This window comes from Pseudoalteromonas sp. T1lg23B, assembly GCF_002964665.1.
GTDB lineage: Bacteria > Pseudomonadota > Gammaproteobacteria > Enterobacterales > Alteromonadaceae > Pseudoalteromonas.
Genome location: NZ_PQBZ01000042.1, coordinates 115,344 through 173,014 on the forward strand (window position 1 = coordinate 115,344; position 57,671 = coordinate 173,014).

Sequence of the window (57,671 nt, forward strand, 5' to 3'; positions counted from 1 at the left end):
CTTATTAAACAGCTTAACCATTTTTTCTAATGTTCTAGTGACTTCTTTTGGTTTATTAAGTGAGTAATATAATGCCCTTTGCAATACCAACCAATTTTCTTTTGGCTCTTTACCTTCGGACTCAGATAAATTAACAGCAGTATTTATATATTTTAACGCCTCTTTATAATCTTTTAACTGATAATTCGCTTGAGCTCTTAGCACATAATAACTATCCGATATGGTTTTGGTGTTTATCGAATCCCATTGCTCTAAATATTTAATAACTTTTTCATATTCAGAGTTAGCCATTGCTAGTTGTGCCAAACTAAAGGTTGTTGATAATCTTAATGACTCAGGAATTTCTTCCTCAGCTACAACCTTTTCAAATGCAGCGATCGCTTTATCAAGCTGATTTTCGTTGTAATATATAAAGCCATAGAAATTATACATCATCGCAATTTCATAAGAGTTCATGCTTGATGAGCGGTCTTTAATGCTATCCAACGCCTCTAGACCCGCTTTAACATCTCCGTCATCAGCCAACTTTTGCGCTCTTGCTAACTGGCTATAAACCTTCTCTCTAAGCGCTGGTACACGTTTTGTTTTAGTTTCAGCGTATGCTGTACTCACATTGATATACGGCGTGAGTGAGGCTATAGGTGGCGCTACCATCGCAGCAACGAACAGCGCACTGTGTATCGTAATTTGTTTAATATTATTCATAATCGCACCTCTTTGATTCCATCAACCATTTATTTGGAAGGAGATCTTGTTCTGAACGCCAGCGACTTCAACCGCTTCGCCGTTCACTACTCGTGGTTTGTATTTGAACTTAAGCGCGGCGTCGAGTGCAGCTCGGTCGAAAATAGCTTCAGGTTCAGCGGTCACGACTTTAGGGTCCCTCACTGTGCCTTGTTTAGTCACTATAAACTCGACGATGACATACCCTTCAATTCCACGCGATAACGCGCGGCGCGGATATACAGGCGCAACCTTAACGATCGGTAAGTATTCGCCATCACTGGACTCAAGTGCCAAACCACCTGCAAGGTCCACGTCCGCCTCAACATTTGCACTAAAGTCAAAGTCCCCACCCGCTGCATCTAAGTCATTACTTTGCATTTGTGGTGAGTCCATCGGTGGCGGTGGCTCTTTCGGAGTCGGTGGTTTTTGTGGTTTACGCTCTTTCTTTTGTACCGCTTCTTCTTTTTTCAAACGGACAAAATCCAGCACGTTACCTTTAACAGGCTCAGTCATCGCTCCTTCTCCGCCTTGAATAAGCGCCTGCATACCCAAGAACAGAAAGAATGTAACAACACCTGCAATTATCAGTGCTATCAAATAACGCATATTGCTACCTATGATTCCTGTGCGGCGATTGAAACGTCAAACGCCCCTGCTGCTCTTGACGCATCCATCACTTTGATAAGCATTTCCGTGGTTGCTTTCTTGTCAGCTTGAATAACCACGCTTCCTTGAGGGTTTTCAGCTTTTAATCGCTCGATGTTTGCTTGTACCGCGCGTACATCAACTTGACGCTTGTTAATCCAAATTTCACCTTTGTCTGAAATTGCTACCAAGATATTTGCGCGCTGTTTTTTTACAGCGGTCGCCGCTTCTGGGCGGTTTACATCAATTCCAGCTTCTTTTACGAAAGATGCGGTAACAATAAAGAAAATAAGCATGATAAATACCACGTCCAGCATGGGAGTCATGTTGATCTCTTCTGCTTCTTCTTCTTGAAATACTTTAGCTAATGGAGCTCTCATAATTCTTTCCTCTGCACATTCGACTTAATGGTCGAGTAACATTTTGTCTTCTAACAATTCAACTTCACGCTTGGCTTTACGCTGCAAGTATGTCGATGCGAATACACCAGATAGTGCGCCAACCATGCCCGCCATCGTTGGGATGGTTGCCTTCGACACCCCAGAGGCCATCGAACGAGCGCTACCAGTTCCTGTAATAGCCATAACATCAAACACTTCAATCATGCCTGTCACGGTTCCAAGCAGGCCCAGTAAAGGACACAGCGCAACCATCACGTTTATGTATGGCAAATTCGCATTTAAGCGGATCCCTGCTCTGGAGATCTGTGCTTGACGAATTTGCTCAGCATGCCAACTATTTCTCTCAGCTCTCGCTTTCCAGTCCGACAACAATTCCTTTTTGTAGGTTTTGTAGCGTCCAAAAAAGAACATAAATCTTTCTAGAATAAGCAACCACATCGCAAAGATGATTAGGCCGATGACCAGTAAAACCTGGCCACCCGTATCTAAAAATTCTCGTAGCGCATTGATTGCTTCAATCAATAGAACCACGATTACGCTCCTTTTTCGCTTCGCTCAGCGATAATGCCAGCACTTTGCTCTTGTAGAATTAACAGTAAATTACGAGAGCGTGTGTTTAGAATTGTGTATAAGAAAACTGTTGGGATTGCGACAACGAGACCCAACACGGTGGTTACCAGCGCTTGAGATATGCCACCAGCCATCAACTTCGGATCACCCGTTCCAAATAACGTGATTGCTTGGAAGGTATTGATCATCCCTGTTACCGTACCGAGTAGACCAAGCAGTGGCGCCACTACCGAAATGATTTTTATCAAAGTCAGGTTGCGAGTGATTTTTGGCATCTCACGCAAAATTGCTTCGCTTAGTTTTAACTCTAACGTGTCATACGCTACGTCTGGGTATTGATCTTTGACCTTCATAACACGGCCCAAAGGGTTATCGTCACGAGCTGTTGTGTCTTTGAGCTGGCGGTTGATTTTAGCACCCATAATGAACAACGAAATAAAGCGCTCTAGTGCAATTAGTAGCGCTAATACACCGACACCCAAAATCACATAACCAACAGCACCACCTTGGTGAACTTGCTCTTCCGTATTCGGCGCTTGAACAAGCAGACCTAAGATTGAACCGCCCGTTGGGTCAAGTGCAAAGTCAACCACACCATTGTTGGCACTTTGTAGCTTTGCTGCTGTTTCTGTGAACCGAGACACAGGCTGACGAGTCAGTTCAGACAAGGTGTTGGTCACAGGGTTATAAGATAAGTACTTACCATCAGAGATTAAGTTAAATGCACCGACCCTTACCACTTCCTTGCTCGCTTTCTCACCACCAGCAACGATGACCTCTGTAGTGAAGCGCGCAACTTTACCCTGCTCTGTCATTTCACGTTGTAGCTCGTACCACACTTTTTCGATATCTTCGATTGAAGCTAGACGAGACGTCGATCCCATCTTTTTGGCCATTTCGTCCATAAAGTCACTGCGACCTGGAATTTGAGCCGATACAACTGACGTTTGAAATTTAGTGCTTGAGTCACCTGCTACCTGCTGAAGTACGCCAAATAGTTCTTTTAACGACCCCATGCGCTTAGACAAAGTGTCGGTCAGATTTTGTAATTTGATTTCATTTTCTTCGAATTGCGTTTCTAAGCGCTCAGAGCGTGCAAGCTCACCGTTACGCTTTTGCGTCAGAGCATTCAACATAGCAATTTGCTGATCTTGTTTAGCTGTAAACTCAGCCTCTCGCGCACGATTCTGCTGGCTTTGAGCAGCTTGCCCTTGTTCCAGAGTTTTTAACAGTGAATCTAAATCCAATGCCTGTTCTGCCATGACTGATGTAGACAAGGCGAATGTTGCAGCCAAGATGGCCTTTTGACTGAATTGTTTGATAAATTTCATCTTGAACCTCTTACTCTGAAGCGTGAACTGGAAGCGTTAACATATCTGGGGCTAGCTGCTTGCGAGCGATACGCAAGCCTTTGTTGATTTGGCTGATACTGGTGTCATCTAGCGCAACAAATTGTTTGCTATCTTGGTTCCAGCTGCCGGCTAACGACCCATCTTTGGTGACGTACAGCAACTCCAGACGGCCAATGCGAAGAAAGTCTACCTCTCGTTCCTTACCGTCTACGTCTAGCAAGGCGGTGTAAGCTTCGATGGTACGACCGTAATCGACTTCAACTTGGTATGCTTCAAGTACACGACGAAACTTTTCGCTCGATGTAACGTCCGCACGTTCCATCATATCTTTGAGTGACGCGATGCGTGCTTGACGCTCTTTAGATAAAAATGGAATATCAAGTGCGACAAACTGCTCTAAACCCGTGATCATACGTAACATCAACGGCGTTATTTGACGTTCAATAACTGACACCTGATCCATAGAAGCATTAATTGCGTTCATTTCATCAAGCTGATTCTGTATTTGCTTGTCTAGTTGGGCGTTATATACCGCCAGACCATCGATCTCTTTATTGAGTGTTTTGAACTTTTGCAAACGTGACTGCATTGAGTCAGCGATTGAGTCGATCTTTGTTTGAGTTATCTGTGCAGATTCATTAATTGCACTACTTTTGTCGATGACCTTGTTTAAGTCATTGGCTTGAACGCTGGTCGCTGTTGCAAGAAAACCTGCTAGTAACAGGGGGTTAACGCACTTCATCGCATACACCTTAAGTTTTGCTAGTAATTAAATTGGGTGCAGTTTAAGGGGGTTTAATTACAAACGTGTTGCGCAAAAAATACAGAAAAATGACAACTGTAATAATTAGTACGTGTGATTTAGTGAAAAAAATTTATTATCTTACTCGCAATAATATGAAAGGTTCTAATACAAAAAAGCCAGCATCTTGTTGATACTGGCCTAATTGATAATAACGCAGTAATGTTCTTAAAAGTTACACTTTAAACTTCATTACCATCTTTTCAAGCTCATCAAATTGCGCTTGCAACTGCCTACATTCTCCAAGCGTTGCCTGAAGGTTTTGTGAACCTTGGACAGACAAATCACTGATATGGTGAATATCACTGTCTAATGATTGGATTACGGTATTTTGCTCCTGTGTGGCACTGGCAACCGCATGGTTTACACCATCTATTGAATCAATCGCATTACTTACTTCATGCATCTTCTCACCAGCTTGAGTCGCTTGCGTAGCGCTTTTTGCGGAATCTTCCAACGATGATTTCATTACCGCAACCGCAGAAGCGGAACCCTGTTGTAACTCGATAATCGTGTTTTCAATTTCTTGTGTAGACTCCTGAGTACGCTGCGCAAGCTGTCTTACTTCATCAGCAACAACGGCAAACCCTCTACCCGCTTCACCAGCACGAGCGGCCTCTATCGCAGCATTAAGTGCCAATAAGTTAGTTTGTTCACTCACCCCTTTAATCACCTCTAGCACCTGCCCGATACTCGCTGAATGCTTATCTAAGCTATCAACGGTAGATTGAGCTTGTGCCATTTTGTCACTCAACGAAGCTATCTCAGAAATATTAGCATTCAACGCTGTTTGGCTATCTACACTGAGTTTATTAGCCTCAGTCGCCAATTCGGAAGCGTGACTTGCATTGTTAGAGATCTCAACCGCACTGGAGGACAATTCATTAATGGCCGTCGCCACATTGTCAGTACGTTTGGTTTGATCGCTATACATGCTCAAGGTTGATTGGGTTTGAGCGATTAGGCTCTCGACCGAATGTTCTAGGGAGATGGTTGTGTCCTTAACCTGTGCGATAGAATCATGAATTTTCTCAATAAAGAGGTTGAAGTAGTTTGACAACTCACCAAATTCGTCATCATTTTCCACGTGCAATCTACGCGTTAGATCGCCTTCTCCCTGTGCAATATCCTTGATGGCATCGTTGAGTTGTGCAACAGGCTTCATCAAATACTTTAATAGCAGTTGTAGCATCACAACAATCACGGCAACGCCTAGCAACATGTAAATCGCAGCCATATTTCTAAACGACGACACCGAGGAATAAGCGATTTCTTTGTTGATCACCACACCTAAATACCAATCAACGTTTTTGATCCCTTTCATTTTCACAAAGGAGATCAATCGCTCTGTACCGTCTATTTCTTCTTCTACAAAATTTTCTTGTAGAGGTAGAGACTTACCAAATAAATCAGACATTGGCTTATCATTAAGCTGGGTTTTAGGGTGCGATAAAATACGCCCTTCAGAATCCAATAAGAAGCCGTAGCCAAAGCCCAAAAAGTCAATTTCGTTGATGATATCTGTGATAGTCGCCATATCGATGTCACCACCAGCAACACCGAGCAGCTCACTACCACTACTGATTGGAACAACCGCAGAGATAGTCAGTTCATTGGTGGTAACGTCGATATAAGGGTTTGTAAACGCAGTACCATTTTTCTCCTTCGCAAGCTGGTACCAAGGGCGTGTGGTTGCATCGTAATCAGGGGGCAATACGATACTTGGATCATCAAGAATAAACTCGCCTTCTCTCATACCAATGTAAACGTTTTTAAAATCACCCGCTGCATCAGCGGTGGCCAAACGTCTTAAAATCTGGTCTCTAGAATCTGACGAGCGATGACCGCTGGCCACCGACCCGACGATGTCCAACCTATCATTTAGCCAATTCGCGATATTCTGAGATACTGATTGAGAAATTTCTTGTAATACCAGTGCGAGTTGTTGCTGAGTTTGATTACGCATCACAATAAAATTGTTGACGGTAAACAGCCCTAATACCAACACCAAAACCAGCGAAGCCGCTATCGTAACTTTGGTGGTAAACTTTAACGATTTAAACATTCTGAGCCTATTATTATAAATTGTACGCCTAAACCCGTTGTTATGAATTATGAACAACGTTTGGGAATCACTTCTGATCAAATCAGCTTGTGTTCATATTTAACAAAATTAAACTGGTTTGTCTTATCGTATCGGTCAGTATCTGAGATTATTTAGTAAATTTAGCTAAACTGTGTACAACTGACGAAAAATAACACAATTTGTTCCGCGTTTTAGGATGAAACCGTAAAAGTATAGACATAAAAGAAAATGTAAGCTTTGAGGTTAGATTTTCTGAGACATAATTTTTAATTTTATATGCCACTCCACCTCTTTTGATGTTGTACACGGAACGCTTTTCTGAATATCGACAAGCACACTACTCAAGCATGTATTAACTAGGCCTATTTGTACAATTCAAACAACAGTCGCATGTCGCTCTTCTTAAATTACTTTGGACCGTTCCAAATTACATTGTCATTTCATCGTTATGAATACGTATTCAAAGTGCATCATTAGATATGTTTTTTGACATAAAAAAGGCAAGCGAATGCTTGCCTTACTTTAAGGGAGGTACTGTGTAATTAATTAACTTTACTGCGCCACTGCTGTGCCCACTTAACAACATTCATGCCGTACCAAGCAATATAGAGATAACATACTAAAGGTACGATAAAGCTCATTTGAATATTTATTGTGTCTGCAAACATGCCCTGAACAAGTGGGACAATTGCGCCACCTACAATGGCTAAACATAGCCAACCAGAACCTTTGCTGGTCAACGAACCTAAACCTTCAATTGCTACAGAGAAAATGGTAGGGAACATAATCGAGTTGAATAAGCCGATAGCAAGCACAGCCCACATAGCTAGGTGCCCTTCGGTCAACATCGTAGCGCTGAGTAACGCGACGATACATACAGCGTTGAACATTAACGCTTTCGACGGTGCTACTTTTTGTAATACTGCTGAGCCGATAAATCTACCCACCATAGCACCACCCCAGTAATAGCTGATTAGCTTGGCTGCCGCATGTTCTTCAAGCCCAGCAATATGTGGTTGTGCGAAATAGTTAACCAAAAAGCTACCAATTGCCACTTCTGCACCTACGTAACAAAAGATAGCGCCAACACCCATAACTAAGTGAGGCGCATCAAACAAACTATGTGCTTTGGCTTTACAAGTTTGCTCTTGTGTGTGCGCTTCAATCGTCGGTAGTTTTAGAAAGGCAAAGACAATTGCAATTGTTAATAAAGCACCAGCCAGCATCAAGTAAGGGACTTTCACTGACTCTGCCCCAGCTTCTGCGGCCATAGCACCAGCTGTACCAAAAAATAACAGACCACCCACATATGGACCAACTGTTGTACCTAAGGAATTCAATGCCTGTGCTAAATTTAAACGGCTTGACGCTGTTTTGACGGGTCCCAACGCAGCCACGTATGGGTTGGCTGATACTTGCAGTACGGTTATACCTGAAGCCAGTACAAATAGCGCACCTAAAAACAACCAGTATTCGTGCACGACAACCGCTGGATAGAACAACATACATCCTATTGAAGCTACAACTAAACCAGTTAAAACACCGTTTTTATAACCGAGTTTTTTAACCAAAACACCGGCAGGTAAAGACACGATAAAATAAGCGCTAAAAAAGCAGAACTGAATCATCATGGCTTCGGTGTAGTTAAGATCAAATACGCCTTTTAGTCTGGGGATCAATACGTCGTTGAGTACTGTTATAAAGCCCCATAGAAAAAACAATGTAGTCATTGCACTTAACGGTAACAAATAGTTTTTGTTTTCGTCATTACCTTGTGCAACAAAGCTTTGATTTGTGTTTATGTCACTCACAAGAAAAACTCCAATAGTAGGGATAGCTCGATTTTACACACTGTAACAACAAAATCACAAATGTTTTCATGGAACGTTCCAATTTAAAAATAGTACTCATGATAATCGCTCTTTAGAAAGTGTGATGACAAGATATTTTTGACGTTCTCAAATAACCTAATTCAGCAACGAAGATTAAAGCCTTAATTCGTCAAACGCACCAATATTGGACAAGGTATGATAAAATCAAAACAATGAATTTTGCAGCGTATGATGGGCAACGCCTACTTTAGAGCCGATAGTGCACATTAAACGCTATGTAAATGGTCATCATAGTGATAATAAACTGACTAGACACCCTAATCATCATACCTTGGTGCGCATTACTGATGTGTTACCTGCCTATCAACTATAAGAGCAATAGAATATGAGTGTTATCTGTTTTGGCGAAGCTTTAGTCGACTTTTTGTCAAATGGTAAAAACCCCGAGTCATTCACAAAATACGCTGGCGGCGCACCTGCAAATGTCGCGGTTGCTATCGCAAAGCAAGGCGTAAAGTCTAGCTTCTGTGGTATGTTTGGCATGGATATGTTTGCAGATTTCTTACTCACTGAACTTAGCGCTCACGGAGTCAACACTCAATATTGTCGCCGTACCGATAAAGCTAAAACCGCATTGGCTTTTATATCGTTAGATGACAAAGGCGAAAGAAGCTTTAGTTTTTATCGTCCACCTGCCGCTGACTTACTATTTAGAATTGACGACTTTGACCCTGAGATTTTTGTAAGCCACAAAATTATACATGTTTGCAGCAACAGCCTGGCAGAAGCAAGTATCTACAAAACTACCATTTATGCACTTAACCAAGCAAAGAAGAATGGCATTGTATGTAGTTTTGATATGAATCTTAGGCTCGACTTATGGCCATCGCAAAGACATCTGATTGAACGCGTGTGGCACGTCATTGCGTTATCAGACATTGTAAAGCTATCACAAGAAGAGTTGGACTTTTTACACCAAAGCAGGCATCTAGAACATGGGCTTGATAAAACCATTGCGGCGATACTTACAGCTAATACCCAATGTCTTATTGTTACCGATGGTGCAAAGCCGATTAGATTTTTTACCAACAAAAATCAAGGCCTAGTGACACCACCACAGGTAACCGCTATTGACACAACAGCCGCTGGTGACGCGTTTATCGGTGGTTTTTTAAGCCAGCTTGCAAACCAGTCCAATCCTTTACAAGCAATCGGTTGTGAGCAAACCTTAACCGCGGCTATCAGCTATGCAAGCAGGTGTGGCGCGTACGCCACAACAATAAAGGGAGCGTTTAGTTCATTGCCATGTGCTGGGCAAATCAACGATTGAATATGATGTTACGCTCAATCACAGTCAAATGTAGGCCAATCGGCCACATAATGTTCAAACTCACTTTCTATATCGACGGTATTATCTTTGGTAACACGCCCTTTTACACTAATGCCCAATTGATGCATTTTGTCTTTGCTGCCGTTATTGAGCAATGGATGCCAACTTGCAAGGCCTCTTCCTTCATGAAGACGACGGTAACTACAACTTTGAGGCATAAAGAATATATCTTTTAGATTCTCTTTGGTTAGTTTCACACAAGAAGGTACCAGTTGTTGGCGTTCACTATAACGCGTACAGCCACACGTGTTGTCGTCGATGTATTGGCACACAAGACTGGTATAGATTAAGCTTTCACCCTCGCGTAAAAAATCTGTACTTGCAAAGGCTTCATCATCTTCGTGATCACTATCAATGAAGGTATTTAAACAACATTTTCCGCAACCATCACAAATGGCTTCCCACTCTTGTTGGTTCATTTGCGCTAGCGATTTTGTTTGCCAAAATGGTTGGTTGTTCATATTAAGTACTTCATCATTACAAGATCAACGCAAAGTCTACTTAAATCGACGCTAATTAGCAAAGATCAAGCAAATTCATAGGCAAAAGATTTCGGTAGTTTAAACTCTATGGCCACGCCACCAAGCGAACTGTTGTAAGAACTGATCTCACCATGATGTGCGTCTATCAGTTTTTTACACACCGCCAGTCCCATCCCTTTGCCACCTAAGGTGCTGTTACGCGAAGGCTCTTGTCTAAATAAAGGCTCAAACAATAACTGATGTGCTTCATAAGTTAACGGATCGCCAGAGTTTTCAATACGCACTGTTAGACTGGACTCTGTTTCAATAAAGCTCAATTGGATCTGCACTGAACGTCCACCAAATTTCAGAGCGTTAGAGATGGCCTCATCGATCACCTGTTTAATCGCCTTAGCATCAATGCTAATCGTGCTCATGCCATTGAGTGAGCAGCGCACGCTAAAACAGTGCTGATTACTGTCAATGGATTTCTCGCAACTGTCGGTAATTTGCTTGATAAAGTGAGTCAGCTTCACAGGCTCAATATTCAAACCATAATGTAGGTCCTTCGAGTCGCTGACGAGCATGAGTGTATTGATAAACTCATTAAGCTCATCGATTTTATCATGCAGTTTTTTATAAGAATCATGCACATTATCTACAATATTATGTTGCAGTGACTCAATTTGAATTTTCATTACCGTTAAGGGCGTTCTTAATTCATGAGACAAGTCAGTAAACAGCCGTTGTTCATTTTTCTTAATTTGTTCGGTGTTCTGTAGCGACATTTGCTGTTCTTGTAACACCGTTTCATTGAGTGAATTGACTTGCTTTTGTAGATGATAAACCAACTGATATTGAACCGATTTGTGTTGTACAGCCATAGCAACGGTAAATAAACACACTTCTATCAAATAGCCCACTTTTATGTACGTAGAGATATCAAACTGCGCGAATACATTACCAAAACTAGCACCTAGAATTGCTAACACATTTACAAATAGCACATGATTAAACAAGCTAACGGCAAATATTCGTATGCCCGGTGCACTTTGTTTCACACACCAATAACAGGTATAGAGGAATACGGGAATGATCAGAGAGCTGGCAAGCAGGTTATAAAAAACAGATTGTAGCCATAACGCAACAGGGACTAAAGCGCTATACACCAGCAAAGACCCTAGATAGACTTTATCTAGCGTTGGATGATGATATTTTAGCTGCAAAAAACTCCGCACAAAAAGAATATGTAAAATTGGTACAAGCACCATCAATACGATCGAGAACATGTTAGAAAAGTGACCCACTTCGGGCCAAAAATACTGGTAAGTAAACCCTGCCATATCAACCACAATGAACAAAAACATGCTTGTCCAAAGCGCATAAAACACATTTGTTAGGTTACGATTAAAAAATAAGTTTACAACCACTATCAACAGAATTGCCAAAACAATACCCACTATGATGGCATTATTTAATACACTCATTTGCATAGTTTGAATGAAGTGATTCGGGCTGTGAAGACGAATGTTTGCCGGAGCATTCGCGAATGTTTGATACTTAATATAGAGTGTTTTGCTCTGATTAGGTGGGATTTCAATGGGAACATACATCTGTGGATGCTTAAAGGGCCTGTCAGCAAATTTGCTTGACTCATTCAGGCGAATTATCTCATCGCCTTGGGATTGCCAATACATTTCCAATACAGGTAAACGAGCAAAACCGAAAGACACATACCAAGTAGACTCTTGTGTTTGGTTTGTGATGTCTACCTTTGCCCACTTCCAGTAACCCTGTGGATTAGGTTTTTGTATTGCATAGGGTTCTAGCAAATTAGGCATGGCCTGTAACTGCGTTACAGTATTGATCTGTTTACTATAGTCATGAAAAAACAAGGCATACTTTTTTAGCTCGTATTCTTGTTGACTTGAGCTCAGCTCCAACGCTTCAGCCGTCACCAATAAACTGGTTAAGCAGTTGAGTAAAAACAAGATGATATGACGTAACTTCATACACTAGAGCAATTAAATTAGATTACGAGAAGTCTACAGAAAAAAAATGTAGTAATTATGGAGAAATGTACGTTACTTACTATATTTTTAGGGGGAAATTAATACTAAATCACTAGCTCTAATCTGTGTGTGGCGCGCTGGGATAAAAAAGGCGCGTTATTCACGCGCCTTAAAATAACCTTCAAAGTTAGTTACTGGAACGTAACGCTTGCTGAATCTGTCGGCTGAATAGCTTGAGAGCCGTCATCATCAATAACCGTAGCAGTCACATTGTTCACATGAGGTGAACTGGTCACTATCGCAGTAAACTGACAGCTATAGCTATCACCCGCTTGCGTAGCTGGTTGCATAACTTGTGGTACAGAACATGTTGTTGACTGAATGTTTCCTGCAACAACGGTAACATCACCAAACATATCATCCATCAACTGGGTGATAGTCAAGGCCTCAGAGTCAGAATCATTCGACACGCTAACCTGATAAGTTACAACCGCTTGAGTGGCTGTTTTAACTAGACTTGCTGCTGGCGGCGTATTAAGAATATTTACGGTTGCATCATCAACTGCTGACACAACTTCCCCATCATCATCTAAGCCCGACACAGATACAACGTTAGTAACGGATGTATTGCCATTTCCTGCAACATAGGTGGTCAGGTTACATGAATACGATCCGCTTGGCGCAATTACTTGAGGCAGGCTACATGTGCCTTGGCCTGCTATTGATCCCAGTTTATCGTCGTCAGCTACATCTATTGTTACTGCATCAACCGAGGATGTGTTGTTAATGGTATAAGTGTAAGTAACATTTGCACCGGGCTCATCGAAAGACGACGGTGAAGCAGTTTTGATCACTTCAATACTTGATGGTGTATTGAGAATTACCACCGTTGCCGAATCACTTGCACTTACCGCGTTTCCTTCGTCATCTGTACCAGTCGCAGTGATGGTATCAGTTTCTGAATCACCAGCGTTACCATTCACTTGAGCAGAGAATGTACAGCTATATTGAGCACCCACATTGATTACCTGTGGTACTGAACAGTCGCCTTGACCATTTAAATCACCGTGAATGTTGTCTATCAAAGAAGTGATAGTAATAGGGTCAGAACTAGCAGCACTGGTATTATCAATCACCATCGTGAAACTCACTAATCCACCTGGTTCTGGCAATTGCGTTGGTGAAGCCGTTTTAACGAGTGTGATACTTGGTGCAGAATCAGTAATAGCGACCTGTGCCGTATCGTTTCCAGTTAGCACATTGCCATTGTCGTCTACCCCTGTAGCTGTAACAACATCAACTTCAACATCGCCTGCGTTGCCAACAATGCTGGTGGTGAATTGACAGGTGTAAGTGTCTACACCGCCTGGGTTACGGTCATCAGCAGGGATCACCTGAGGTACGCTACAAGTCGTGCTGATAATACCATCATGACCTGCCGTTGTGATGTCGCCGTAAATGCTATCAGACAACGCGTTGACTGTGACATTATTTGACGGGTCAATGCCAACGTTGGTCACTGTAACCGTAAAGGTCGCATTACCGCCCGGTTCAACCAAAGTGTCTGGATTAACTGATTTAGACACTAACAGCTCAGCTGGTGGAACGGCGATTGGAATATTAAAGGTATTGTCACACTTACATTTTGAAGGTGAACCAGGATACGCATCGCTTGGATTAACACATAGTTCGTTAGCACCTGACTGACGCCAACTTGTACAATATGGTAGGTTTAGCTGGCCGTCATTATCGGGGTCAACACAGGTTGCGGTCAATGTGAAGGTCGGTGAAAGTGGGTTGAAATCAGGCTTGCTAATGTCACCACATTCATCTTGAACACCAGATGGCCCACTAGTTCCTGGGAATGGATCATTTGTACCATCTAAATCTAGCCAAGGGGGCGAAGGTGCAAATGGCAAGGTTGAAATGCTACATTGTCCACTTTGAGCACCATCGTTATTGGGATCACCATCTGTAACAAAATAAATACCGATATCGTGACGCTCTTTAGAAGTTGTCTCGATATCAAATGTCGCGGTGAATTGCACGGTATCACCTTGATACGCACACCCATCATCTAATATTTCCAGCTTAGGAGTGCCATCAGGATTTGATGATACTCCGGCAATTCTGACGTCGTTGGCCGTACATTGAACTGCAAACCCTGCCGTCTCTTCCATACACCCAGCAAACTCAGTACCTGTAGCTTGCACGGTGTTGAAGGACAAAGCACTCATTAATGCGAACGTACCTAACGCAATACGCTTTAGACCTAAGCCTAAAGTAAAGCCTTTAGGTTTGCTCTGAAAAGAACTTGAACCTTGAAACATTTTACATACTCCTTCATTTAACCATTTGTATACCAGACACATATCTGGTAGCCAGCACTAATAGCAATCAAGCTGAATCGCCCGACCCTATTAAAATAATCAGCTCGCCTCTATTGAATGACAGACGCGACTACCGAACACAAAAACAATACTTTTGTACTAACAAACATGGCCACAGCGCCTTTCCCTTTCTGTATTACCAAAGCCATTAGATAACTTTACTTACAAAATTGGAGAAGCCCACAACATTCAGTTAGCGTTCATCTTTATAGAGCATAGATTAATACATTCCAAATACATTTTCTTTACATTTTGAACACAAGAATGAACAGTGACGCTGATAAACATACAAAAAAATAAGATTAAAATGATGTAAACTGAATAAAGTTGCCTTTTATGCAACTTTGAGGGTTTTGCTTAATACGCTGTTTTATAACAATAATGATCTTCGTATTTACATAATTTTTATTTCGATAAACGATACGTTTAAACAACTCATTGGATGAAAGCCCCCGTTTTAGGGACAATGAAAATATTTATATTTTTGTTGATCTAAAACATAAATTAGCACTAAAGTATTACCGCTAAAATTATAATAAGAAAATTCTTTGCAGCTTTGAGCAGGCTTTATTTCACTACAATTAACAAAAAACAACATAACCTCATGATTTTAAATGGTTATATGTAAATTAGTCCCGAGTTTAGTGATAAAATCGGATCGGTGAAATATTTCTGTAACAATCGCGTGTTTAAATCCGCGTCCTTGAAATAAAAACATCATCAAATTGTCATATTTGATGCAGGACAACGAGAAAATTTATGCGAAACACCGCACACTCTGGCTTATATAAATTCTTAAACTGGGCTGCAATTGTTCTATTGGTTTACGCCGTTTTGGTTGCAGTTGGTACAGTCAGTGGTGGCTTTAAGCTTGCCTCTGGTGGCAGCGAAGGCGCCAAAGAAATATTCGCTTTTGCAACAAACCCATTTGTCGCGCTACTGTTAGGTGCACTGGCTACCGCTTTGGTGCAATCATCATCAACGGTGACCTCTGTCATTGTTGGTTTAGTTGCAGGTGGTCTGCCATTTCAATTGCAATTCCCATGGTCATGGGTGCCAATATTGGTACGACCATTACTAACACACTCGTTTCCATTGGCCACATCAGATCTAAAGAAGAGTTTCAACGTGCTTTCGCAGCATCTACAGTACACGACTTCTTCAACTTGATTGCTGTCGCTATCTTTTTACCTTTGGAAATTATGTTTGGGATACTACAGAAGCTCGCCGCAAGTTTGTCGCACATGTTTGTTGGAGACGCCGACCTGTCACTGAAAAGCTATAACTTTATTAAACCACTGGTTAAACCGACAGTTGGTTTGATCAAAGATGCGTTGAGCTTTTTAGATGGCAAGCTACTGGGTATTGCGATGGTAGTAGCTGGTATTGGCCTCATATTATTCTCTGTGACAGTGCTTGGTAAATTGCTTAAAAAAGCATTGGTTGGTCGAGCTAAAGACATACTTCATAGTGCTATCGGACGTGGCCCTCTAGTTGGCATCGGCTCTGGTGCAGCAGTTACGATTATGGTGCAATCGTCTTCAACAACAACAAGTTTAATGATCCCGCTAGCAGGGAGCGGTGTGTTTACTACCCGCCAAATCTATCCATTCACCTTGGGCGCGAACATTGGTACAACGATAACAGCACTACTTGCAGCCACCTCTATCACAGGCCCTGCTGCTGAGGTTGCTTTAACCATCGCTTTGGTCCACGTTATGTTTAATGTATTAGCTGTTGCGTTGATATATGGTATTCCAGTGTTGCGCGAGCTACCTTTGAAATGTGCTGAAAAGCTAGCACAGGTTGGCGCAAATAATAAACCTGTTGCACTGGGCTATGTTCTGGGGTCCTTCTTCATTTTACCGGGCATCATCATGCTGGCCGTAAGATAAGACAACTTATGTTTAGTCTATTAACGCCGCTTCATTAGCGGCGTTTTTGTATTTAATTACCTAAATTACGGCCGTTAATAATTCGTTCAATTATAAAATCATGATACTTTGTCCAACCCAAATAACGGGACAATCGACTCATCGAAAAGGAAAAAAGAATGAACAAACATAAGGCCTTTGGATTTGGGCTAGTAGCCGCCTGCACATCACTATGTAGCGCAAGCTTTGCGGCAAGCCTAACTGAACAGTACCCTGTACGCGATCACGTTCAGCTTAGCGATGGCACGCTTGTGTCAATGCCTTTCCATGTTTCAGGCAATCTTACTACTGCATTTCTATCAATTATCAATTCTAAGCAATCCGCTAAATTTGTTGCTAATAGTGATTTTGAACCAATTGAAATAGAGTGTGATGGCAAAGGTACCAACCAAAGCATCGGAGTCTTGTATTTTCAAGATATTACCAGCAGTCCAGTCGGGCCATATGCTGAAACCGTCAACACGATTGCCGTTAAGCGTAAATCCGCGCCAGCGCTAGAGTTACCCTGTTTACCTGTTCATGCGAGTAATCAGGAAAAAATGACCTATTTATTGTCAGCGCAACAGCTTATGGCACAAGCAAATGCCACTAACATGCAACAGGGCTTGCCATCTGACTACGCCATGTACAATCAGGATCTTGAGCTTAACAGCCGATTAGCGATCCGCGCTGGCATCGAAATTTGGGGCTACCCAAAGTCACTCGCTGATTTGAACTATCGAGTGAGCGAACATTATGTCGATCTACAAGTAAGTAATATTCCCGGTTATACACCCATTATCGAGTTAAGCTACTTAAGAAAAGTTGGCATGCAAACGCCTCTATATAGTGTTGGCGACAATGTTTTACCGCAGCGTTTGCAACCAAGTAGTGACAAGCATCCACAATTATCAGGTGTTTTGAGCTCTGAATCAGGCTGGGTGCAACCTTTCATAGGATACTTCTGGGCAGGCCCATCAAATAGTAAAACAGCCAAAGCGCTTCGTAAGACAGAGTTCTATCCCGTAGCGGTTGTTGAATATACCAATGTAACAGGTACTGCTTTACCTCTGTACACTAAATAGTTGCAACCAGGGGCTTAAGACCTAAGCCCCACACCTCAGCTATATCGCTGTGGTCTAATAATTTTCAACACTTTCCTTTCATTCAAGAATACGCTTAACCACAGAAAAAATACTGCTTGATCTAAATCAAAGCTCTCTATATATTAAAGTTTCAATAATTACTGAAACTTTAGAACAATGATTTTATCTCCAAAAATTGAAAACTTCGTACTTCATTGCGGTGAAATGGGAAGCCGCTGGGGCTTTAACCGAACTATTGGACAAATGGTCGGCCTTCTGGTCATTCACGAACAACCTTTAACTGCCAACGAAATTGCTGAGTCGTTAAAGATCAGCCGTGGCAACGTCAGTATGGGTATCAAAGAACTCCAGTCTTGGCAATTGGTCAAAGTCACTCATATTCCTGGCGATAGAAAAGAATATTACGCTCCCAGCGGCAGTATCTGGGACTTAGCAAATCGAGTTTTTGAGGAACGCAGAAAACGCGAGATCGATCCAACACTTTCTCTACTGCGCGATCAGATCCTTGATGGTCCAAACTCTCCAGAGGAGGAATACGCTCAAAAACAAATCCAAGCAATCCATGACCTATTAGAGACCGTTACAAAGTGGTCAGCAGAATTACAACGTCTATCCCCTGAACAATTGCAGACTCTCATGAAGCTAGGTTCTTCTGTTGGAAAAGTGATTGATTTAAAGGATAAATTACTTAAGAAGTCTTAATCGCCGAGGTGCGTCATGCTTGATACCTTGCTGTTGTCGCGAATACAGTTTGCTGCCAACATTAGTTTCCATATTTTATTTCCTACTATTACCATCGCTTTAGCGTGGTTTTTAGTCTTTTTCAAAGTTAGATACGATCAAACCCAACACCCTGTCTGGCTAAGAGCCTATCGCTTTTGGGTTAAGATTTTCGCCCTGACTTTCGCGCTTGGCGTGGTCAGTGGTATCACTATGTCATTCCAATTTGGTACGAACTGGCCCGGTTTTATGGAAAAAGTTGGCAACATTGCCGGTCCCCTACTTGGCTATGAAGTACTCACCGCATTCTTTATGGAAGCCACTTTTCTGGGGGTCATGCTATTTGGCATGAAACGTGTTTCGCCAAGAATTCACACCCTATCAACTGTCATTGTAGCAATTGGTACCAGCCTTTCTGCATTCTGGATCCTATCTCTCAACTCTTGGATGCAAACCCCTACAGGGTTTGAGATCCGCGATGGGGTTGTGTTTCCAACTGACTGGTTTTTGGTTATTTTCAACCCTTCATTTCCTTATCGACTAGCACATATGCTGTTGGCAAGTGGACTGACAGCATCTTTCTTAATTGCTGGTGTAAGCAGTTATCGGCTACTTAGGGGGGATGACAAAAAGGCACCACACCTAACGTTGAAAGTTTCACTAACGGTTGCGATGTTGCTTGCTCCGCTGCAAATGTTTGTTGGCGACTTACACGGCTTGAACACCTTCGAGCATCAACCACAAAAAGTCGCTGCTATGGAAGGAATATGGGAAACAGAACAAGGTGCAGACATGCTGTTGTTTGCAATTCCCAATGAGAAAACCCGCTCTAACGAATACGAAGTCGCTATTCCTAATTTAGCGAGCTGGATTTTAACCCACGAAAAAAACGGCACGATTCGCGGACTTAACGAGTTCAAAGACGCGACGCCCCCCGTTAAACCCGTTTTCTTTGGCTTTCGAATCATGGTTGGGATGGGAATGTTAATGATTGCCATCGCAGTGTACTTTCGAATCTCTCTTTGGCGTCACAATACACTTGCTTCTTGGCAACTAAAGACACTTGTCGCGATGAGCTTTTCTGGCTGGGTAGCGACGTTAGCTGGATGGTATGTCACGGAAATTGGACGTCAACCGTATCTAGTCTCAGGCGTGTTACGCATAGAAGATGCTGTAACACAGGTCGCAAGCGATAACGTACTCATTTCTCTGATAGCCTATTTGACAGTGTATGTGTTGCTACTTATCGCCTATGTTCGGACGCTTTTTTATACCGCAGACAAATCGGTTGAAGTAGAAGAGTACCAAAAGACCTCAATAGAGGAGAATGTTTATGCTTGATGCGCAAATGCTATCTTTTATCTATGCCTCGTTGATGGCACTGGCAATTTTACTCTACGCCGTATTAGACGGTTACGACTTAGGCGTAGGCATACTACTACCGACTGATAATGAAGAACATGCCGACACAATGATAGCTTCCATTGGACCTTTTTGGGACGCCAATGAAACTTGGCTGGTATTGGCTGTTGGCTTAGCACTCATAGCGTTTCCCGTTGCCCATAGCATGATATTACAAGCATTATATCTACCAATAACGGTTATGCTGATAGGTCTTATCCTTCGGGGTGTTGCATTTGATTTCAGAGCCAAGGCTAAAATCAAACGCAAATCAATGTGGAACCAACTATTTAAAATCGGCTCTATTATCAGTGCATTTACACAAGGTTATATGTTGGGTCTATACGTCATGTCATTTGAGCAAAGTGCTCTAGCCATCGTATTTGCCTGCCTCAGTGGTGTCGGTGTGGTCGCTGCCTATGCTTTGATAGGTGCCGCATGGCTAATCTTAAAAACTGAAGGCAAGCTGCAACAACAAGCTATCGCTTGGTGTCAAATTGCTACGCGTATGGCTTTTTTTGGTGTTGTTGCTGTGTCCGCTATAAACCCAATAATAAACCACAGTGTATATGCACGCTGGTTTGAGTCAGACATTTTGCTGTTACTGTTACCCATGCCTATCATCTGTCTTTGCATGTTTGTTTTACTAGATAGAGTACTTAGTAAACTCAAGGTGCATCCAGATGTTGGCAGTTGGCTGCCATTTCTGATCTCCTGCATGATCTTCATATTGTGTTTCTTTGGCTTGCTCTACAGCTTCTACCCTTACGTGGTGCCTGGTAAGCTAACTATTTTCGAAGCGCTAGCCGCGCCCGAATCGCTAAGGTTTTTGTTCTATGGCGTTGTCGTTGTGGTGCCAACTATCCTAGCGTATACAGCATTTTCATATCGGGTATTTTGGGGGAAAGTTCAGCCACTTTCATATTACTGACATCAATGATTAGTAAAACAGATAGCTAAGAATTCATTACACACTTGTAGGCATCTATGCCGTATCAAAAAGGCAGCATGTTGGAATGCTGCCTTTTTTTTCACAATAAAATGGCACTGAGTTACATTAGCTATTAAGAAGCAAGCGGTGTGCAGTCATAAAGCACCTGCCACGCATCAGGGTTTTGCTCTGGTGATGCCCTAACCCACCAACGAGCTTCATATACTCTGCTTGCATATGTCACTTTATGGCCATTTTGGTAAACACTTTCAGAGTGCCACTGTGGTGCATCGCATTTAGGTGTTAACTCGCCAAAGAAACCCGTAATACTGGCAACTTTGCCATTTTCACTTGTGCCAAAATCCACCCCTTGAGCCAATACCACCGCCCCATTAAACGCACTGATTTTCCAGTTAAAGCGAAAAACTTCACTTCCCTGTGGTCCATGTATATCTATTTCTGACACAAGCTCACCTTTAATCTGCGAAACACCAATCTGCTTCATGTCACTATGAAACCTAGCTATCCATTGATTAATTTTTTCATCGGAATCAATGGTGAAATCTGATGAACTAGGGTCTTTATAGATAAAGTTTGCTGTAACCGAGCGTTTTAAAATATCACGCCTATTCACATCAGATTCTTCTGACCACGCACTGATATATTGTGTAATGCTTTTTTTCAGCCTCAACTTTGTGGATTCATTCGCAGATACCGCAGAAGAGCCCGCTAGAATGACGGGTAGCAAAAACAAATTGATTTTTTTCATGAGTTTCCCTCTGTTATGTGTTTTGCTAACAGTATTATCACTTGTACAGAACTTGCCGTTTGTATAGATAGAGAATGACAAGAAATATATTTATGTAATTTTTTCAATATATTAGTGATGGTTAGTTTAGCTAAGATGACCGAGTTAGTGGCATTGTACAAATGCAAACTACCTAACTTACTTAAGGAAGATTATTCTGATGATAGAAGATTTATATTTGGCCAGCTGCTGTATTGCCCTATTTAGTTCTGGATTGATATTTAAACGTAACAGAAGTACCCAAAACAATCAGCGTTTTCTCCATAGTGGCTTCTTTGCGTTATTATTGATACCGCTAACAGGCTACCTAGGAATGCGCTATGGCACGCTGCCGGATTTTGTCGTCAAGCTATCACAATGCGTGATCTTACTCTTCTGTGCACTTACATTTCTATATTACCAAGGTAAGAAAACGTCACCTTTGCAAATTGCATTACATATGTTGCCATTTACGCTGTTTTACTTTATCCAGCTTAGCGACGTAGCGACAACCTCTCTAGGCTTGATCATTATTTATTTTGTTATTATTTTTAGCTATTTAGCAATAAGCGTATTTGCCTTTTGCTCAGCAACACGCAGACAGTCAAAACGCGAAGTGGCAAACATCGCAACCATTGTCGTGATCGTTTGTTTGGCTGGCATCGTCACTTTTGGTTATTTAAATAGCGCCGCTTGGCTAATCTCACTGTGGCATACCTTAAATCTACTGATCTGCTGTTATATTACGATTAGCGCTTTTAGGGCGGTGTATGGTGATTCAAGAAGTGAAAATGTGGAAAGAAACAACATACCTAAAGCTCCCAAAGAGCTGCTACTAGACAAAGAGACCGCAAACGACCTATCACAACAATTACTGCTGTTATTCACCGCTAATAAAGTATATCTCGATAATTCACTGTGCCTGAAAAAGTTATCTTTGTTGCTGAACTTAACAACACATCAAACCTCCGAGTTGCTAAATGTGCACATGAAGACCAGTTTTTATCGACTTTTAAATCGCTATAGAGTGCTACATGCTTGCGAGCTGCTAAAAAGTCCAAGTAACACTCACACGATAACAGAGATTATGTATAACAGCGGATTTAACAACAAGAATACATTCTATAAGGAGTTTAAGCAGCAAACGGGCGCATCGCCGAGTATGTGGATAAAACACCACACATCCGCTCCAAAGGCGTTTAGAAGGCAGTATTCTTAGACGTTTTGAAAGGTTTTTCCTGAAAGGTTTTGCTTGAAAGGCCGGAACTAAGCCCGGCCTTATCGAGTGTCTTATAACTTGGGGTAAGCTATCCTGTCTGACAGGTATCCAACACTTGTTGCAAAATAGTATGAACGGTTCCAATGCATCAAGGCCTTATAGTTATCATAGGCAAGATACATGCGACCGTTGATATCGTCAGGCATTACCAATGCAGCGGTAACATCTACTTTTGGTAAATCTGAGCCATCGGCACGACGTAAGCCTAGAGCTTGCCAATCAGCCAAATTGCGCTCTGATTGTTGCCAGTAATCAAGCCACTCTTTACGTGTTTTCGTGCCGCGCTTGAGAATGTACTTACTATCAAAGTCTTCAGGGAGCTTGACCTGTCTACCCCAAGTCAAGTTGTCGTTCCAACCAGCCTGCTTAAGATAATTAGCGATTGACGCAAACGCATCAACCTCTGTGGTCCAAATATCTTTGCGGCCATCTTTATCATAATCAACCGCATATGAATTAAAGGAGGTAGGCATAAATTGGGTCTGTCCCATCGCCCCTGCCCAAGAGCCTTTGAAATCTTCAAGCGTAATATGACCCGACTTTAAAATGTCTAACGCAGCCCACAGCTGACGTTTGTAAAGCGCTTCTCGACGTCCGTCAAATGCTAGGGTAACCAAGGCGCTAATCACTGGATAGCCACCTTGGATACGCCCAAAGTTACTTTCAAGTCCCCATAGCGCCACGATAAATCTTGCCTGTACACCATACTCTTTGGCAATTTTTTCTAAAATATCTCGGTGCTCTTTATACAGCTTACGTGCCTGATTGATTTTCCATTGTGGCACACGCTTGGGTAAATAGGTTTCTAGGGTCTCAACAACCTCAGGTTGATTTTTATCTTGAGTAATTACTTTTGGCTTAAACTTTGCGGTAGCAAATGCGCTATCAATTAACGCTTGATCGTAACCTTTGGCTTGAGCTTCAACTTTTAAGTCAGCAACATACTGATCGAATTTTTCTTGTGTGTTAGCCCAAACAGAACTTGTCAGACACAGTGCGCCTATAAGCACTGATAACTTTTTAATCACTGGACACTCCATTTTCTGTTTTAAATTGATCTAAAAGATTTTCTTCTGGTGGAGGAAGCTGTAAGTAAAATCCTTCACTGCTTAACTTCTCCTTAACCAGTGCAATATCTGCTGTTCCTAGCTTGTCTCGTTTTGCTAAATTAAACATCATTACAAACTGTGGTCGGCCAAACATGTTCATTAATGGCTCTGGCACTTTAGTAAAATCGTCGCGCTTTTCTACATAAAGGTAGGTATCAGCTTTTTTTGAGCTTTTATATACAGCAGTGAGCATTATAACCCTATAAATTCTTGCTTATGTCTAAACGGCACTATACCATGACACTCATTGTATTTGGAAAGTTTTGCGACTTACAAACGTTTATAATACGGGGCCAAAATAACAATTACGCCCTGACAGACTCATTTTTCTATTCCACATAAAAAGAATTAATAAGAGACTGTTAAAGTATTAAGTATGCATTTTATAGAGCGCTTATGTCAGAACAAACATTTGAGTTAAAAGGGAACCTTTTTACCCTGTCTGTATTGCACTTGTTCTCAGTTGACATCAAACAACTTAGCAAGGCACTTGACGAAAAAATATCTCAGGCACCTAAATTTTTTATCGGTGCACCCATTGTCATTAATCTCGCCAAATTACAGGATGCCGATGTTGACTTCGTCACCTTAAAGCAAACACTTATTGATTTACAACTAAATCCTGTTGGTATCTGCAACGGCTCTGAGCAACAAAATGAAGCTGCTAAATCAGCGGCATTGTCTGTTTTAAACTACAGTAAAGACAATGCAAAACCAACCGTCGCTAAAACTAACGGCGCGGAAGTGGTTGAAGTTGAGAAAGAAGTTTATTTACCACCTCAGATTGTTCAGGCAACCGTCCGTTCAGGTCAACAAATTTATGCTAAAAACAGAGATTTAATTGTAATGGGTGCGGTGAGTCACGGTGCGGAAGTAATAGCTGATGGCAATATTCATATTTATGGTACTTTAAGAGGCCGAGCTATTGCTGGGGCTCAAGGGTACGATGACGCTGCAATTTATTGTCAGCGTCTTGAAGCCGAATTGGTTTCTGTTAATGGCAGCTACTGGATCAGTGACTCTTTACAAGGAGAGCATTGGGGCCAGGCAGCACAAGTAAAACAAAAAAATGATTCATTAGAAATAACAGCTTTGGTCAAAGGATAAATCACATGGCAAAAATTATTGTCGTAACTTCGGGTAAAGGCGGTGTAGGCAAAACTACGTCTAGCGCAGCTATTGGTACTGGCCTTGCACTTAAAGGCTACAAAACAGCCATCATCGATTTTGATATTGGCCTTCGTAACTTAGATCTAATTATGGGTTGTGAACGTCGAGTCGTTTATGATTTTGTGAACGTTATCAATGGTGAAGCTAATCTAAATCAAGCAATGATCAAAGATAAGCGTGTAGAGAAGTTATACATACTTCCTGCATCACAAACACGCGACAAAGACGCATTAACTAAAGATGGTGTGGAACGCGTTTTAAACGAAATGAAAGACAACTTTGATTTCATCATCTGCGACTCGCCTGCAGGTATTGAAGCCGGTGCCATGATGGCATTGTATTTTGCTGATGAGGCGATTGTAACGACTAACCCAGAGGTGTCATCGGTTCGAGACTCAGATAGAATTCTCGGTATTTTACAAAGCAAATCAAAACGCGCTGAAATGGGTTTAGAACCTGTAAAAGAGCATCTACTACTTACCCGTTATAATCCTGAGCGTGTTGCAAACGGTGAAATGCTATCTGTAGAAGACGTGCAAGAGATTCTTGCTATCGACTTGCTCGGTGTTATTCCAGAATCCAAAGCCGTACTTAACGCGTCTAACTCGGGTCAACCTGTTGTTCTTGATAGTGAGTCAGATGCAGGTCAGGCCTATAGTGATGCAATTAATCGTTTATTAGGTGAAATTATCGACTTCCGTTTTCTTGATGTAGAGAAAAAGGGTTTATTAAAACGGATTTTTGGAGGTTAACGTGTCATTACTTGACTATTTTCGTTCAGAGAAAAAGAGTAGCGCATCGCTTGCCAAAGAGCGTTTGCAGATAATCGTTGCCCATGAGCGCTCGAAAAGAGGCACACCTGATTATCTGCCACAACTCAAGCAAGATATTCTTGATGTGATCCGTAAATATGTGAAAGTTGATTCTGATGCGGTAAACGTTCAGTTTGAACAAAATGAAGATGATTTAGCTGTTTTGGAGCTTAATGTCACCTTACCTGATGATGACAAAGAAACGAAATAACTAAATAGTCATTTATAAAATCTACCTGCTAGCTAGAAGAAATCATCGCCAGCAGGTAGGTATTGATTTTTAAAGTCAATGTATCTGACTTTAACTCTTAAACCCTAACTATAACAGCCAGCATCTTATTTTTGTGCACAATACAACCGAGCACTTTGATTGCAATATCTCGAATCTATGTTCATCCATCCATAACGCGATTGAGTTGCCTTTCCAACATATGCTTTACCAGGGTCGTTATACGTTCGAAGGCACGACTCAGTATGCCCTTGATTACCACCTGGCGAAGAGTTCGTCCAAACATATGGATTACTGGTCACTTGATTTAAGTTCTCATCAATATCAATGGCAGCCAATGTGTGGTTGCGTATAAAATCTTCCTTGTCATTCGCAACCTTTGTTCCATCTAGCAAATAATAAGCATGAGAATAAGAAATAGATCGAATGGCTAAGTAGCCGTCTCTTAGAGCAATAATCGCCCCATAGGTACCTTCTGGTGCATTCTCAGATGCGTCTGCAGCGGTTTGGCATATAGCATCGACTTCTTCTCGACGCATATCAAACACTTCATAACCTGATATATCTTGGCTTGTCACAAAGATTGCCTTGCCACCTTGGGGGATTCTCTGGATGAGATCATCTGGATTTACCTCCCCTTTTACTAGTAACGTCCATCTCTGGCTGTCTGTTATCGGGCTTGAATTTTCGCCAGTAACATTGATATTAGTTGTAGCAATAAATAGATCACCACTGCTTCCTTCCCTTACCACTTGACCTGTTGAGTAGCTTGCAGTTGGCGACCAAACAAGATTATTGGTATCAATATTGAGCGTTCCAACATAGTCATTTGCATAGACTGTTGATACCGCGCAAACAAAGGTGCAGGTCGATAATAGTCTTTTGATTGTCATATTCATTCCTTGTGCATGTTAGCTATAGCATTGCTACTGTACCATACCTGTAACGGGTACAAAAGAAATTAAATATCACAACTTAAACCCATGTGGCTCGCTAAGCCACACTCATATGATAGTCTTTTCGACCTTAACGCCTTTGACTTAACTAAACATCCCAATCTGTGAGTTCATCCTTAACTAGCTCATAGCGCCAAGGCTGCAATAAATCAGGCTTAAGTAAACTCGCTCTTTCTTCAGCCGTTTTTTTCCAATTCCAACTAATTAATTGATTAACTTGCTTTTTCGATGCCAATACATCAGCAGGTATGTCATTACTCTCAGCCACATGCTTGATCTTAGCCGTTAGCTCTTTTGCTGCTTTTTTGTAATTGGGATAATCTATCAAGCGTAATAATTTTTGCGGACATTGTGGTTCCGATATTGATTTCCCCTTTTCTATGCAGGCTAAAATCTCCTTACCTGAGCGATTAACTTCCATCGCTTCAATACCTGGAACATTGCGCAATCCGCTCAGTGAGGTTGGACGGCGTTTAGCAATTTCAACCATGTTATGTTCTTTCAATACAAAACTAAGTGCCAGATTCTTCTTCTCAGCTTTGTTGCGCCTCCATGCGGCAAGCTCTTTTAGCACTGCTAAATCTCGTGGCTTTAACTGCCAAGCATTTTTGATATCCAAATAGACTTGGTCATCGGGAACCATAAATGCACGCTTCTTAGCGACCAATTCACTTTCAGCTATCACAATATCAGTCAAACCACGTTCGCTTATTTGTGCATAGATAGATTCAAAACATGGCATTAAGTAAAATACATCAGACGCTGCATAGTCTAATTGTTTTTGAGTCAGAGGTCTTTGCAACCAATTTGTACGAGACTCACTTTTATCTATTTCAACTTCTAAGATAGTGTTAACCATATTAGCAAACCCAACACAGTTCCCCTTCCCAAGCACTTGAAGAGCAAATTGGGTATCAAAAATGGGAGCCGGTACAAAGCCCGCAAACTTTTGGAATACTTCTATATCTTCAGAGGGCGAATGGAGTACCTTCAACACCGATGGGTTTTTAAAAATATTCCACAGTGGAGATAGATCCAATTCTAGCAGAGGGTCTATCAGGGCAAGTCGATTCTGGGCGTACACCTGAATTAAAGCTACTTCTGGATACAAAGTACGACGACGCATAAATTCCGTATCTAAAGCAACTACCTGTGCATTTGAGATATGTTTGGCAAATTCATTTAGTTCGAATTGTGATTGAATTACTTGATACTGCACTGCGTCTCCTGGACATTTTATTGCAAAAAAAAGCCGGCTAATGCCGGCTATTCTTTATTCCTTTAAGGCCCTACGAAGGATTTTTCCAACGTTTGTCTTTGGTAGTTCATCTCTAAACTCTACCAATTTCGGCACCTTATAGTTGGTCAGATTCTCACGACAATGCTTGATTATATCTTTTTCTGTCAAAGAAGGGTCTTTTTTCACGACAAATACTTTTACTTGCTCGCCGCTGACTTCATGAGGAACACCAACAGCGGCAACCTCCAGCACACCTTCATGCATTGCGACGACTTCTTCCACCTCATTTGGGAAAACGTTAAAGCCAGAAACAATGATCATGTCTTTCTTACGGTCAACGATGTAGAAGAAGCCTTCTTCATCATAGGTGGCAATATCACCAGTGGCAAACCAACCGTCTTTTAAGCACTCAGCGGTTGCATCTGGGCGATTATAATAACCAACCATTACTTGTGGGCCTTTAACGCACAGTTCGCCTGCTTCGCCTTGCGCGGCTTCTTCACCGTTCTCTAAAATAATCTTTAATTCAGTGCTTGGTGCAGGCAACCCAATTGAACCGTTGTAACCATCTAAATCATAAGGACAAATCGTCACCAATGGCGCACACTCTGTCAGCCCATAACCTTCCATCAGCTTACTGCGTGTCACTTTTTGCCAACGCTCAGCCACTGGCCGTTGTACCGCCATGCCACCACCAAGTGACATTTTTAAGTGTGAAAAGTCTAGTTGGTCAAACCCTGGAGTGTTAAGCAACCCATTGAATAATGTGTTTACACCTGTGATTGCAGTAAAGGGGTACTTAGCCAACTCTTTAACGAATGCAGGCATATCACGAGGGTTGGTGATCAAAATATTGTGTCCACCGTACTTCATGAAGGTTAGGCAATTCGCGGTCAACGCAAAAATATGATACAGCGGTAGCGCCGTTATCACGATTTCCTTGCCATTATCTAGCACTTTGTCAAGACAGCCTGATACTTGCTCTAAATTGCCAACCATGTTGCCATGAGAGAGCATTGCACCTTTTGATACGCCGGTTGTACCACCCGTATATTGCAAAAATGCTAAATCATTTAAGTTAACTTCAGGCACTTGATATGCGTTAGGATCTGCATTGATAACATCTTTAAAAGCGATGGTCTGTGGTAAAGAAAACTCCGGAACCATCTTCTTGATGTGTTTAACAACGAAATTCACTAGGTGCTTTTTAACGCCACCCATCATATCGCCAATCTCTGTTAAGACGATGTGCTTAACTTGAGTCTGTGGCAGCGCTTTTTGCAGGGTCTGTGCAAAATTCGCAAGAATAAAAATAGCCTTGGTTTCTGAATCATTCAGTTGGTGTTCTAGCTCTCGTACTGTGTACAATGGGTTAACATTAACAACCGTACATCCAGCGCGTAATATGCCTAAAATAGCTAGCGGTGTTTGCAGCAAGTTTGGCATCATCACCGCAACTTTATCACCTTTACCTAGTTTCAGGGTATTTTGAAGATAGCTTGCAACAGCTTTAGTTTTTTCATCAACTTGTTTATAAGTCAGAGTCTTTCCCATGTTGCTGTATGCGGGTAATGACGCGAACTCGGTAAAACTTTTGTCAAACAATTCAAGCAATGAGTTGTAATGCTCTGGGTCAATAGTTTCAGGCATACCCTCTGGGTAGCGCTTTAGCCAGATTTTCTCCACTCTTAGCTCCTGCGTTTTAGTTATTTTTTTGATACGTTACCTTAATCTATATAAGGCGCTTTAACAATTGAGCAAATACTCTAATCCGGTGATATTCCCACATTTAGTGGAAATATACAATTATGTTACTGCATTTCTATTCAGATGCTGTTCAATCAAACTGACACATTCTTGGGGGTTGTCCATATGACAATGATGCCCACCTGAAACTTCTTCAACTGTGATGTCCTTAAAGCCATCAATAAATAGATCATAGTTGTCTTTTACAAAACCAAGGCCTTTATCACTTAAAATCAACAAGCTAGGCGTAGTCACATCAACGAGCATCGCTTTAGCTTGGGCAACAGAAAAGCGAATCGCCGAGGCAGTCTTTAGCCTCGGGTCTATTGTTAAATAGAAACCGCCTTCTACTTGTTGCGAGTTTCTTTGCATGAGCAGCGCAGCATCTTCTTGAGTCAGGTCCCCCGCATTACTGCGTGCTGTAACCAGCGTTGCAAAGTTTGCATAAAGGCGTTTTTTGAATTTGTCACTCGCTTGACGATGCTCAAAAGCGTCCAAAATTTGCTTTTTAAGTTGCTGCTCTGGCGTACACACCAGTCCAAATCCTTCTATCATCGTTAAACTTTTTACTCGCTGTGGATATAAAGATGCAAACAGCCCACACACCATAGCGCCCATGGAATGCCCAACCAAGTGGCAACGCTCTATGCCTAAAACATCAAGTATGTTTAATAAATCATAAACATAGTCTACAAAGTAATAATGTGCATCAGCGGAGCGCCATTGTGATTTTCCATGCCCTTTGAAGTCGATTGAAATCCATTGATATGCACTACTGGCTTTATCCAGCATCGGTGCAAAGCTATTACTGTTATCAAGCCAACCATGTAAACATAAGACAACTTCGCCTTTACTATCTGTGGTTTGCGCGGCAATTCCTATTCTTTGTAAGGCATCTATCGCATTTTTCATTCGGGTCACATAATTCTCATACTGTATCGCATACAAATACTTTATCATCACGACTTACAATACGTACAACTTTTAGATAGCGACACCTGCGCGCACTTACAGGTTAATTCATTCTGTTTGTGGCTATCGTTTTATCTCATTTATAAAATTTTGAGTCATATCGTTGTATCATGTCCTAGAAAAACACGGGAATACGAAGGATATTCAAATGAAAAGATCACTCAGTGTACTTGCTGCAAGCATTGTTTTGAGTACGAATGCGTTTGCTGAATCAACACCAAAAAATATCATTTATATGATTGGTGATGGCATGGGTCCGACTTACACCACTGCCTATAGATATTATATGGATGACAAGCAGACCAAAGAGGTAGAACCAACCATTTTCGATTCTATGCTGGTTGGTATGGCCCACACCTATCCGGATGACGATACCGTTGTGACAGATAGCGCTGCGGGCGCTACGGCGCTGAGTACCGGTAAAAAAAGCTATAACGGTGCAATCGCAGTAAATACCGAGAAAAAGCCTCTGAAAACTATGTTAGAACTGGCTAAACACAAAGGAATGACAACTGCGCTGGTAGCCACGTCCCAGATCAATCACGCTACCCCTGCAAGTTTTGCAGCCCATAACGAGTCACGCCGCAATTATGATGAAATTGCCAATGACTATATCGATAACAAAATTGCAGGTAAGCTTCCTGTCGATTTGATGCTTGGTGGTGGAACTCAGTATTTTGTCCGTGAAGATAGAAATCTAGTCGCCGAATTTCAAGCCGCTGGATACACCTATAGTGATGATATCAATCATCTTGACAAAATACAGGCACTTCCCGCCCTCGGTCTTTTTGCACCTGTAGGGTTGCCTTTTGCCATTGATCAATATCCAGATCGATTAGAGAAAATGACCGATAAAGCGCTATCGCTACTCAACAATAACAACAAACAAGGCTTTTTTGTCATGATAGAGGGCAGTCAAATAGACTGGTGTGGACATGCCAACGATATAGCCTGTGCCATGCATGAAATGCACGACTTTGCTAATGCTATCAAGGTGGCAAAACGCTATGTAGATAGCAATCCAGATACGCTTCTTGTCATCACAGCCGACCATTCAACAGGCGGTTTAACGCTCGGTGCAAATGGTCAATATCGTTGGGAAAGAGATATAATCAAAGGTGTGACAGCTTCGGCTCAAGAGTTGACAAAGCAAATGCTAGCCGATGACAACATTGAAGCGCTATGGACCACAGCAACCAAATTACCATTTGATAATCAAACCAAGCTACAGCTTGAACAAGCTAAATCTCAAGGCGAAAAACAATTAGCGCAAGCTATTAAGTCAATCATAAGCCAGGCGAGCTTTACTGGTTGGACAACCAGTGGACATACCGCAATTGACGTACAAGTGTTTGCTTATGGTAAAGGTGCTAATCAATTTATCGGATCTCAAAACAATACCCAAATCGCAGATAAACTAATTTCATTTATTGAAAAATAAGTCTCAAATCAGAGGTGATTAATCACATTGCCTCTGATTTTACTAACAGTCTAATAGCCTCTTCTATCGGCATAGGTTGGTGATACAAAAACCCTTGAACGCAATCGATATTAGCGGCTTTTACCACCCGCTCTTCTTCTTTCGTTTCGACCCCTTCCGCAACAGTCTTAAACCCTAGATGAGTACATAACTGAGCAAGGTGTTTATACAAAGTTTCTGACTTAGCATTGTTAGATTCGGGTAATAAACTTCTATCGAGCTTGATAGTGTCTATATTAAGTTTGGACAATACAGACAAACACGAATACCCTGTGCCAAAATCATCCATTGCACAGCGAATATGATGTTTCTTTAGATGATTAACTACCTCAATAGTTGCCGCAAAATCCTCAATATAGCTTGATTCTAGCAACTCAACTTCAACTTGCTCCTCAAACCGAGAAAAGGCTTTGACAATTCGCTTATAGCCACCATTTAATAAGTTAGCGGGTGAGATATTAAAACTCACTTTTGGGGCATGTCCTGCTTTTGCAAACTGTTCGAGGTCGACTTCAAGTTGGTCAATCACATAGTTATCGATCACTTCGAGCAAATTATGTTTTGCCAGCGTTTCCAAGAACCAAGGCCCTTGTACCGAACCATCACTATTACGCAACCTAAGCAGTGCTTCGAATCCCATTATTTGCCCTGTTTTCAATGCGATTTTTGGCTGGTAGTACAGAGTCAACGCACCTTTATTTAGCGCATCGGTAACTTGCTTTAAACTATGGTGCTCTAGCTGCTTTTCACTGTGGTGAATCGCAAACATACTTTCCGCTTTGTCTTCAATTTGGCGTCCAGCTGAGTAGCGTTTAACAAGCATATCCAAAGCTTTACCAGACATACTGTGGCGCTGATATATTTTAAGAAAGGGATAATAAATAGCAACGTTCAACAATACTAATACTAACTGTAATAACAGTGCACTATAGCTTTGTGTTAACAACCACGCATTAACAAAAATGGGGGTAAACCAAGGAACGCTTTGATCTGGAACTAACGTAATGAAACCTAAGGATAAGCAATAATATGCAACAATGGCATTGAGCATTGGAGCTAACAAAAATGGCAGTAATATATATGGGTTAAATACAATAGGTAAGGCATAGATCATTACTTCACTGATATTAAATACTGCTAACGGCAGTGATATTTTCGCAATATGTTGTTCATGACGCGCCTCTTTTAATAAAAAGCTCGCAATGATAATTCCCCAAACACACCCTGTGCCTCCAAGTAGCACAAATACTGAAAAAAAGTGATAATTTTCTACCGAAGATTCCAAAAGATAATGGGTAAAATGGCTAGGCGCTAAAATTTGATAGGTGTTGTCTCCGTGCACGCCTAAAAACCATAATAGATGAGAACTTAATAGTTGCACAAACAGCTTACTTAAAGCACTCAATTCCACTTGAGCGTTTGACAAAACGTCTGCAATCCAACTGGCAGTATTATCAACATAGGGAAATAACATCAGTGTGATTGTCGTAACCGCCATATAAGGAAAAATTAAATTGATATGTTTTCTTAAAAACAAACTGATAGAGCTTACATTTACTATCCTAAATATCTTTACTTGCATTAAATATGATAATAAATAACTACAAAATATTGGCATAAACAGGGAGTATAATACGCCTTGCGTTTGGTCAATACGAATGGCGTTATTCTCTATATACATGTATCCAGTTGTAGCAGTAAAACAGGTTATCACTAAAATAGGCGCTGCTATCGTGTGTACCTTTAAGTTTTTTGCCAAATGATAAGAGAATGAAATTAAGCTAAGTAGAGGAAACAACCCCCATACAAGTTGATTAAACTGGTTTAGGTATTGATGGTCATACCCTTTCGCTGCAATATCAAGCCATTGATTTAAAAGTGTTATTAAAGAAGCGACAATAAAGAATGGAATGAGCGCTATGTATCCCTCACGTAAAGACAATATCATCGTGTTAGCAGATATTTTTACTGCTATACGATTAAACTTGTTTAGTATTGAAGTAGACAAATACAGGCTCGTTTTTTTCTTTAAACAATACCGAGTTTTCTAAAGATTACAAATAGAAGATTAAAATCAAGCTTGAATAATTCTCAACCGATTATGCGTATACATTTACGCCAATCAAACTTTCAATATCACTGCGGCGCTGCTGATTATTGATCGCCATATAAGTGCTGATCGCCTTACTTGTCTTAAAGTCGGGCTGGTCGTAAATGGTTGAGGTAAATTCACTTTGTAACTTTTTAGCAAGCTCGATACCCCGTTCAGAGGTTTTTACATAGCTAACATTGTCAGCTGGTTGCGGCGCAGACTCAGCATGCTCACGGGCTTTTTTAATTGCCGGTTTAAGCTGGTAGGTGTGCTGATTCTGTAAAATGAGTTGCGTTTTCATTGTCTGCACCGAAATAGACGACTACTTTAAAAATATAAGATTATTCTCGACCTGGCAACTTTTTCCAAGTAACCGTATCTCTCACGTAATGAGGTTGTGCATCGGCTGCTTTGACTGTTAAACCTTTACTAAAGGCGTCATCACCAAGTTCAAGCATATAATATGCATCGGGCAGCCTAATCTTATCGTTTACTAACAAATTGTTAGATTTCGCAAGTTGCGGATATGCTTGCCAAGCTGTGCCCACCGCATTAATCGCAGCCTCATACTGCATAACATCTTCAGGTGAACACACTATTTCATCGTTAATCACTCTCAAGCGACCATCACTTGCAACCTCGTATTGCGCCAGATATATCTCTCCCATGCGAGCGTCAATGCCACTTAAAACCTGTGCAACGTCCAGCTCACGCACAGCTTGTAAGGCCATTGCTTCAAGGGTTGAGATCCCCACCAACGGTAAGTTTGATGAATAAGCTAACCCTTGTGCTATTGCCACGCTAATACGAACGCCCGTAAAACTACCAGGGCCTCTGCCAAAAACAATACCATCCAGCTCTTTCAACTGACAATCTGCATTAACTAGCATCCGCTCAATCTCAGGTAAGATTTTTTGACTGTGTTGCTGTGGACACTCCTCGAAATAACGATGCGTCTGTCCGTTAAAATGCAGAGCCAGACTTAAAGCTTCTGTAGAGGCGTCAATTGCTAACAAGTTATGTTTCATATTATTTAATATTCTCAAGAAAAGTCGTTGCGGTTTCCAGACTACGTGTGCGCTTCATTGCTGGTAAACTCTTTAAAAATGTTTGACCGTATTTTCTCGTAACTAGCCGATTATCGCAAATAACCAGCACACCTTTGTCAGATTTGTCACGAATTAATCGACCAACCCCCTGTTTTAAGCTTATCACCGCTTGCGGAAGCTGAATTGTAGTAAAAGGCTCTTTACCTTGCATCTCTGCATCAGCCATACGCGCTTGCAATAAAGGATCATCTGGTGATGTGAAAGGTAATTTGTCTATCATGACACAACTGAGCGCATCTCCTCGCACATCCACCCCTTCCCAAAAGGATGCGGTCCCCAGCAACACGGCGTTACCATGCCTAACAAATTGCTCCAAAATAATTCGTTTGGATGACTGTCCTTGCATAAAGATTGGATACTCAAGGGCTGTACTTAACCCCTCATAGACCAAGTGCATAACTCGATAACTGGTAAACAGTAAAAATGTTCTCCCCTTAGCCGCATCAATCAATTGCTTTGCTATTTTGACCAAAGTATGTGGCATCAAATCATCACCACTTTCAGGTAAATATCTGGGCAAACACAATAATGCCTGATTTTGATAGTCAAAAGGACTGGCGACAATGCTCTGATGATCAGGCTTCAACCCCAAACTGGCGTTAAAATGCATAAGTGAATCATCAACAGACAGGGTTGCTGACGTAAAGACAAAACTCGCTTTAGTTTTTTCAACTATTTCTTTGAATTTGGCCGACACATCAAGGGGCGTTATGTGAATTGCGATGTATCGGCGGGAGGTTTCATACCAATAGCTATAGCCAGTTTGAGAAACATCAAAGGCACGCTCCATTTGCCCTTTAAACTTCAACACACGTTCAAACGGGTGCTCAATTTTTTCACTTCGGTCCAAACAGGTTTTCAAAACCTTATATAAAAAGTCAAGGTCGCTTATCACTCTGTGCAAGGCATCACATACCTGTTTATTCGCTAACGCTGAGCGCCAGTCGCCACGACCGCCATCCACGCCAAATGATATTCTTAGATCTGCCACACTGGTTTCTAGCTTGTTAAGTGTTTTACCAAGTTGCAGCATATCGGGTATATCTGACCTATATATGAGTCGAATATCGTTGATTAGGTCGCCAAGTTGTTTAGTACTAAATGATTCACCAAAATAATCACTGGCGATTTGCGGCAGCTGATGAGCCTCGTCAAAAATATAGTTATCAGCATTGGGCATCAATTCAGCAAAACCAGAGTCTTTGACTGCCATATCGGCAAAAAATAAGTGGTGGTTAATCACCACCAAGTCTGCTTCAATTGCTTTTAATCGCGCTTTACGAATATAACAACTCTGAAAATCTGGACAGTCTTTGCCTAAACAGTTATCCGCGGTTGAGTTTACATAAGGTAAAACCTTTGCATCTTCCTCAATGCCTACACAATCAGCCAAATCACCACTGTCTGTTTCTGTGGCAAACTTCGCGACCATAGCAAGCTGATGCATAATATCTGGATCATCACTGGGAACATGGGCAACATGCTGTGACAACCGATAGGTGCACAAGTAGTTGGCACGACCTTTTAGTAACGCCGTTGTTTTGGCAACTTTTAATGCTTTTTGTAAAGTTGGTAGGTCGCGATGATAGAGTTGCTCTTGTAGCGCTTTTGACCCCGTTGAAATGATAGATTTTTGTTTACTTAATAGCAAAGGCGCCAAGTAAGCAAAGGTTTTGCCCGTACCGGTGCCTGCTTCAACAACACATTGACCATTGTTAGCAATGGTTTCTTCAATTGCCTGAGCCATTTCGATTTGTGGTTGCCTTGGCGTGTAGCCACTGAACTGTTGAGCAAGTGGACCTTGTTCAGAAAAAACGTGTTGAATAGACAAGATGAAGATTTGTTATTGAATTTGGCACGATTGTAAAGAGTAAACCCGTTTAGAGCAAGCCACCCTGTCTTTCAATGCTCACACGTTATGCCCACGTATCTAAATGCGTCTCGTCATCTTCTTCTTGCTCATTCTTTTTGGCATTCTTTCCTTGCTCAGCCAATTCTTGCTCTTTTTGCTTTTTACGCTGTTCTTGTAAGGCAGCCTTGCGCAATCTTATTTTTTCAATCGCGCCATCTTTTACGCCCGCGATATAAAACATAGACTTATGATCTACTTCTAAACGAGCGATGTTTCGAATAAACGGTGCTAATACATCCATAACAAGTGACCTCGTTATCTAAAAATCTACCTATATTATCGGCAGTTATAAGATATGCTTTAGAAACCAACAAAAAGTGCTTGCACTGTGTTCGGTTTTTATGGTTTGCTAATAGCATAATTCAAGCATAACTAATTTTTTAAGAGTTAACCATGTTCAATACACTGACAGCCGTACATCATCACCATCATTCAACGGGATAACCTGTCAGGTATTTCGCTGGTGGGTTATTCCCAAAAGGAACCTCCGGCGAGTCACATACAAAGTAATTTATTTTCGCCCCGAGGTTCCACCTCGGGGTTTTTGGTTTTAGACATTAGGAAAATAAATTATGAATAACAATAGATTACGTATCGCAATTCAAAAATCAGGTCGTCTTTCTAAAGACTGCCAAGATTTACTTAAGCAGTTAGGCGTTAAACTTAATCTGCGCGAACAACGCCTTATCGCCCACTCTACTAACATGCCGATTGACGTACTTCGTGTGCGCGATGACGATATCCCCGGTCTCGTTATGGATGGCGTGTGTGACTTAGGTATTGTGGGTGAAAATGTGTTGGTAGAGGCGCAAGCAGAACGTGCCGGTGGCACCCAAAACGCACAAGTAATTAAGCTATCAAAATTGGATTTCGGCTACTGTCGTCTCGCGCTTGCTTGGCCACAAGAACTTGGGCCACAAGACAAGTCATGGTTTGAAGGCAAGCGTATTGCTACAACCTACCCAGAGATTTTAAAACAATACCTACAGCGTGAGAATATCAACGCCAGTGCCGTCATGTTAACGGGTTCAGTTGAAGTTGCTCCACGGGCAGGTTTAGCCGATGCGATCTGCGATTTGGTTTCAACAGGCGCAACGTTGGAAGCAAATGGCTTAATGCAAGGAGACACTATCTTAGAGTCAAATGCTTGTTTAATTCAAAACCCCAACTTGAATGACAGCGACAAATTAGCATTAATTGAAAAACTTATGCCTCGCCTAAAAGGAGTGAGGCAAGCCAAAGAAAGCAAATATATCATGCTACACGCGCCAAAAAATAAGCTTGATGAAATCTGTGAATTACTACCAGGTACCGGACAGCCCACCCTGCTAGCACTCGCGGGAAGCGACGAATATGTTGCCTTGCACATGGTCAGCACCGAAACCCTGTTCTGGGAAACAATGGAAGAGCTAAAAGCGCTTGGCGCGAACTCTATACTTGTGATGCCTATCGAAAAAATGATGGAGTGATACCGTGGTCAGATGGAATGAGGTTAGTCCACAAACTCAACAGGCGTTGCTCACACGCCCAGCTGTCAGTGCAAGTAAAGCTGTTGAAGCAAGTGTTCTACAAATAATTGAAGAAGTGAAAGCTAATGGCGACCAAGCCCTGCTCAACTACGCAGAACTATACGACAAACGGACTAATGCCCGTCTTCGCACGCCTCTGAAGGAAATAGAAGACAGTGAGAGTCTGTTATCAAACGAACTAAAAACTGCTATTGATCAGGCCTATAGCAATATTAAGGCATTTCACCAAGCCCAGTTACCAAAAGACATTAAGCTGCAAACAACCGCAGGCGTTGAATGCGAACTTAAATACCAAGCTATCGACGCGGTTGGATTGTATGTGCCTGGTGGCAGCGCCCCACTTCCTTCTTCGGTTTTGATGCAAGGCGTGTGTGCACAATTGTGTGGTGCTAACACCATCGTATTGGCGACGCCTGTAAATGGCGATAATACCATCAATCCCGCAATCTTATACGCTGCCAAACTATGTGGTATTTCAATCATTGTTGAAAGTGGTGGTGCCGGCGCTATCGCGGCGATGGCTTTAGGCACACAAAGCGTACCGAAAGTGAATAAGGTTTTTGGTCCAGGCAATAGCTATGTAACGATGGCAAAACAGATACTTAGTCAAACACAAACTGGATTCGCTATTGATATGCCAGCAGGCCCATCAGAAGTATTAGTCATTGCTGATGAGCGTGCAAATCCAAACTTTATTGCCGCTGATTTGCTCTCACAAGCTGAGCATGGCGCCGACTCGCAAGTGATCTTACTGACCAACAGCGAGCAGATTATTGAACAAACAAAAATTGCCATTGATACGCAACTACAAAACTTAAGTCGTCAAAGCATTGCCTCGGCAGCTCTACGAAACAGCGCGCTTGTGTTAGTGGACTCTGTAGAACAAGCGTTTGAAGTCTCGGCGCTGTACGGCCCTGAACACTTAATTTTGCAGCTAGCAGATGCGACACCATATATGCCTTTGGTGAAAAATGCAGGTTCTGTTTTCGTTGGCGACTACACACCGGAATCTGCAGGAGATTATGCCTCTGGTACCAACCATGTATTACCAACATATGGCTACTCTAAGGTGTACTCAAGTTTAAATTTGCTCGATTTCTATAGAACTTACACCGTGCAAAGCATCACCCCCCAAGGGCTTAAAAATCTCAGCACCGCTATCTTACCTTTAGCAAACGCTGAAGGACTCGATGCACACGCAAATGCCGTCAAGGTCCGCTTGGAGACAATAAAAAATGACTAAACAAGCATTTCCTAACAACCTGTTGCCAGAAAACATAAACGCTTTAGCTGCGTATAGTTCGGCTAAAAGTCAAAAGCTCTCAGGCTCAACTTGGCTCAACGCCAATGAAAGCCCTTACTCAAAAAATATCGAACTGAGCTTATCAGATCTCAATCGCTACCCAGATCCGCAGCCTGAACCAGTGATCGATGCTTACGCACAGTACGCGCAATTAAATAAAGAGCAAGTACTCATGACCCGTGGCGCGGATGAAGGCATAGAGTTACTGGTTAGAACCTATTGTAAAAGTGGAGAGGACAGTATTGCCTTGTTCTTGCCAACTTATGGCATGTATAAAGTTACAGCAGATAGCCACAATGTGGCAATCAACGGGTTAACTCAGGACTTACTACTACAAGGGTCTAATGAGCAAATCGTCGCGGCAGTCGGTAACAGCAAATTAGTGTTTATATGTAACCCTAATAACCCTACAGGTAGCCTGACTGAGCTCAGCAAAATATCAGCAATCGCAAAAGCATTAGAAAACAAAGCAATTGTCGTTGTAGATGAAGCCTATATCGAATTTTGCCCCGAACAAACCGCTTCATCGTTGCTACAAGATTTTGAGAACATCGTGGTGCTGCGTACTTTGTCTAAAGCGTTTGCATTAGCGGGGTTGAGAACTGGTTTTATGCTTGCCAACGCCACTTTGCTTGCTCCCATACGTAAAGTCATTGCGCCGTATCCCGTATCTCGTGTCGTTGCCCTGATTGCACAACAAGCACTACAAAGTGATGCAATTACGCAAATGCGTCGCCAAGTGACCATCTTAAATCGCGCTAAAGCGACCTTAACCCAATGGCTCAAGAACTGCTCTGCAGTTAGTAAGGTACTTGATGGGCAGGGCAATTTTGTCACCGTACAGCTCACGCGTAAAGAGGATATAGACAAAGCGATGCAAAGCGGACTAATTATGCGCCCGTTCACTCTGTACGCGCAAGATAATTGGTTGCGAATATCTATCGGCAATGAACAAGAACTAGAACAAGTAAAAATTTGGCTTGACGCGTTAGACGCACAGCAGTAGAGGATTAAACATGAGCACACCATACCTATTCATTGACCGAGACGGCACCTTGATTGAAGAGCCAATTACCGATAAGCAAGTTGATAGCTTAGAAAAGCTCAGCCTTCTACCGAATGTCATTCCCGCATTGTTACAGTTACAAGCAGCGGGTTATCGACTCGTCATGGTATCTAATCAAGATGGTCTCGGCACCGACAGCTTTCCCACTGCTGATTTTGATATCGCACAGAACAAAATGATGGAAATTTTCACCAGTCAGGGGATCACTTTTGACGAGGTGTTGATTTGCCCGCATTTTGACGCCGATAATTGTCAGTGCAGAAAACCAAAAACAGGCTTGCTAACTGAACTAATGCGTTCAGGTAAGGTCGACCTTGCCCGTTCATACGTCATTGGCGATCGGCAAACAGACATAGGACTTGCGCAAAACCTATGTATTGAGGGCATTTTGTACGAGAATAACTGGCCTGCGATTGTCACTAAACTGACCACCCAAGACCGCCAAGCCTGTGTTACGCGTAATACCAAAGAAACACAAATTTCTGTGGCCGCAAATTTAGATCAAAGTGCCAACGGAGAGATAAGTACTGGCCTTGGCTTTTTTGACCACATGTTGGATCAAATTCGTACACACGCCAATATCGGTTTAAATATTAAAGCCAGTGGTGACTTACACATTGATGAACATCACCTTGTCGAAGATGTTGGAATTGCTTTCGGTCAGGTGCTCAAGAGTGCATTAGGCACAAAGTCTCAAATTGCCCGTTATGGTTTTTCATTACCAATGGACGAATGTAAGGCCGAGTGCCAATTGGATCTTTCTGGTCGCGCATCATTTGTGCTCAATGCCAACTTTAGCCGAGACAAAGTTGGCGATTTAGATGTACAAATGGTTGAGCACTTCTTTAAATCTTTAGCAGATAACGCCCAAGTAAGCCTTATCCTCTCGGTATCAGATGGTAATTGCCACCACCAAGTAGAAGGGCTATTCAAAGCCTTTTCACGAGCACTAAGAATGGCTATTACACAAGATTTACAGCAACAAACTGCCAGTTCTAAGGGGTGTTTATGATAGCTATTATCAATACAGGGTGTGCCAATATAAACTCGGTTCGATTTGCTTTTGAGCGCTTAGGGGTCACTCCCGAAGTGATCACCGATCCAGCACAGCTGAACCATTTCGAACGTGCAATACTGCCTGGGGTTGGCCACGCTAAGGTTGCCATGGAACGTCTTAAGCAAGGAGGCTGGCAGCAAGCAATTGCAGAATATGAACGCCCATTGATGGGGATTTGTTTAGGTATGCAGCTACTGTGCGACCATACCGATGAAGGTGATATTTCTTGCTTAGGTATGATACCGGGAAATGTAGAGTTGCTAGATGTAGGTAAGCTAACCTCTCCCCATATGGGATGGAACAACTTAGCTGGGATAAAACCCCACGCTTTAACAAAGGGCCTGGACGAGACTCAGCAAGTTTACTTCGTTCATAGCTTTGCACACAAGGTCAATAATGCCACCTTGGTGCAAGGTGAATATGGCAGTCAGTTTTCGGCCATTGTGGCAAAAGATAACTACGCAGGTATGCAGTTTCACCCAGAGCGTAGCGCTAAAGTTGGCGCAAGACTTTTACAGAATTTTATAGATTGGCAGCTGCCCTAAGGATTGTAGATGATAATTCCAGCACTAGATGTACTACAAAACCAAATCGTTCGATTGTATCAAGGTAAATATGATACCGCACAGTTCTATGAGTTTGAGTTAGCCAGTCGATTACTTGAATATCAAAACAGTGGCGCACAAAAACTCCACCTCGTGGATTTAGAAGGAGCAAGAGACCCCAGTAAAAAGCAGTGGACGCAAATTCAAGCCGCAACAAAAGCACTTAATGTGCCTTATCAAGTCGGTGGTGGTGTGCGTAGCTATGACGATGTAAAGCAATGGTTAGACGCCGGTGCCAACCAAGTGGTCATTGGTTCCATGGCGGTAGACAAACGCGAAGAAGTTGCACAATGGCTCAAAGAATTCGGTGCACAACGCTTTGTTATCGCCCTTGATGTCAATAAAACCGCCACTGGATGGGCACCCGCTACTCACGGCTGGCTTGCCGATGGTGAGGACAACCTGTTTGAATTAGTGGACTTTTATGTGGAACGTGGCGTAATTGACTTTCTATGCACGGACATCAGTAAAGACGGTACCATGACCGGTCCCTCTTTTGAATTGTATCAGCAGCTAATTGCCCATAATAGCAATATAAAAGTACAAGCGTCTGGTGGCGTAAGCTCATTGGCTGACATTAAAGCACTGATCGACATAGGAGTGGGCGGTATTATTCTCGGTAAGTCTTTACTCGACGGAGCATTCAGTGTTGAGGAGGCATTAGCATGCTATCAAAACGTATAATCCCATGTTTGGATGTTAAAAACGGTCAAGTTGTAAAAGGGGTCAAGTTCAAAGGCCACGAAGTGGTTGGAGATATACTCGAACTCGCACAACTTTATAGTGAAGCTGGTGCAGACGAGCTAGTTTTCTATGAGATCAGCGCTAGTGTCGAAAAGCGCCTACTAGACGTTAATTGGGTAAGTAATATAGCCAAGCATATTGATATTCCGTTTTGCGTGGCGGGCGGAATAAAATCCGTTGCCGATGCTGCAAAAGTTTTAGAACAGGGGGCTGACAAAATTAGTATTAATAGCCCCGCTATTGCAAGGCCGCAGTTAATCAAAGAACTTCACGATGAGTTTGGCAAGCAATGTGTTGTGGTTGGCATAGACAGCTTCTACGATGAAACCACAGGTGATTATCTAGTTTACCAACTAACTGGTGATCCTAATGCCTCCAGCAGAACGCGCTACAAGACGCAACAGTGGGTACAAATGGTACAAGATTTAGGTGCCGGCGAAATCGTACTAAATTGTATGAACCAAGATGGCGTACGCAATGGTTATGACAATGCGCAACTGAGTTTAATTCGACGTATGTGTGACATACCGTTAATCGCCTCTGGTGGGGCCGGAACCATGCATGACTTTGCGGACGTATTTAAACAAAGTGAAGTTGATGGAGCCCTCGCAGCCAGTGTATTTCATAAAAACATCATTGATATTGGACAGCTAAAAACTTTTTTAAATGAGCAACAGGTGGCGGTAAGACAATGCAATTAACTCCAGATAATATAACCAAACTCGATTTTGATAAATGCCCGCTAATGCCTGCCATTGTACAAGATGCAGCCACAGGGCAAATCCTTATGCAAGGCTTCATGAACGAAGCCGCAATTGCTGCGACGTTTGAAAAGCAACTTGTTACTTTTTACTCAAGATCTAAACAGCGTTTATGGACTAAAGGGGAGGAATCTCAAAACGTTTTACGGCTAGTCAGCGCTCATACAGACTGTGACAACGACGCGATTCTCCTACTAGCAATACCAGCAGGGCCAACATGCCACCTAGGCACACAAAGTTGTTTTGGGGATGCCAAGCCTGCTACGAGTTTTTTGGCTCAGCTAGAACAAGTGATTGTCTCACGAAAAAGTGATGATCCGAAAACCAGCTATACTGCTTCATTATTTGCTAAAGATATTAGCCGAAGTTGTCAAAAGGTTGGCGAAGAAGGTGTTGAAGTTGCATTAGCAGCTATGAAGCAAGACAAAAATGAACTTGTAAACGAATCAGCCGACTTGCTTTACCATCTCCTTGTATTGCTGCAACGTAGCAACACCAGTTTGCAAGACGTAGTGGAGTGTTTAGAGGCAAGACACAAACCTTGTTAAATTATGGTTATAATATTTTATCGTGGTATGATTGTTGTTATAACAACAACAATCATACCGCGATAAAGCGTTTATTTCTTGCTGTTAATTGATTTACCGGCAACTTCATTCGCTTACACGTGGTTTATGCTAATTTTAAGCATAACCTTGGAGAGGAATGAAATGATAGATCAGCCCCCCATTTTTTTGATTAATTTAGATCAAAGCACAGAACGCTTGGAAAAAAGCAATGCGCGTTTAGCTAAGCAAAATATCACCTGTGAGCGAATATCCGGTGTTTATGGAAAAACGTTAAGTGATATAGATCTCATTAAAAACTATCAACCACTATTGAATCGTAAGCTGTTCTATCGCCCCCTCAGTAAAGGTGAAGTTGGCTGCTATATGAGCCATCGTAAGGCCTGGCGTACTATTGTCGAAAGAAAGTTACCTTATGCCATTATACTGGAGGATGATTTTCAAATTACAGGCAATCTACATGAGATGTTCGCTGCTATTAGCAAAATAGAAGTTCCGTGGCAGTTGCTCAAATTATCTGCTTACCAAAACCGCACCCGCGCCATTGCATTCTCATACCCAGTTGATAAAACCTTTAAGTTAGTTATTCACAAAAAGGCAATGACAGGCTGTTGCGCACAAGCGGTGAGTTATGAAGGTGCAAAAAAATTACTCGCGGCAACAGAGCGTTTTGCTCGCCCTGTTGACACCGACTTACAGCACGTTTGGGAAACCAAAGTGCCGGTTTATTCCTTAATGCCGTATTGCTTTGAGCAAGATTTAGATTTTGACAGCGACATTGATGCTATCGCAGCTCAAGACTCTCCCAAAAAACGCTTTTTCAAACGTAAGCATCTACAAATAAAAGAGAAAATACTCAATAAAAAAGCAACCGCAAAGATTATTAATTCACTCGTCGAACAACTTAATGCGCTAAATTAGTTATTTGAGTTATTTTTACTTAACTTAAGGTAAAAAATTTTTGACACTGAAGTGAAATCAACATACGCTTGCTATGTCAAAAATATTTTACTTCAGGTTAGGTTTTCATGACTCGGCAAGCATATTTAAAAGAACTATTACAGAGTATAAGTTTTAGAGAACTTACATTAAGCGTTGATTTGCTGGTAAGCACATACATTGGCTATTTCTACTTATCGAGTCTGTTTAGCGCGACTTCGGATCAACTGGCTTCATCTTCATGGTTATCAGCGCTTCTGCTACAAGTTATTACTTACAGCATCGTGCTTATGGTCTTGAGCTACTTACTGCTGGCATTTGTCAGTGACGATGAATTGGAACAGCCGCTAGATGTCAGGGAAAAGCAAATTAATTTAGTCGGCTATAAATACAAGGCATATATTTTACAAGCAGGGATTTGCATCGCTATTTTTCAATATCAAGCACAAGCAAACGGTTGGGGTCCAGCCGCTGAATATAATATCCCCTATCTACCCTTACATGTGATGGTGAGCGCGTTCTTGTTTGCAGAAGTTTTCACCTATGGCATCCAGTTATACAAAGGCCGAACGGGTGACATCTATGAGTAAATGCGCGATTAGCAATTCAATTCGGACACTACGGTTTTTACACAATGAAATGACCCAAAAGCAATTAGCGGAAGCCATTGGAGTAACGCGACAAACCGTAATGGCTATTGAAGCAAACAAATATTCGCCTACCTTGGAAGTTGCCTTCAAAATCGCAGCGGTGTTTAACCTGCCATTAGAGCAGGTATTTCAATATAATGAAAAAAATTAACTTTTAAATAATATTTCAATTTCTTAAAAAGAAACCATACATTCCCGTGGTGTAACAAACAGACATTGAGCACATTTTTAAATAAATATCACCGCCGTGTTTAAACTAATTTCTCGCTTGCTGCGACTAAGCTGATAAAACACAGGACTGTAACGTTATGAAAAATAAATTGTTGTCACTTGGTAGTATATTCACAACTGCCTTTTTAACTGCCTGCTCAAATCCCCCTGTTGATTGTGATGCCTTCCCCGCTCAAGAAGATTCAAATTACGTATTACCTTATCAAACCGGGGAAACATATAAAGTGTTAGTTTCGACAGGCCATTACAGAACGGAAAATCAAGGCGTCGGCCTATACGCGATTGATTTCGTTATACCCATCGGTAGCAAAATTGTAGCGGCCAGAGACGGTGAAGTCGTCTCGTTACGCGAAATATATCAAGACTACAACGGCGAAGATCTAAAAGAAAACTACATCTTTATTCGCCATGATGATGGCACTATTGCTCGTTATTTTCACCTTACCCACAAAGGCGTTTTGGTCAATGAAGGGGATAAAGTCAAAGCTGGAGAGGTTATTGGCTTAAGTGGTAACACAGGACAAAGTGGTGGACCACACCTTCACTTTGACGTACAAAAATGCGGCCCAAACCTACCACCTCAATACAATAAGCTTCCCTGTGGACAAACAGTACCAATTACCTTTAAAAACACCACCTTCCACAAATGTGGCCTTAAAAGAGGTGAAAGCTACCTTGCTCTGAAGAACTGATATCATAAAAACACTAGAACCCGCCCGAAAACTCTAGAGAGCGGGTTTTCCTGTGTCGAGCGGGTCACACGACCAATGTGGTTAGCAAAAAGTGTTCTACCCTATTTGACACCTTGTTCAGCTTCGGGGTGATCCACTCCCGTCCACGCTTTAAACAAACGCTGTTGCACGTCACTAGGAGACGCTATTGCTCTGACACGCTTTTGTTTATCAAAGTCTTGATCCAGTTTAACCTCAGTACTCTTCAACTTATCACGGCGAATAAAGTCTACCTTAACCGTCTCTCCTCCTTCAAAGTAAGTCAAAGAATCTAAGAGATTATCTCTAACATGATGGCCATTGAAGGCGACTATTTTGTCCCCAGAGGTCAGGCCCGCTTGCCATGCACTACTATCACGAGCCACATGCTTCAGTTGCAACAACTGCCCTTTAGACTCAGCAACGACGGCTAAGCTTGCAATAGGTTTCGCCCCTTCAGGACGGTACAACTCCAAGCCAACTTTACTCAGCAATACATCAAAATCTAAACTAACTGGCGAATCTACGTGTTGTTGCCACCACTGACGATAGTCATTACCAGAAACTTGCTTTAGTATGTTTTTCACATCTTCCGATGTAAATGACTTAGGCAGTTTAAACTGTTTATATAGCTGCCTGTGCACATCACGATAACTTACCTACCCTCTGAATTTTCGAGCAAATCTATATCCAATGCCATAGAGATAAGCGCACCTTCCAAATAGATGTTGGTACTGTAGTTGAGACCGTGGTCACCACCTTGATTAATCCATTTATCGAAACTAGTTTGCGCAGCAGACTGAACCTGTCGGCCAGGCTTATCTAAATGTCTATCAATGGTACTAGTCAGGTTTTTGAAAAATTCATCCGTTTTCATGATACCCGCACTCAACAATAAATAATCTTCCAGATAACTGGTAGACCCTTCAGAGAGCCACAATAGGTCACTGTAATTGGGGTTGACGTAATCATAGGGTACCAACCCTGCCGGACGGTAGTTTTTCACATTCCAAGTGTGGATAAATTCATGGGCAGCAGTAGACATAAAACTCAGATGATCTTCGCGCTTAGCGAACGTATCTCTGTGGCGCTGTATGATGGTTGAATTCAAATGTTCAGTCGCGCCTCTCGCATCGCTTGTCGCATGTACCATAAACACGAAACGTTCATAGGGGTATTCATGCCAAATAAGCGTGCCTGTTTTAACTAGCTTTTTGAGGTCATCTAAGATTCGTTTGGCGTCAAAGTTCCCCTCCCCCCATATAACTAGCTCATAATTTCTGTCATCAACGGAGAATTTATAGTGTTCATTGAGTCCAGTTTCGATAGGCGAATCAACAAGTACATCATAGTTTTCAGCAACAAACGTATGCTTGTTGTCCGCATACTCCATACCCGATACTGACCGCCATTGTTTGGGGACATCAAGTGCCACCTTAACGGGCTCTTGACGAAATGAATCTGAGAACATGAAAAAGCCTGATGCATCAATAAATGCGTGACTATCGTCGATGTGACGCACTCGTTTGGCAAGTTGATTTGCGTATACCTGATAACTTACGTTTACTTGCGCAGGATTATCGAGATGAACACGCCATGTGCTTTTATCAATTTTTTGCCAATTTAACGTATTGCCTTCATGATCTGTCGCATTGAAATAGCGAATACCGTTCGCAAGGTTCAATACTTCGTAGCGTCCGGTGCGCCAATCTGGTAATTTAATATCTAGGTGGGCTTGCGCGGATTTAGGAAATGACACTGAAACATTACCCAAATGATGCTCAGGCTGTTCTATGGTGAGTTTATACTCAACATCAGCGAAAACACTGAGAGAAACTAAACTAACTGGCAATAATAGATTTTTAAAATGCATATTGTAATCACGCTGTAACTAACTTATGCCCAGCATAACAAAACTATTAGTTTCCTAATTAAAAAACTCGGTGAATACACAATTTGCTTGGGTAACATGGCCCTAGCTCAAAATTCATGAACATGAAATAAAGAATTGATGTAAACTTAAGTTAAAACCCTGTGAAGATGGAAGTGGTTAAGATTGGTGACTAAAAACTCTGCGCTATTAGAAAAAAAACTAGAACAAACTATCAAGGCCCGCAAAGCGCTTGAAACCGCACGCAAGCATCAGGTAGAAGTACTATCACAATTTGCTGTTAAGCTGTCGCTTAGCTGTAAAGGTCAAGATGTGGCACTGGATAACCAATTAGCCAAGTTTCGTAGTGTTCTACAAAAAGGTATGGACTTTAAAGAGTTCGAGCCTTTGATCGAGAGTATGAACGAAACCCTTAAAAATCAGGAAGCTATCAATTCTGCAAATAGCCGTGCACTTGAGCAGAGCATTTTAACTGCCGGAAAGCAGCTGCAAAAAATCAAAGGATTACCAGATGACGGTCGCAGAAAATTGCGTCATTTATTGGATCATGAACTAGCGAATATCAATACAACCAACGACTACATTCCAGTGCTTAATAAACTTTCTGATCTTTATCTGCAAGCGCTGCAATTGAAGTTATCGCAAGCCAATGTCGCAGATGCACCGGAACAATCACAAGCAAGCCCAGAAATTGCGTCTGAGTTACTCAATTTGGCCAACGAACTAACCTTTGACGAAGATGTGTCACAAGAAGTTAAGGCTATTAAAGGCAACATCACACTCAATGATAATGTTGATTCATTGCTGGACTCATCGCTCAATATCATCAGGGTGATAGTCAAAAGTATTGCTCGTGAACGGCAGTCAGCTCAGGGTTTTTTAGTATCGCTTAACCAAACGTTGGAAGAGCTCAATACATCGATTGTAGAGACGACCAAACACTCACAAAACGTCAATAAACAAATTACCAATTTAAACAAAAAAATAGAAGCTAAGATCCAGAGTTTAAATTCGCGAACTCAAGAAGCGACGTCAATCAGTGAGCTGAAAAGCTTAGTTGATGGTGAATTAAAGATGCTGAGTCAGGATTTGATCGAACGTGAGCGTATCGAGCATGAAGACAAAAAAGCACTGTATGAAAGCTTTGAGAAAATTAATGATCGCATCAATGTACTCGAGACCAAAGTTAATACCTATAAAAAACGCTTGTCTGAGCAACGCTTTAAAAGCCTATTAGACGGGTTAACCAAGTTACCTAATCGCACCGCGTTTGATGATAGATTTAATCAAGAGTTTCATTTGTTCGGCGTTAATAAAGGCGATATAACTTTGGTAGTTATTGATGTGGATCACTTTAAATCAATCAATGACAAATATGGTCATAGTGCGGGTGACAAGACATTACAAGTTATTGCAAGAGCCTTGAAAAAAGCGATACGTAAAACCGATTTCATTGCGCGTTATGGCGGTGAAGAATTTGTTCTACTTATGCCAGGGATGCACTTAGAGCATGCTAAGCAGCCACTTGAAAAATTGCGCAATACCATTAAGTCGATCCCTTTTAAGTTTAAAGAGACGCAAGTACAAATCACCATATCTTTAGGCGCAACGCAATTTAAAGATGGTGATACCCCGCTGTCCGCTTTTGATAGAGCAGATAGCGCACTTTACGAGGCTAAAAATAGCGGACGAGACCGCTTATGCCTTCGTGAATAACAAGGAGAAGCCTATGCAAATACAGTTAAATCCAACTGGCGTACTAAATTTACTATCTCAACTTGAGGTAGACTTACTACAGCAGTCTTCTAATAGCGAACGGTATAGGTTATTTCGCAACTGCGCTTTAGCTGTGCTAAATGTAGGCAGCCACACTGACTCAAGCTCAGAGATTTACAATAAATATCAAGATTTTGACATCAGGCTTATTGCGAGAGAGCGTGGCATTAAAATCGAGTTGACCAATCCACCTGAAACAGCCTTCGTAGATGGTGAGATTATTTTAGGTATTCATGAACACATTTTCTCTGTGATCCGAGATATTTTATTTATATGTCAGCGCCATCAAGAGCAAATTAATACGCCTCGTGAGATCACTCATATGGTGTTTGATATGTTGCGTAACGCTGATGCGCTAGAAGTTAATTCCGACCCAAATATAATTACTTGCTGGGGCGGTCATTCTATTAACGAAGTCGAATATCAATACACTAAAGAAGTGGGTTACCAGCTAGGCCTCAGAGGGCTAAATATTTGCACAGGATGTGGGCCTGGGGCGATGAAAGGCCCAATGAAAGGCGCTACTATCGGCCATGCAAAACAAAGGATCAGTAATAATCGCTACCTTGGTCTTACAGAACCCAGCATTATTGCGGCGGAACCACCTAATCCAATCGTTAATGAACTCGTCATTCTCCCTGATATAGAAAAACGACTCGAAGCGTTTGTACGTACAGCACATGGCATCATTATTTTCCCTGGTGGAGCCGGAACAGCTGAAGAGTTACTTTACTTGCTAGGTATTTTGCTTCATCCAGAGAATGAAAAGCAGTGCTTACCCGTTATACTCACAGGCCCCAAAGAGTCTGCTGGCTATTTTGAGGAAATCTGTACTTTCGTAAAAAGTACGCTCGGCGAAGCCGCATTAGAGAAGTTTGAGGTTATTGTTGATGACGCAGCGTTGGTAGCACGAAAACTCAAAGCTGGCATGAAACAGGTGAGAGAGTACCGCAAGGAACAAGGTGATGCCTATTACTTCAATTGGACATTGAAAATAGACAATGAATTTCAAATGCCTTTTGCACCGACACACGAAAATATGTCGGCGCTAGACCTACACCTAAATCAACCTACTCAACAACTCGCGGCAAATTTGCGTCGCGCTTTTTCAGGGATTGTAGCGGGTAATGTTAAAGATGAAGGTATACAAGCAATTAAACAACATGGCCCTTATACACTCACTGGTGACACATCATTAATGAAAGATATGGACAAATTACTGCGTGCCTTCGTTGATCAAGGAAGAATGAAACTACCCGGCAGCAAATATACTCCCTGTTATCAAATAAAAGCATGAATCAAAAATTAGTACTTATAGATGCGTTGAATTTAATTCGACGCATCTATGCTGTGGATGAACAACACAGTCACCGTAGTGAAAAACAAACCGTGCTGTCATGTAAAAGCCGCGTGAGTCATGCGACTCGTAAATTACTCAAACTGACACAGGCCACCCATGCCATTGCCGTCTTTGACGGACAAAAGAGCTGGAGATACCACTACTATGACAAGTACAAGCACAGCCGCAAACCCATGCCACAACTTTTGTCAGATAACCTTGATATGATTGCTGAGGCATTCGGCGATCATGGTGTCACTGTTTACAAACCTACCCAAGATGAAGCCGACGACATTATTGCGACCCTTGCGAGTAAGGCCAAAAAGGCCAAAGTGCAATCTGTTATCGTCTCTACCGACAAAGGGTTTATGCCTTTGCTCGACACAAAAATTGAGATCTACGACTATTTTAAACGCCACTGGCTTTGCGATAGAGATATTGAAGAGCGCTTTAACGTTAGCAAACATCAGCTAGTAGACTTTTGGGCATTAAGCGGAGATAAGACCAACGATATTCCTGGCGTTCAGGGCATTGGCCAAAAATCTGCAGCTCAACTGGTTAATCAATATCCTCAGATCTCTGCTGCACTCGAAGACCCTGAGTGCAAGAAAGCATTAAAAAATAAGCTGTTGGCTGGAATGGAAGACTATGTGATAAGCAAGCATTTAGTGACACTTAGAACAGATATTCATTTGGGTTTTAACATGAAACAACTCAGGCTCACATGCCATGACGTTGATTAGTCGCAACTTGGTTTGTCGTCTGTTAAGCTTTGTTATACTCTCACTCCGTTATCCGGTGAGTTCTCTATGATCAAAAAAGTATTGCAGTACATCGTTTTGGGCCTTGCGGTTTATGCAGCAATTGTGATGTTAGTTATTAATTTTTACAAAGATGATCCTCAAGCCATGATTTGGCAAGACAGGGAAGCATTTAACAACCGTTACATCAACAAACTCAAACCTGACCAAGACATTAATATTAATGACGTGCTTGAGACATTAGGTAGCCCTGATCTGACATACGTTAAAAAGCAGCCAGAAAAAATGTTGCAAATTGTTTATTACCGCACGCAACTGGTCAAACCCGATGGTATCACCACACAAGATGAGTGCACCGGCCTGCTATTCGAGAATGGAAAATTAATCCTTTGGGGGCCTGCTGCAAGCGTGGCCTATGAGAAGGCATTGTAAAAAATGTCTGAATTTAAGCCTAGTCCAGCTCATTTAAAACGCCTTTTTGAGCATACACATCAGGCGCTTCGACTCTATTACAATAAACAGAAATGGCCCGCTATTTACCCTACGCTAAGTCAGCTTGCGGAACGCTTTGTACAAAGTTACCGCCATCAGCCCAACGCGTTACATGCACATTTACAGTTTTACGCCTCTGATCATGGTTATGCTACTAACCTCACCGTTAACCAATGTATTTTAGTGTGCGCGTTTTGTAGCGCCAACGGCTACGACGCTAACTTCACCGAAGAGCTGGTTATTGCCGCATTAAGCGATCATTTATGTTGCTCTAATGAGACCAATAAAGCAGCCAGAGGTGATGTACTCAGCACACAAGAAGCCAAACTGGTTAAGCTCAGGCATCAGTTTGCAATCACAATGCTGGAGAGCGCAAATGTGCCCCAAGGTCAACTACAACGTATTTTATCTCGTTTAGATAAATACACCACGGCCATTACTGGAAACAAATCCATTCCTTTGTATGATAACACCAGTATTTTAGTCACTTTAGCGAAGCGCATTGCTAAGGCCATCACACCTAGGCCAAAAGTGAAGACGTTCACGATTGTGCAAGCCCTTAAATCCCTTTACCTAGGGACACATAATGAATTCGCGCAAATTTCACTGTTAGCGTTAGCAAGGCAGATAACCGATTATCCAGGTGGTTCACTGGTAAACTATAAAGGCCAACAAGCGTTAGTGCTATCCGCTACACACGATGGTTTATTGTTAGTGTTACTTGATAACAACAATGCTGTGGGCATGATAAAAACCAGCAAGCGTTTTACCCCCCGCTATCGCCCCATAACCACGTCTGACAGAAAGCTGCTTTATTCCATTTGGTTTAATGACCAAATACCACAACCTGTTGAAATACACAGCCATCAGGACGCAATTTGGCAAGCGATAACCAAGCTAGGCCAACATCAATTTTTAGAGTTTAAAGCGATAGAAAAAGCTATCAAACCGTTTTATCAGATCACCTACGCATTACAGCAGGCGGCCAGACAGTATAACCGACAAGGACAAAAAGCCAGCACCGTACGTCATTGTCTGACTATGGTAGGGCTAGATACAGCAGGCCTGCTTTGCCAACGGGTCCTACTAGAAACACTGATCTCAGAGCTCCGTCACCCATTTGCTAATGACGTATGGCATAAATACAACCATCTTAACAAAATCATTATGACGCTACTGAGTCATGAACATTCAGAACAGTTCGAACATCTTCTAAGTCCCTTTACTGCTGCTATTTATTTCATGTTGTCTAATCATAGTTGCGCGATTCGAAAACTAGTGAAAGGAAATACTGAAGAGCTGAATGAAAAGAGTGTATCTATCGCACATTTATTTGGCTTTGTACGTCTAAACGACGCGCAATTCACCGAATTTTCTAATAAATATTTTGCCCATTCCCCATCTCACCAGGCATTTTTAGAAACTGAAAAAGCGGATAAAGATACGCTCAGTGACGAGGCGCGCCATCTGGTTGCAATAAAGCTATTAGCTAACCACACACTAGGAGAGTCTCAAGAGCTCAGTGCATGGCAAAGTCAATTACTTGAAGATGTAATCAAAGAGTTTCAATGGAACTCCTTGCGAGAGTTCTGCGATGCTTTTATTACCCATGGACCAAGCTGCAATATCGATTAAATTCGCGCCACAACCCCGCCTATTATTTACGCAATAAATAAAACATATAACAAGCATAAATGCTGTGTATACCCTATTTGTCATTCCATACTGGTATAAGTACGCATAAATTGTTATAAAACGCGCTTAAACTTTCAAGCGAACACACACCCTCCCTCTTTGTTTACTAAACTTCTCAGTAGTGCCCATTGGGTGTGGTGTATTATTTATTTTTGATAAAGGAAAAACCAGAATGGCTAAGCAAACCATTACCGTGATTAAAGGTGACGGCATCGGTCCAAGCATTATTGATTCAGCAATTGAAATCTTAAATGCAGCGGGCTGTGACTTTGACTATGAATATGTAGATGCAGGTCTAGCTGCGTTAGAAAAAACTGGGGAGCTTCTTCCAAAAGAAACGCTTGATGTGATTGAAAAGAACAAAATCACTCTTAAAGGTCCTTTAACTACTCCGGTTGGCGAAGGTTTCACTTCTATCAACGTAACGCTACGTAAGCATTTTGGTTTGTATGCAAACGTCCGTCCAGTTAAGTCTTTTGCTGGTACTAAAGCACGTTATGACGACATTGACATCATCACCGTACGTGAAAACACTCAAGGTATGTATTCTGGTCTGGGTCAAGTTGTTTCAGAAGACGGTAATGAAGCAGAAGCAATGTCTAAAATCACTCGTGAAGGCGCAGAGAAAATTGTAACGTTTGCGTATGAGTTAGCGCGTCGTGAAGGACGTAAAAAAGTAACGGCGGTTCATAAGGCCAACATCCTTAAGTCAACTTCAGGCCTGTTTCTAAAAGTTGCTCGTGAAGTAGGCGAGCGTTACCCAGACATCGAATCAGCAGAAATGATTGTAGATGCAACTTGTATGAAGTTAGTCATGACGCCAGAAGAGTTCGACGTGATTGTTACGACAAACTTATTTGGTGATATTTTGTCTGACCTGTGTGCTGGTCTTGTTGGTGGCCTAGGTATGGCACCAGGAGCAAACATTGGTGAGAATGCAGCTATTTTTGAAGCTGTTCACGGTAGTGCTCCTGATATCGCAGGCAAAAACCTAGCGAACCCAACGTCTGTTATTCTTGCTTCAATTCAAATGCTTGAGTATTTAGAAATGGGTGACACTGCTGACCGAATCAGAAATGCAGTAGCTGATGTAATTAAATCAGGTGACCGTACAACACGTGATTTAGGCGGAAACCATGGCACAACTGACTTTACTCAGGCTGTGATCGAACGACTTTAACGTCTAGTTGGGGACTGAATGATTCGGTCCCCCATCTTCTTGTTTTAAATGCTACAACTTTTGTAAATCTGAAAACACCTTTTTCGAATAAATAAATCCAACCTCCCAAAAACCTGCATAATAACACCCCTTAAACGCTTTAAATTCACAATAAATACGCAAAATAATTTAAATAATCTTAAAAAATGCGTTTTTTATGCACATTCAAAGAACTGCCCTTGACATGAGTTGGAAAACAACATTTAATAACTTGCGTAAACTAACAAATAGAATTAGCACCAAAATGAAACGTATTTTATCTAACCTACATGTCCTAGTCCTGGTCTTAACCTTAAGTCCAGCGGGGCCGTGTTGAGCAAATTTACGCTTTAACCCCGCAATTGCGGGGTTTTTTTTTGGGAAATTATCAACAGTTACAGCTAAAAACTGAGGAATGAGGATGAAAACAGAGCAATACAATGGCTCCGAGCTCGTTGTAAAAGCACTCGCAGCACTTAAGGTTGAATATATATTTGGGTATCCCGGTGGCTCGGTTTTGGATTTGTATGATGCGCTTTTTCAGCAAAGCGACATCGAACATATTCTAGTACGTCATGAGCAAGCAGCAACACATATGGCCGACGGCTATGCCAGAGCTACGGGAAAGGTTGGTGTTGTACTGGCAACCTCAGGACCAGGAGCGACCAACTGCGTAACCGGTATTGCCACCGCTTACATGGATTCAATTCCTATGGTGGTTCTATCG

Annotated in this window: 52 protein-coding genes and 2 pseudogenes (2 of these 54 cut by a window edge); 30 read left to right on the top strand and 24 right to left on the bottom strand. The window is 41.9% G+C overall.

The genetic code is table 11. The annotated features are described in order from the left end of the window. The 8 genes from C2M32_RS17060 to C2M32_RS17095 form a co-directional block, all read right to left on the bottom strand. Positions 1–705: the 5' portion of a tetratricopeptide repeat protein gene (locus C2M32_RS17060; protein ID WP_105169527.1), read on the bottom strand. Its footprint begins 600 nt before the window's first position; only the first 705 of its 1,305 coding nucleotides appear in the window; the start codon lies at positions 703–705; its stop codon lies off the left edge, out of view. Between the two features lie 21 nt (positions 706–726). Further along, positions 727–1,332, bottom strand: a complete 606-nt coding sequence (locus C2M32_RS17065) for an energy transducer TonB (protein ID WP_105169528.1) — start codon at positions 1,330–1,332, stop codon at positions 727–729. An 8-nt stretch (positions 1,333–1,340) separates the two neighbouring features. Then, positions 1,341–1,751 (bottom strand): ExbD/TolR family protein, encoded by a 411-nt coding sequence (locus C2M32_RS17070; RefSeq protein WP_070982912.1) that lies wholly within the window; start codon positions 1,749–1,751, stop codon positions 1,341–1,343. 24 nt (positions 1,752–1,775) lie between these two features. Next, positions 1,776–2,303, bottom strand: coding sequence for a MotA/TolQ/ExbB proton channel family protein (locus C2M32_RS17075; protein WP_105169529.1), 528 nt, complete (start codon positions 2,301–2,303; stop codon positions 1,776–1,778). Between the two features lie 2 nt (positions 2,304–2,305). Then, positions 2,306–3,673 (bottom strand): MotA/TolQ/ExbB proton channel family protein, encoded by a 1,368-nt coding sequence (locus tag C2M32_RS17080; protein ID WP_105169530.1) that lies wholly within the window; start codon positions 3,671–3,673, stop codon positions 2,306–2,308. 10 nt (positions 3,674–3,683) lie between these two features. Continuing rightward, a complete protein-coding gene (locus tag C2M32_RS17085) occupies positions 3,684–4,436 on the bottom strand; it encodes a DUF3450 domain-containing protein (RefSeq protein ID WP_105169531.1) in 753 nt (250 codons plus the stop codon). 235 nt (positions 4,437–4,671) lie between these two features. Then, on the bottom strand, positions 4,672–6,561 hold the full coding sequence (locus C2M32_RS17090; RefSeq protein ID WP_105169532.1) for a methyl-accepting chemotaxis protein: 1,890 nt from the start codon (positions 6,559–6,561) through the stop codon (positions 4,672–4,674). A 563-nt stretch (positions 6,562–7,124) separates the two neighbouring features. Beyond that, positions 7,125–8,393, bottom strand: coding sequence for a sugar MFS transporter (locus tag C2M32_RS17095; RefSeq protein ID WP_105169533.1), 1,269 nt, complete (start codon positions 8,391–8,393; stop codon positions 7,125–7,127). A 406-nt stretch (positions 8,394–8,799) separates the two neighbouring features. Here C2M32_RS17095 and C2M32_RS17100 point away from each other — a divergent pair, with 406 nt between their 5' ends. Further along, complete coding sequence (locus C2M32_RS17100; protein WP_105169534.1) at positions 8,800–9,744, top strand: carbohydrate kinase family protein; 945 nt, start codon at positions 8,800–8,802, stop codon at positions 9,742–9,744. A 14-nt stretch (positions 9,745–9,758) separates the two neighbouring features. On the opposite strand, the gene C2M32_RS17105 is transcribed toward C2M32_RS17100, so the two are convergent. From C2M32_RS17105 to C2M32_RS17115, 3 genes are all read right to left on the bottom strand, one after another. Further along, positions 9,759–10,265, bottom strand: a complete 507-nt coding sequence (locus C2M32_RS17105) for a YcgN family cysteine cluster protein (protein WP_105169535.1) — start codon at positions 10,263–10,265, stop codon at positions 9,759–9,761. Positions 10,266–10,330: 65 nt separating this feature from the next. Continuing rightward, positions 10,331–12,277, bottom strand: coding sequence for a sensor histidine kinase (locus C2M32_RS17110; RefSeq protein WP_105169536.1), 1,947 nt, complete (start codon positions 12,275–12,277; stop codon positions 10,331–10,333). A gap of 191 nt (positions 12,278–12,468) precedes the next feature. Further along, positions 12,469–14,607 (bottom strand): DUF7507 domain-containing protein, encoded by a 2,139-nt coding sequence (locus tag C2M32_RS17115; protein WP_158678262.1) that lies wholly within the window; start codon positions 14,605–14,607, stop codon positions 12,469–12,471. A gap of 819 nt (positions 14,608–15,426) precedes the next feature. Here C2M32_RS17115 and C2M32_RS17120 point away from each other — a divergent pair. The 5 genes and pseudogenes from C2M32_RS17120 to C2M32_RS17140 all read left to right on the top strand — a co-directional run bounded on the left by C2M32_RS17120 (position 15,427) and on the right by C2M32_RS17140 (position 20,738). Next, positions 15,427–16,562 (top strand): annotated as a pseudogene (locus C2M32_RS17120) (Na/Pi symporter). A gap of 158 nt (positions 16,563–16,720) precedes the next feature. Next, positions 16,721–17,665, top strand: a complete 945-nt coding sequence (locus C2M32_RS17125) for a hypothetical protein (protein ID WP_105169538.1) — start codon at positions 16,721–16,723, stop codon at positions 17,663–17,665. Positions 17,666–17,842: 177 nt separating this feature from the next. Next, positions 17,843–18,388: a GbsR/MarR family transcriptional regulator gene (locus tag C2M32_RS17130; protein ID WP_070992735.1), complete on the top strand. Its 546-nt coding sequence runs from the start codon at positions 17,843–17,845 to the stop codon at positions 18,386–18,388. A gap of 15 nt (positions 18,389–18,403) precedes the next feature. Further along, a complete protein-coding gene (locus C2M32_RS17135; RefSeq protein WP_105169539.1) occupies positions 18,404–19,747 on the top strand; it encodes a cytochrome ubiquinol oxidase subunit I in 1,344 nt (447 codons plus the stop codon). Then, entirely contained in the window at positions 19,740–20,738 is a 999-nt protein-coding gene (locus C2M32_RS17140; RefSeq protein WP_105169540.1) for a cytochrome d ubiquinol oxidase subunit II, read from the top strand. The genes C2M32_RS17135 and C2M32_RS17140 overlap by 8 nt, the downstream gene beginning before the upstream one ends. Positions 20,739–20,871: 133 nt before the next feature. Here C2M32_RS17140 and C2M32_RS17145 read toward each other — a convergent pair whose 3' ends face one another. Then, entirely contained in the window at positions 20,872–21,507 is a 636-nt protein-coding gene (locus tag C2M32_RS17145; protein WP_105169541.1) for a hypothetical protein, read from the bottom strand. Between the two features lie 199 nt (positions 21,508–21,706). Here C2M32_RS17145 and C2M32_RS17150 point away from each other — a divergent pair, with 199 nt between their 5' ends. After that, positions 21,707–22,744, top strand: a complete 1,038-nt coding sequence (locus tag C2M32_RS17150; protein ID WP_105169542.1) for a helix-turn-helix domain-containing protein — start codon at positions 21,707–21,709, stop codon at positions 22,742–22,744. Between the two features lie 71 nt (positions 22,745–22,815). Here the strand turns inward: C2M32_RS17150 and C2M32_RS17155 are convergent, their stop codons facing one another. Both C2M32_RS17155 and C2M32_RS17160 read right to left on the bottom strand, forming a co-directional pair. Next, a complete protein-coding gene (locus tag C2M32_RS17155; RefSeq protein ID WP_105169543.1) occupies positions 22,816–23,832 on the bottom strand; it encodes a lytic murein transglycosylase in 1,017 nt (338 codons plus the stop codon). Further along, on the bottom strand, positions 23,825–24,106 hold the full coding sequence (locus C2M32_RS17160; RefSeq protein WP_105169544.1) for a YcgL domain-containing protein: 282 nt from the start codon (positions 24,104–24,106) through the stop codon (positions 23,825–23,827). Before C2M32_RS17160 ends, C2M32_RS17155 begins: the two co-directional genes overlap by 8 nt. 203 nt (positions 24,107–24,309) lie before the next feature. Here C2M32_RS17160 and minC point away from each other — a divergent pair, with 203 nt between their 5' ends. Genes minC through minE form a run of 3 tightly spaced genes read left to right on the top strand, consistent with a single transcriptional unit; the run spans position 24,310 to position 26,106 of the window. Beyond that, entirely contained in the window at positions 24,310–25,020 is a 711-nt protein-coding gene (gene minC, locus C2M32_RS17165; protein ID WP_105169545.1) for a septum site-determining protein MinC, read from the top strand. Positions 25,021–25,025: 5 nt separating this feature from the next. Beyond that, entirely contained in the window at positions 25,026–25,835 is an 810-nt protein-coding gene (minD, locus tag C2M32_RS17170; RefSeq protein ID WP_105169546.1) for a septum site-determining protein MinD, read from the top strand. 1 nt (position 25,836) lies between these two features. After that, on the top strand, positions 25,837–26,106 hold the full coding sequence (gene minE / locus C2M32_RS17175; protein WP_105169547.1) for a cell division topological specificity factor MinE: 270 nt from the start codon (positions 25,837–25,839) through the stop codon (positions 26,104–26,106). Between the two features lie 125 nt (positions 26,107–26,231). Here minE and C2M32_RS17180 read toward each other — a convergent pair whose 3' ends face one another. The 4 genes from C2M32_RS17180 to C2M32_RS17195 form a co-directional block, all read right to left on the bottom strand. Continuing rightward, on the bottom strand, positions 26,232–27,017 hold the full coding sequence (locus C2M32_RS17180) for a hypothetical protein (protein WP_105169548.1): 786 nt from the start codon (positions 27,015–27,017) through the stop codon (positions 26,232–26,234). Positions 27,018–27,168: 151 nt separating this feature from the next. Continuing rightward, positions 27,169–28,299, bottom strand: a complete 1,131-nt coding sequence (rnd, locus tag C2M32_RS17185) for a ribonuclease D (protein ID WP_105169549.1) — start codon at positions 28,297–28,299, stop codon at positions 27,169–27,171. Between the two features lie 54 nt (positions 28,300–28,353). Beyond that, positions 28,354–30,006, bottom strand: a complete 1,653-nt coding sequence (gene fadD / locus C2M32_RS17190) for a long-chain-fatty-acid--CoA ligase FadD (protein WP_105169550.1) — start codon at positions 30,004–30,006, stop codon at positions 28,354–28,356. A gap of 120 nt (positions 30,007–30,126) precedes the next feature. Then, the gene (locus C2M32_RS17195) at positions 30,127–30,978 is read right to left on the bottom strand and encodes an alpha/beta fold hydrolase (RefSeq protein ID WP_158678263.1); all 852 of its coding nucleotides are present in this window, start codon (positions 30,976–30,978) and stop codon (positions 30,127–30,129) included. A 208-nt stretch (positions 30,979–31,186) separates the two neighbouring features. Between C2M32_RS17195 and C2M32_RS17200 the strand changes: the two genes are divergently transcribed. Further along, complete coding sequence (locus tag C2M32_RS17200) at positions 31,187–32,479, top strand: alkaline phosphatase (RefSeq protein WP_105169552.1); 1,293 nt, start codon at positions 31,187–31,189, stop codon at positions 32,477–32,479. Positions 32,480–32,501: 22 nt separating this feature from the next. Here the strand turns inward: C2M32_RS17200 and C2M32_RS17205 are convergent, their stop codons facing one another. From C2M32_RS17205 to C2M32_RS17225, 5 genes are all read right to left on the bottom strand, one after another. Next, complete coding sequence (locus C2M32_RS17205; protein ID WP_234401331.1) at positions 32,502–34,466, bottom strand: EAL domain-containing protein; 1,965 nt, start codon at positions 34,464–34,466, stop codon at positions 32,502–32,504. Between the two features lie 151 nt (positions 34,467–34,617). Further along, the gene (locus C2M32_RS17210) at positions 34,618–34,911 is read right to left on the bottom strand and encodes a hypothetical protein (RefSeq protein ID WP_105169553.1); all 294 of its coding nucleotides are present in this window, start codon (positions 34,909–34,911) and stop codon (positions 34,618–34,620) included. A 40-nt stretch (positions 34,912–34,951) separates the two neighbouring features. Beyond that, the gene (gene tsaB / locus C2M32_RS17215) at positions 34,952–35,638 is read right to left on the bottom strand and encodes a tRNA (adenosine(37)-N6)-threonylcarbamoyltransferase complex dimerization subunit type 1 TsaB (protein ID WP_105169554.1); all 687 of its coding nucleotides are present in this window, start codon (positions 35,636–35,638) and stop codon (positions 34,952–34,954) included. 1 nt (position 35,639) lies between these two features. Next, complete coding sequence (locus C2M32_RS17220) at positions 35,640–37,466, bottom strand: ATP-dependent DNA helicase (protein ID WP_234401377.1); 1,827 nt, start codon at positions 37,464–37,466, stop codon at positions 35,640–35,642. Between the two features lie 169 nt (positions 37,467–37,635). After that, on the bottom strand, positions 37,636–37,872 hold the full coding sequence (locus tag C2M32_RS17225; RefSeq protein ID WP_105169556.1) for a hypothetical protein: 237 nt from the start codon (positions 37,870–37,872) through the stop codon (positions 37,636–37,638). Between the two features lie 328 nt (positions 37,873–38,200). On the opposite strand from C2M32_RS17225, the gene hisG reads away from it, so the two are divergent. The 12 genes from hisG (at position 38,201) to C2M32_RS17285 (ending at position 47,774) form a co-directional block, all read left to right on the top strand. Then, positions 38,201–39,100, top strand: a complete 900-nt coding sequence (gene hisG / locus C2M32_RS17230) for an ATP phosphoribosyltransferase (RefSeq protein ID WP_105169557.1) — start codon at positions 38,201–38,203, stop codon at positions 39,098–39,100. 4 nt (positions 39,101–39,104) lie between these two features. Continuing rightward, a complete protein-coding gene (gene hisD, locus C2M32_RS17235) occupies positions 39,105–40,403 on the top strand; it encodes a histidinol dehydrogenase (protein ID WP_105169558.1) in 1,299 nt (432 codons plus the stop codon). Further along, positions 40,396–41,469, top strand: a complete 1,074-nt coding sequence (hisC, locus tag C2M32_RS17240; RefSeq protein ID WP_105169559.1) for a histidinol-phosphate transaminase — start codon at positions 40,396–40,398, stop codon at positions 41,467–41,469. Before hisD ends, hisC begins: the two co-directional genes overlap by 8 nt. Before the next feature lie 10 nt (positions 41,470–41,479). Continuing rightward, positions 41,480–42,541 carry a bifunctional histidinol-phosphatase/imidazoleglycerol-phosphate dehydratase HisB gene (gene hisB / locus C2M32_RS17245; RefSeq protein WP_105169560.1) on the top strand — a complete coding sequence of 354 codons (1,062 nt, stop codon included), beginning with the start codon at positions 41,480–41,482 and terminating at the stop codon, positions 42,539–42,541. Beyond that, positions 42,538–43,131 carry an imidazole glycerol phosphate synthase subunit HisH gene (hisH, locus tag C2M32_RS17250; RefSeq protein ID WP_105169561.1) on the top strand — a complete coding sequence of 198 codons (594 nt, stop codon included), beginning with the start codon at positions 42,538–42,540 and terminating at the stop codon, positions 43,129–43,131. Before hisB ends, hisH begins: the two co-directional genes overlap by 4 nt. A 9-nt stretch (positions 43,132–43,140) precedes the next feature. Further along, positions 43,141–43,875 (top strand): 1-(5-phosphoribosyl)-5-[(5-phosphoribosylamino)methylideneamino] imidazole-4-carboxamide isomerase, encoded by a 735-nt coding sequence (locus C2M32_RS17255; protein ID WP_105169562.1) that lies wholly within the window; start codon positions 43,141–43,143, stop codon positions 43,873–43,875. Next, positions 43,857–44,636, top strand: a complete 780-nt coding sequence (gene hisF, locus C2M32_RS17260) for an imidazole glycerol phosphate synthase subunit HisF (RefSeq protein ID WP_105169563.1) — start codon at positions 43,857–43,859, stop codon at positions 44,634–44,636. The genes C2M32_RS17255 and hisF overlap by 19 nt, the downstream gene beginning before the upstream one ends. Beyond that, complete coding sequence (hisIE, locus tag C2M32_RS17265; protein WP_105169564.1) at positions 44,627–45,244, top strand: bifunctional phosphoribosyl-AMP cyclohydrolase/phosphoribosyl-ATP diphosphatase HisIE; 618 nt, start codon at positions 44,627–44,629, stop codon at positions 45,242–45,244. Before hisF ends, hisIE begins: the two co-directional genes overlap by 10 nt. A gap of 162 nt (positions 45,245–45,406) precedes the next feature. Next, the gene (locus C2M32_RS17270; RefSeq protein WP_105169565.1) at positions 45,407–46,183 is read left to right on the top strand and encodes a glycosyltransferase family 25 protein; all 777 of its coding nucleotides are present in this window, start codon (positions 45,407–45,409) and stop codon (positions 46,181–46,183) included. Between the two features lie 107 nt (positions 46,184–46,290). Then, positions 46,291–46,791, top strand: a complete 501-nt coding sequence (locus tag C2M32_RS17275) for a hypothetical protein (protein WP_105169566.1) — start codon at positions 46,291–46,293, stop codon at positions 46,789–46,791. After that, on the top strand, positions 46,784–47,002 hold the full coding sequence (locus C2M32_RS17280) for a helix-turn-helix transcriptional regulator (RefSeq protein ID WP_105169567.1): 219 nt from the start codon (positions 46,784–46,786) through the stop codon (positions 47,000–47,002). The genes C2M32_RS17275 and C2M32_RS17280 overlap by 8 nt, the downstream gene beginning before the upstream one ends. A 157-nt stretch (positions 47,003–47,159) precedes the next feature. Beyond that, positions 47,160–47,774: a M23 family metallopeptidase gene (locus tag C2M32_RS17285; RefSeq protein ID WP_105169568.1), complete on the top strand. Its 615-nt coding sequence runs from the start codon at positions 47,160–47,162 to the stop codon at positions 47,772–47,774. 101 nt (positions 47,775–47,875) lie between these two features. Here C2M32_RS17285 and C2M32_RS17290 read toward each other — a convergent pair. Beyond that, positions 47,876–49,665: pseudogene (locus C2M32_RS17290) on the bottom strand (M61 family metallopeptidase). 186 nt (positions 49,666–49,851) lie between these two features. On the opposite strand from C2M32_RS17290, the gene C2M32_RS17295 reads away from it, so the two are divergent. The 7 genes from C2M32_RS17295 to C2M32_RS17325 all read left to right on the top strand — a co-directional run. Beyond that, complete coding sequence (locus C2M32_RS17295) at positions 49,852–51,399, top strand: GGDEF domain-containing protein (RefSeq protein WP_105169569.1); 1,548 nt, start codon at positions 49,852–49,854, stop codon at positions 51,397–51,399. A gap of 13 nt (positions 51,400–51,412) precedes the next feature. Next, a complete protein-coding gene (ppnN, locus tag C2M32_RS17300) occupies positions 51,413–52,756 on the top strand; it encodes a nucleotide 5'-monophosphate nucleosidase PpnN (RefSeq protein ID WP_105169570.1) in 1,344 nt (447 codons plus the stop codon). Further along, positions 52,753–53,541, top strand: coding sequence for a flap endonuclease Xni (xni, locus tag C2M32_RS17305; RefSeq protein WP_105169571.1), 789 nt, complete (start codon positions 52,753–52,755; stop codon positions 53,539–53,541). The genes ppnN and xni overlap by 4 nt, the downstream gene beginning before the upstream one ends. A gap of 66 nt (positions 53,542–53,607) precedes the next feature. Next, positions 53,608–53,991, top strand: coding sequence for a DUF3192 domain-containing protein (locus C2M32_RS17310; protein ID WP_105169572.1), 384 nt, complete (start codon positions 53,608–53,610; stop codon positions 53,989–53,991). Between the two features lie 3 nt (positions 53,992–53,994). Then, a complete protein-coding gene (locus C2M32_RS17315) occupies positions 53,995–55,686 on the top strand; it encodes a hypothetical protein (protein WP_105169573.1) in 1,692 nt (563 codons plus the stop codon). Positions 55,687–55,918: 232 nt separating this feature from the next. After that, positions 55,919–56,926 carry an isocitrate dehydrogenase gene (locus C2M32_RS17320; protein WP_105169574.1) on the top strand — a complete coding sequence of 336 codons (1,008 nt, stop codon included), beginning with the start codon at positions 55,919–55,921 and terminating at the stop codon, positions 56,924–56,926. Positions 56,927–57,365: 439 nt separating this feature from the next. After that, a protein-coding gene (locus tag C2M32_RS17325) for an acetolactate synthase 3 large subunit (RefSeq protein WP_105169575.1) crosses the window boundary here: on the top strand, positions 57,366–57,671 show its start. It continues 1,419 nt past the right edge of the window; only the first 306 of its 1,725 coding nucleotides appear in the window; it begins with the start codon at positions 57,366–57,368; its stop codon lies beyond the right edge, outside the window.

Excerpts from the sequence above, each read along its gene's own strand:
- C2M32_RS17065 (WP_105169528.1), bottom strand. The coding sequence starts at position 1,332 with ATGCGTTATTTGATAGCACTGATAATTGCAGGTGTTGTTACATTCTTT.
- C2M32_RS17070 (WP_070982912.1), bottom strand. The coding sequence starts at position 1,751 with ATGAGAGCTCCATTAGCTAAAGTATTTCAAGAAGAAGAAGCAGAAGAG.
- C2M32_RS17080 (WP_105169530.1), bottom strand. The coding sequence starts at position 3,673 with ATGAAATTTATCAAACAATTCAGTCAAAAGGCCATCTTGGCTGCAACA.
- C2M32_RS17085 (WP_105169531.1), bottom strand. The coding sequence starts at position 4,436 with ATGAAGTGCGTTAACCCCCTGTTACTAGCAGGTTTTCTTGCAACAGCG.
- C2M32_RS17090 (WP_105169532.1), bottom strand. The coding sequence starts at position 6,561 with ATGTTTAAATCGTTAAAGTTTACCACCAAAGTTACGATAGCGGCTTCG.
- C2M32_RS17100 (WP_105169534.1), top strand. The coding sequence starts at position 8,800 with ATGAGTGTTATCTGTTTTGGCGAAGCTTTAGTCGACTTTTTGTCAAAT.
- C2M32_RS17105 (WP_105169535.1), bottom strand. The coding sequence starts at position 10,265 with ATGAACAACCAACCATTTTGGCAAACAAAATCGCTAGCGCAAATGAAC.
- C2M32_RS17110 (WP_105169536.1), bottom strand. The coding sequence starts at position 12,277 with ATGAAGTTACGTCATATCATCTTGTTTTTACTCAACTGCTTAACCAGT.
- C2M32_RS17115 (WP_158678262.1), bottom strand. The coding sequence starts at position 14,607 with ATGTTTCAAGGTTCAAGTTCTTTTCAGAGCAAACCTAAAGGCTTTACT.
- C2M32_RS17125 (WP_105169538.1), top strand. The coding sequence starts at position 16,721 with ATGAACAAACATAAGGCCTTTGGATTTGGGCTAGTAGCCGCCTGCACA.
- C2M32_RS17130 (WP_070992735.1), top strand. The coding sequence starts at position 17,843 with ATGATTTTATCTCCAAAAATTGAAAACTTCGTACTTCATTGCGGTGAA.
- C2M32_RS17135 (WP_105169539.1), top strand. The coding sequence starts at position 18,404 with ATGCTTGATACCTTGCTGTTGTCGCGAATACAGTTTGCTGCCAACATT.
- C2M32_RS17140 (WP_105169540.1), top strand. The coding sequence starts at position 19,740 with ATGCTTGATGCGCAAATGCTATCTTTTATCTATGCCTCGTTGATGGCA.
- C2M32_RS17145 (WP_105169541.1), bottom strand. The coding sequence starts at position 21,507 with ATGAAAAAAATCAATTTGTTTTTGCTACCCGTCATTCTAGCGGGCTCT.
- C2M32_RS17150 (WP_105169542.1), top strand. The coding sequence starts at position 21,707 with ATGATAGAAGATTTATATTTGGCCAGCTGCTGTATTGCCCTATTTAGT.
- C2M32_RS17160 (WP_105169544.1), bottom strand. The coding sequence starts at position 24,106 with ATGCTCACTGCTGTATATAAAAGCTCAAAAAAAGCTGATACCTACCTT.
- minC (WP_105169545.1), top strand. The coding sequence starts at position 24,310 with ATGTCAGAACAAACATTTGAGTTAAAAGGGAACCTTTTTACCCTGTCT.
- minD (WP_105169546.1), top strand. The coding sequence starts at position 25,026 with ATGGCAAAAATTATTGTCGTAACTTCGGGTAAAGGCGGTGTAGGCAAA.
- C2M32_RS17180 (WP_105169548.1), bottom strand. The coding sequence starts at position 27,017 with ATGACAATCAAAAGACTATTATCGACCTGCACCTTTGTTTGCGCGGTA.
- C2M32_RS17195 (WP_158678263.1), bottom strand. The coding sequence starts at position 30,978 with ATGAAAAATGCGATAGATGCCTTACAAAGAATAGGAATTGCCGCGCAA.
- C2M32_RS17200 (WP_105169552.1), top strand. The coding sequence starts at position 31,187 with ATGAAAAGATCACTCAGTGTACTTGCTGCAAGCATTGTTTTGAGTACG.
- C2M32_RS17205 (WP_234401331.1), bottom strand. The coding sequence starts at position 34,466 with ATGATATTGTCTTTACGTGAGGGATACATAGCGCTCATTCCATTCTTT.
- C2M32_RS17210 (WP_105169553.1), bottom strand. The coding sequence starts at position 34,911 with ATGAAAACGCAACTCATTTTACAGAATCAGCACACCTACCAGCTTAAA.
- tsaB (WP_105169554.1), bottom strand. The coding sequence starts at position 35,638 with ATGAAACATAACTTGTTAGCAATTGACGCCTCTACAGAAGCTTTAAGT.
- C2M32_RS17220 (WP_234401377.1), bottom strand. The coding sequence starts at position 37,466 with ATGGCTCAGGCAATTGAAGAAACCATTGCTAACAATGGTCAATGTGTT.
- C2M32_RS17225 (WP_105169556.1), bottom strand. The coding sequence starts at position 37,872 with ATGGATGTATTAGCACCGTTTATTCGAAACATCGCTCGTTTAGAAGTA.
- hisC (WP_105169559.1), top strand. The coding sequence starts at position 40,396 with ATGACTAAACAAGCATTTCCTAACAACCTGTTGCCAGAAAACATAAAC.
- hisB (WP_105169560.1), top strand. The coding sequence starts at position 41,480 with ATGAGCACACCATACCTATTCATTGACCGAGACGGCACCTTGATTGAA.
- hisH (WP_105169561.1), top strand. The coding sequence starts at position 42,538 with ATGATAGCTATTATCAATACAGGGTGTGCCAATATAAACTCGGTTCGA.
- C2M32_RS17255 (WP_105169562.1), top strand. The coding sequence starts at position 43,141 with ATGATAATTCCAGCACTAGATGTACTACAAAACCAAATCGTTCGATTG.
- hisF (WP_105169563.1), top strand. The coding sequence starts at position 43,857 with ATGCTATCAAAACGTATAATCCCATGTTTGGATGTTAAAAACGGTCAA.
- hisIE (WP_105169564.1), top strand. The coding sequence starts at position 44,627 with ATGCAATTAACTCCAGATAATATAACCAAACTCGATTTTGATAAATGC.
- C2M32_RS17270 (WP_105169565.1), top strand. The coding sequence starts at position 45,407 with ATGATAGATCAGCCCCCCATTTTTTTGATTAATTTAGATCAAAGCACA.
- C2M32_RS17275 (WP_105169566.1), top strand. The coding sequence starts at position 46,291 with ATGACTCGGCAAGCATATTTAAAAGAACTATTACAGAGTATAAGTTTT.
- C2M32_RS17280 (WP_105169567.1), top strand. The coding sequence starts at position 46,784 with ATGAGTAAATGCGCGATTAGCAATTCAATTCGGACACTACGGTTTTTA.
- C2M32_RS17285 (WP_105169568.1), top strand. The coding sequence starts at position 47,160 with ATGAAAAATAAATTGTTGTCACTTGGTAGTATATTCACAACTGCCTTT.
- ppnN (WP_105169570.1), top strand. The coding sequence starts at position 51,413 with ATGCAAATACAGTTAAATCCAACTGGCGTACTAAATTTACTATCTCAA.
- xni (WP_105169571.1), top strand. The coding sequence starts at position 52,753 with ATGAATCAAAAATTAGTACTTATAGATGCGTTGAATTTAATTCGACGC.
- C2M32_RS17310 (WP_105169572.1), top strand. The coding sequence starts at position 53,608 with ATGATCAAAAAAGTATTGCAGTACATCGTTTTGGGCCTTGCGGTTTAT.
- C2M32_RS17315 (WP_105169573.1), top strand. The coding sequence starts at position 53,995 with ATGTCTGAATTTAAGCCTAGTCCAGCTCATTTAAAACGCCTTTTTGAG.
- C2M32_RS17320 (WP_105169574.1), top strand. The coding sequence starts at position 55,919 with ATGGCTAAGCAAACCATTACCGTGATTAAAGGTGACGGCATCGGTCCA.